Here is a 55,355-nt window from a genome sequence, read left to right as displayed (position 1 = left end):
AATTGAATTTTTGTGGAACAGGCATCTTGCCTGTATTGAATTTTTGTGGAACAGGCATCTTGCCTGTATTGAATTTTTGTGGAACAGGCATCTTGCCTGTTCCTAGATATTTTGATGCACCCCAAACTCCAAATAATTAATGCTCAACTATCACCGGTGTGCCAACGGCGACTTTCTCAAATAAAGCCTGTGCGTCTTTATCAAACATTCTGACGCAGCCGTGAGAAGCCGCCCCCCCGATCGACTCTGGATTCGGAGTGCCATGAAAACCAATCACATTCTTGCCATCCGTCCAAAACCCCATCCACCTACTTCCTAATGGATTGTCTGGCCCAGCAGGAATAAGTTCTCCTGTCCAAGGATTTTGCCAAACTGGATCTTTGATCATTTGCATAACTTTAAAATTGCCCGTAGGAGTTTCCCACCCGCCTTTTCCCACAGCAACCGGGAAACTGGTTTGCACCTTATTTTGTCGGTAAACATAGACGCGGCGTTCTCGCAATTTCAGCACTAAACGCACTTCCTCAATAGGATTTACCGCAGGCTGTGGTTCCTGGGGAATATAACGAAATGGTTCTCCCAAGGGAGGCAGTTCTGGGGTTCCGAGATTCGGCAATTGTGTCTCGGAGGTGGGCCGCTGCGCTGCGATCGCACTATTGCTTGAATTAGCCACCACTTCGGCAGTCGTCTGCTGCTGTATGCCGATCGACAGCGAGGCTGCACTCAAGCTCAGTACAATTAACTTGTTAAACAAAAATTTGCTCTTCACCATTGTTTTCTTCGCTAAACTCCTCACCAGCATTTCCTACAAAGTTCCGATCTAATTATCCGCCAACCGCACCCGCTCGGAAAAATTTTGAGTGGGCTTTTTGACCAAGAATTTCTTCATGTGGTACCCGCCACGTGATTTATCCGTGGAATCAATCCCCAATCCCAAATCCTTGCATCCTCAAGCCCCCGGATTTATCTCGCGCAAGTCAATCGAAAATCTCAAATTTAAAATCTAAAATCGAATGACGGCAACTGCGCTGTACAGTTTTTAGTTGAAATTCCACCACTGATAACTGGTAACTCAACACAAAGCTTAGGCAATAATACCAAAACCACAAGGTTTTTATAAGTGGCTCAGTGGAGTTACGCAATAGAATGTCGTGAGAAAACCCGGTTTATGCGTAAATATTGCCAGAAAATGATTAGATTTTACCTCCGACTAATTAGATTTTTTAGCAATGACCGACTGGGGATCGAGTATTCAAACTATGGCGCTGCTGTATCCGGCAATCACAATCTGTCTTTGGGTAGAGTTCTCCCCCAGCAACAGTTAGGTGGGCGGAAAAAAACGGCAACGGTCGATCGAATAAACTCAATATATCACGGCAACACTCTAGAGATGCAAACCGCTGAACTTGTTGTAAATCGGGAACTTATGATGTAAAATTTAGTCTTTCAATACTTGTTCGATAATCTTTTTTTGAGATTGTCATAAATTTCCTACTTTGGGGATTAAACTGGATTAGGTATAGAGGTTGGGACTTTCGTGCAGCGGAAGCAAACCCGACCCTGAATAGCAGTTAATGTGAGGTTTCAATGCGTCTTCAGAACATCAAATTATTGACAGGTGCAACACTGTCGGTGGTAATTTCGGCGGTCTCAGTACATCCTGCGATGGCTAACCCTGCAACTCAAATAGCCCAAACGCAGACCACCACAACAGCAAACACTACAACCATTGTCGGTTTTGTCAAAAGTATTGTCGGCGACGTAGTAACTATTCGCGAAGAAAGCGCGCCGTACAGGACTCTCAGGGTTCAAAGATGCGTCCTGAGAATTATTGGCTTAGTACCGGGAATGAAAGTCAGAGCCACCGTCGCCGGATCTCAGATCCAAAATATCGCGGTGATCCCCGATTATAAGGTGGTAGCCACAACGGTTGCTCGTCCCGCAACCCCAGCACCGGCACCGCGTCCGGCTCCAGAACCCCCACCGCGTCCGGCTCCTCGTCCGGCTCCGGCTCCGGCTCCTCGTCCGGCTCCCCGTCCAATTCCGGCTCCGGCTCCCCGTCCGGCTCCTGTGAGAGGACTTTGGTAGAGCTAGGTTATACGATTTTAGATTTTAGATTTTAGATTGAAGATTGAAGATTGGGAATGACAATCAAGCAATTTGATCCGGGGCCCCCGGATTAATTCGTGGGATTGCTTTCTTCAATCTAAAATCTAAAATAGCAAATCTAAAATCGATTGACTGATGAAGATCAAGGTTTGGAACACGGGCCTACACTTGCATTCTTTTTGGCAACTGGTATCAGTACATGGAATTAAGCCACCGCGCCGGCGGTGGCTTAGCTGTTGAATAGCAGTTAGAATAATAGAATTGTCCAGCAATTGTGGAGAAATCGCTGCTATGTATTACCTGCGTTTCTTGCTGCTAATTCTGCTGTTGCCGATGATTGCGTGCGATCGAGCTACAGATGCGAGATCCCCTGCTGTGGGCGACAACAGCCCCGTCTCGCAAATTCCCTCCCGTGCACCGCTGACAAATGTTGGGACAAATCAAATTGTACCGACCAAACCGCTGTCGCCGCAGCCAATCCGTATTGTTGCAACTGCTTTGCCGCAGCCAGGAGCCAGCGACAGCGCCTCAAAACCTCCTCAAGTAATACCGATTCCCGCATCGCCAGTGCTGCGAGTGCCTCCTGGCTTTGTCGTCAACGTTTTTGCTGACAATTTAGACGCTCCCCGATGGCTGGCTTTGACGCCGACAGGCGATGTTTTGGTCACAGAAACCAGGCAGAATCGGATTACACTGTTGCGCGATGCCAACCGCGACGGGGTTGCTGAGGTTCGCAAAACTTTTGCCAGTGTCCAAAACGGGTTAAATATTCCCTTTGGCATGGCTTTTGCCGATCGCTATTTTTTCCTCGGAAATACCGCTGAAGTCCGCCGATTTCCCTACACAAAAGGGCAGGAACAATTGACAGGTACCGGTCAAAAAATTGCTGATTTACCGGGCGGCGGCTACAACCAACACTGGACGCGAAATGTTGTCGTTTCCCCCGACAATAGCAAGCTTTTCGTCTCAGTTGGATCGCAGTCTAATGCCGATGTCGAACCGCTGCCGAGGGCGTCTGTTCAAGTGATGAATTTGGACGGCAAGAACCAACAAATTTTTGCTTCTGGGTTGCGAAATCCGGTGGGATTGGATTTTCACCCAAAAACCAATCAACTCTACACGACAGTCAACGAACGCGACGGTTTGGGAGATGATTTGGTGCCGGATTACTTGACAAGAATTCGTCAAGGCGAGTTTTACGGCTGGCCTTACACTTATTTTAAGCCGAATTTGCTCGACCCGCGCCACGCCAGAAACGGCAATAGCGATCGACCTGATTTAGCGGCTAAAACATTAATGCCAGACGTGCTGTTTCAGGCGCACTCGGCGGCTTTGGGGCTTCAGTTTTACGACGGCAAAACGTTTCCCAAAAGATTTCTCAACGGCGCATTTGTGGCGTTTCGCGGCAGTTGGAACCGGAACTCTGGAACTGGTTATAAAATCGTGTTTGTACCTTTTAATGCGGCGAACGGACGCCCTCAAGGTTATTATGAGGATTTTCTGACTGGTTTTCTCACAGATCCGTCTGGCCCGAAAACTTGGGGGAGGCCGGTTGGTTTGCTGGTTTTACCTGACGGGAGTTTGCTGTTTACTGAGGAAGCGAACAACCGGATTTATAGGGTGCAGTATCGCGGCTGACGATTGGGCGATGGATTAGATCCTGACTTCTTCAAGAAGTCGGGGCTCGGGTTTTTTAGTCAGCTTCAAACCTTGCTAAGTTGAGATTAGCCGGAAATTTTTTGAAAAATTAATAACCTATCTTCTTCCGCAGTTTCGCGATTTAAATCAGACAGTTCGTAATAGGAATCTGTTTCTGGCAAGTAGATTGCCGGTAAATTATCAGGCAGAATTAAATAAGTGTTTTTTACCTGTAAATCATTGTCTATATCTAATGAATATAGAAATCCGTCAACAGGATTTACAATTAACTCGTGCAATGAAACTTGTCCCTCTATGTAAAGCTTGAGAGTTAGTTGTGCAACTCTGAAAACCAACCAGCGATTGTACAAATTATCTACATCGCACCAAGAATAAAGATAGCTATCGCCGTATTCATTCTCAAAAAGCGATAGTAGCGGGCCGTCGAAATACTCTAAATTGACTATGCTTCTGAGAGTTAGAGGAAATTTACTTAGTTTAAATCCGATTAATTGTTCCACTTTTTTTAGCTTATAAGAAACTAAATCAAAGGATAACCAGTCAAAATTACATTGTGACCTAAGAATTTATCTTCATGGTGGTCAGTATTTTAGCGTTTCCTTGACTCCGAGTTTGCTTGGCTCAAAGATAGAGACCATTTGACAGAATTTATGGAATACAGTGTAATACTCTTCCCCCCTATCAAGATCGTGCCAAAATCTTTGGTTGTGCATTGCTTCTCTTGCATAATAGCCAAAGGTGTACAGTGCAATTTCCTTTTTCATTATCCCAGACATAATCATAAAGTAAATCTCTTCCAAAAAGCAGATAAATACCTCTTTTTCCTGTTTTGTGACTGATGTGCTGCTATATCTATCTTGCAAAAGCTCACAGACTTTCTGGATTGACTCGTTCTCATCGAATCTTTGGCTCATCTCATGAAATTTCTCATATCTACGTATCCTATTGAGATCTACGAACTCAAGAATGCCTTTCACAAAAGCTAGGATTCCTATTAGTCCACCAATAGCTTCAATAAAGTTTTTCATGATTATATATCAAGTGGGAAGAGATGATAATTATTCCGTATTATACTGATGATCGGCAAAAAAGTCATGGTGGGGTTCACCAGTATTTATACTGATCGCAAAAAAGTTTTACGATCGCCCTTTAAAATCCCGAACCGGGTTGTCTCAGAAATTCCGCTTCTTCCGGGGTTGTTTCGCGTCCGAGAATTTCATTGCGGTGGGGAAATCTCCCAAAACGCTCGATTATTTCCAAATGATTCTGCGCGTATTCAATGACTGAATCGCTGTCTGGTTCGCCGCTGAGTTGGCGAAATAGTTCGACAGATTTTTGCTGGTTTTCTAAGTTTTCGCTGTGTTCAAAAGGCAAATAAATAAACCATTTTTGTACAGTAACCAATTCGCGATCGAATTTATTATTAACAGCGTATTCGGCGGTGGCTAAAGCTTTGTTGTCTGTGGCGAATGCTTGGGGCGTTCCGCGAAACATATTGCGCGGAAATTGATCGAGCAGTATAATTAATGCGAGGCAGTTGTCGGGGGAATCTTGCCATGAGTCGAGTTTACCGGAGGCGGCTAGTTCGTATTGCGGCAGAAATCGCGCTCGCACTTGGGCATCAAAATCCGCATCTTTTTCAAACCATTTCTTGTGGACTTTGCCAAACTCAGGAGAGTGCGATCGACCAAACCAAAAATCTAAAACTTCATTCATTAGCAATCTAGTATGCGATTGATTGTTGATTAAAGCTTCTGTGTCTGTAGTTGCACAAAATGCGCTATCTGTCCAACTACAAACCGCAGCGATTAATGATTAGCAATGATGACTTAGGAACTTTTGTTGTCCGGTGCTTAAAGTTACAAACTAGCAAACAGTCTGTCCCAAGTTTGGCCTCCCACAACTCCGTCTACAGGAATATGAGCTTGCCGCTGAAATCTTTTCACTGCATTTTCGGTTGTCGGACCGAAAACGCCATCAATTGCGATCGGGTATCGGGACAAGCCCCGCGCGTTCAACAACTTTTGCAGTTTCTTCACATCGTGCCCTTTCGAGCCGCATTTTAAAATCCTTTTATGGTGTTTCACTGCTGGTCGATGGCAATCATCAGTGTAGCAAACTGCGGAACCCGCTGCATAGTTGGCTCTACTTGTGCCCGTCAAAACTAATAGGGCGAGAACTGCTAGTAAATAATAAAAAGTCTGTGATCCTGCCATATTTTCCCTGTTAATTTTTCATTCGAGCGACCAAACCAAAAATCTAAAACTTCATTCATTAGCAATCTAGTATGCGATGGATTGTTGATTAAAGTTCCTGTGTCTGTAGTTGCACAAAATGCGCTATCTGTGCAACTACAAACCGCAGCGATTAATGATTAGCAATGATGACTTAGGAACTTTTGTTGTCCGGTGCTTAAAGTTACGAACTAGCAAACAGTCTGTCCCAAGTTTGGCCTCCCACAACTCCGTCTACAGGAATATGAGCTTGCCGCTGAAATTTCTTCACTGCTGCGAGAGTTGTCGGGCCGAACACGCCATCAACTACGATCGGGTGTGGGGACAAGCCCCGCGCGTTCAACAACTTTTGCAGTTTCTTCACATCTGCCCCTCTCGATCCGTGTTTTAAAATCCTTTTATGGGGTCTGACTTCTGGTTCGTTGCAATCATTAGTGGGGCAAATTGTGCTGCCCGCTGTATAGTTTGCTGCATTGGCGCCAGTCAAAACTAATAAGCCCAGAACTGCTACTAAATAATAAAAAGTCTGCTGCTTAGGCTTAGGCGGAGGCGGAGGCGGAGGCGGAGGAGGGGGCGGTTTTGGCTTGCATTCTAGTGAAATAGTACCAGTACAAACTTGTTCGGACATACTTTCCCTGTTAATTTTCTCAAGCGTATGTTGTAGGTTTGACGATCTCTTTCGAGGGTGAGAAACCGGGTTTCTGAGATGGAGGCATCCAATCTTGACCGAGTTTCTGGCAACAGTCAACCGACATTCTACAATATAAGTGGCTTTACTGCAAAATCTCCGATCGTGCAAGTTAAATTTTGTTGCTGTTTGGTAGCAGCAAAGGTAACAATTACTTCGCAGGCAACTGCAACTGTCAGCATTACCAAGTTTCTCGCCAGCGGGTAATCGCAAACGTCATCATTCGCGGCTGAAGGAACCCGATAGTGTTGGTTCCAAATTATTTCCGAGTAATCTGCAGCTAATCCGACGTGCACGCAGGGAAGGGAGGCACTCGCACAGTAATCCTTGACTGCTTGTCGCCCGACACTGTTATCAAAAGTATCGATGACTGTGGCGCTGACAGCAAGCAGCCGATCGACATTTGCGGGCGTCAATTCTTTTGAGTGCGCGTCAATGCTGACTCCCAAAGCGCGGTAGAGGTGGTTGGCGAGAATTTTGGCTTTGAATGCGCCGATGTCCGATCGATAATAGGGTTGAGTGGAAAGGTTGCGCTCTTCGATGCGATCGCGATCGATGACTTTTAACTGGCAAAAGCCCGATCGCGCCAGACTTTCTGTAATATTCGCACCCAAAGCGCCCGCCCCGCACACCGTTACCGGGAAATTTTTTATCTGCGACATCACGGCGGCACTTCTGTAAAGTTGTTCGTGAAAAAATATACTCATGGTAATCAAGAATTATCGATTTTCGACGACTCCAACCAATGAATGCAAGTCGAAGTCTTTGTCCAATCCGCTGAGACAAATCCCCGCACTCATAACTGTCAAGTCATTTTTGGCGATCGCAGAAGTGTGATGTTCTCCGGTTCCGCTAGTCCATTCAACTAGCCAATAATTTTCGCGATCTAAAAAATCCCGCAATTCACCGCCGCCCATTTTCAATGCCCCCTGCAAGCGCTGTTCATCCCGCACTTTTGGATCGAAATCTTTAATATTTCGGGACACCAATTCGTAAACAGTTCGCATTTCCGGCGTCATCCCTTTAAAGCGAACTTCTTGAGGCAAAATCAACTTTTTTAAAGCTGCTTTTAACTTCTCAGATGGCAGCAGATCGGCGCGCCTGTCAATCTCTTCAAACCACAAACAATGACCGTCCCAGCGCGCAACAATCGGCTCAAACTGCGAACCTTCAGTTACTAAATGGACTGGTACTGGTTTCGCTACACCCGTGCGCTGTTTAGCATCAGATTCGTTAACAGGATAAGCCAGCCAGGTTTGCCCTTGCAGCACGTAAGCCAAGTGCAAGCGAACGGGGAGGAGGAGTTGCAAATACTCGGCCACTTGCGGCAAACTCGGCTCCTCAATTACCGCAGCTATTTTCTCATTTAATGGCGCAAAAATAGCCCATCCTTCAAAGTTTTGTGGCTGCGGTACAAAAGTATAAACCATTGAGCTAACTCTTATCCGCACGCTTCCCCCACGCACGCAAGGAGCCAGGAATTGAGTATCGAGTAGGTGCGCTTCTTGGGCAGCGAGTTGGCTGAGGATTTTGCGGATATCTGCCACTGAATTGACCTCCTTCATCTTACAGGACTTACGCATAGGGAATCAGAAACCGGGTTTTTTACAAAAATATTTCGTTCCCGCCCGCCGATTCGCTAAAAAACCCGGTTTCTAGGCATCGGAATGGGTAAGTCCTGTCTTAACTTTTTTACCTAACACACTTTTAAATTAAATAAATATAAAGATTCATCAATACTGTTGACGCGAATCAATACCCTAATATAATATTGAGCGAACCTCCCAATTTAACCTTGTAGATATATCGCGTAAATATGCTGCAAAAGCTTTTTTCTAAGTGGGTTGTAGTCACAGCTTTGACACTTCCTCTTTTTGGCTCAGTCCAGGTAGCTAAAGCTCAGGACAGCTATGGAGCTACTGCTTATTCTCCGACTTCTGACGCCACTGGTATTAGTTGGGATCATGCTACGGAGAAAGAAGCACTAAACGCAGCAGTAGCCGCTTGCAATGAACAAAGCGGAGGTGCTAACGACTGCGAACCGCTGACATCTAATAGTAATAATTGTGGAGCGATCGCCGTAGGCAAAGGAGGAGCAGGTGCGGGCTGGGGCGACGATAAAGCCGCAGCAGAAGCTCAAGCTCTCGCGGGTTGCAGCGAACTAGAGGGCGGCAGTTGTAAAGTGCAGCTTTCAGCTTGCAACAACTAATTAAACTGATAAAAATCGGTGGAAGAGGTGTATATGTTGGCTGCTAAAACAGCTTAAAAAATAGTAAATGTATGGTGTGCATTGCACACCATACCAAATACAACTCAGCTAAAATTAGGGTACGCAATGCACACCCTACGCAGTTAATCTCCTACTTCGGAAGTAACTGCATCTGGTGGCAGCAAACTTTCTAATCTATCTTTAGACCAATATTCAGTAGGGTAAGCGAGTGCAATAATATCAGAGAGTCGAATCAGCCACGTAACTTGTCCGTAAGCATCGATATTTTCCGCCTGTTCGTTAGGGGGAACTATCACCAAAAGTTCCGCAAACTCCCCGAACAAATTAATCGGGATGCCGCCGAAACTGCTATTATTTGTTTTAATCCAAACTTTACTGCCTCGATCGAGAGCTTCTTGCAGTCGCTGGGAGAGCAAACTGGATTTTTTGACCTGGGATTTTTTGGCTTTCGACTTTTTTCCCATAGTTTTAAGAAGTTAAAGTAGTTGTATTGTGGGTTGCACTGTGGATGGCACAGTCCGTTAGACAGTGGGTTGAGATTTAGTGCGATCCTCTTAGTTGGCGTAGCCCCCGTAGGGGCGGGCTTGGCTAACGCGGTTCGGTATTGAAACGGACTGAAGGAAAAAGGGATCTCGCCCCGTCGCTACCCCATTAGTCTAGTCTATAAGAAAGTGCTGTACTGCGATCGTAATAACAATTTAATCGCAAAATCGCGAAATGACACCAGTTCCCAAAAAATGCGACTCTAGCCAAGCTTCAAACCCTTAATTCATCAGTGATTCCCAATCTAAAATCTAAAATCTAAAATCTAACATGGTATGACCTGCGGTGGCACTGTTACAAAGTCAGTCAACGAGGCCCGTGTTTCTACTGTGCCCAAATACTGTATAATCGGCGGAATCTTCCCCAATCGTTTAAGTAAAACAATGGACTGGCGAAAGCTCATTCATCCAAACCCGAAAGCTTCAACAAGTCAACCAGCAGCACCAGAAACTCGATTGTCTGTAGAATTTTTGCTAGGGCTCTTTGCTGCGGGATGGACTCAACAGCAGGTGTTAGAAAAATATCCCGCACTGACTTCGGAAAAGTTACGCGCTGCTTTGGCTGCTGCGGATTCCCACTTAGTCTCAGCCATCGCTAATCCAGAGTTACTAGAAATTATCGCTCAAAGTAGAGAATAATTTAAAATAGGTAAAAACTGACCAAATTAAAACTTCAATTCTCCTGTTGCTCACTTGAATCTATTTCTCTTGGTTTAGTCACAAGTGCTAATCCTGCGAGAATCTGTCGGACTCGTTCCTGAGATAGTTGGCCAATTTTATCTGTCAACAAAGCCTTATCTACGGTAAAAACTTGAGACACATTCACTACGCTTTGTTCTGCTAGATCAGCTTCTCCTGCTTCAAGCAATACATTACCTATCGCCCTCGCTCGTCTGAGATTAGTAGTCAATGCACAAACAATAACAGTTCTGATTAGAGAAATGTTCAGAACATCGTTTTGAATCACGACATAAGGACGAATATAGCCTGGTTCCGAACCTATCGGTTGTCCCAAATCTATCCAGTAGATATCCCCCTGACAACTTACCATTCTGTTTCTATGAATTGTCGCTGATGCTGACGCATTCCCTCTAGCATAGCTTGCTCTGACGAATCTAGTCCATCTGCATAAGCATCATTGATACTGTCTAGCAGTTGTCGAGCGCGATCGTTTTGTAAGCAGTCACTAGCGCTCGCTACCTCACTTTCATCAAGCCCAGATTTTGGGCAAATTTCATCGAGCGTCTGAGGTTGAACAACTCTTGCTTTAGCTCTCTTTAATGCTGCAAACAAACGAGTTGCATTGGCAGGCGACCTCAGCAAATAAATGGTTTCTAGTAAACTTTCTAATTCTGCCTCAGAAATCAAAACCGCATTTTTACCGTTAGGCCTATTAATAACTATTACTTCGCCAGTTTCAACAGCGCGATCGCAGAGATGTTCTAAATTTGCTTCAGCGTCAGTGTATGTAATCTCAGTTGACATACAATTCTAACTCCCACTAACTTTGCGAGGATAGCCCGCGAGCTTAACTCACGAGCCATGCCCAATTATATCACTTATCATCCCTCACAGGCAGCGACGTATCCAGAATTTCCATCAACAATTCCAGCCGCGAAGGACGGCTCAACATCGGCACTAAATTCGGCAAGGAGTAGTAATCCCCGGCAAACGTAAAGGTTTCCACCGCTACTTGTTTGTCCTTCAATTGCTTCTGGACATATTCGCACCAAGCACCAACTCGCACAATCACAACATCAGGATTTACCCCCAAACTGCGGCAGTAATTCTGATAAGCATCTGCAAAATAAGGCGCAGAGTTTTCGCCTTCATCTGTTACGATAATGAATTGCTCCACAACCTGCTTTTTAATTCGCATTGCTTCCACCGCGCAACCGCAACTTGTGCCGCCGCCACTGCGAATGTGCTTGAAAGCGCGTTCCCAGTCTGTCAATTCGCTGCCGTTTGCTTGCACTGGATACGGCATCGTGTCAAAGGCGTAGACGAACAGTGCAGCCTCGGAAATGCCCGAAATCAAAGCAGCGAGACGCTTCCCGACTTCGATCGCACTTTCCATCGAACCAGACTTGTCAATCAACAAACCAGTTGCTTTCGCAATCTTCCCGCGCTTCTTCACCTGTTCGTTTGTCACCGCTTCCAGCTTCGCCGCCGTTGCTGCGTCGAAGTTGGCGCCCGCACCCGCCACACTCGCTTTGTAAGCAGAAACCCGATCGCACTTTGCCGCTTCATCCAGCTTCGAGTCAATCAACTGCTTGACTTCCGGGTGATCCATCGCGCCGCGCGACTGAATCGATTTCAAATTGTTGATGACTTCCTGGGGCGACATCGAGTTAATCAGCGCCGCCAAAACTGTTGGCGTTAGCTGTCCGATCGCACCAACTGCGATCGTATACGGAATCTTGTACTCAACAATCAAATTCGCCTGTTCCGCAGGTGTCGCCGCCTTCGCCAACTGCTTCAACACGAATGCCAGAGAGTCTTCCGGCGGATTGTCTTTAAACAGGATAGCATTAGCGCGATCGCTCGGCTTGACGTGCAGCGTTGCGTACAAATGCTTCATCGCCTTGCGGTTGCGGATGGCGGCGCGATCGAAAAACTGTGCATTCTTTTCCCGCGATTTCAGATAGCGAGTGACAGCAGTGCGCGCACTGCGGGGCACCTTATTCTGATGCTGTTTCATAAAGTCCACAATCCGCGAAACCTCGTAGGGAGGGAACTCTTGCAGCATCATAAAACCGGCATCTCGGTGTTCCGTCAGCGCCGAAGTTAGCAAATTTCCGGCAAAAACTTCCTTGTGATCGCGCACGTCGCCGTGGCGTTGATACCACACTGCTAAATGACCGTAAAAAATCGGATCTAATTCGATAATTAACTTGTGAATTTCTGCTACTTTTTCTAATTGGCGGTGAGGAGTTGTGAGGAGACTGTTGAGCATTTCCAAACGCAAATCGCGCTCTAATACATTCATATTCATTGCTGTCACCTAATATTTTGCACCTATCGCCTTAGTCCGCCAGGGATTGAAATCCCTGGCTCAAAGCTTAAGTCCTCTTAAGAGGACTGAAATGCGTGTTTAAAAATGTATTTTCGGTGATTAAAAACCAAGAAAAACAAATATCTTTAGTCCTCATAGCGAGGACTTTAGCTATTAGACAGGGATTTCAATCCCTGGCGGACTATTTCGGAGTCGAGTGACTTCAAATCTGGTTCAACCCAATTAATCCGAGCTTCCCAGGACATCAGGCGATCGCGCGTCTAGTAGCGAAATGGTAAAGTGCGATCGGCATATTTTGCAATCAAACCGTTAGCCAGATGTACGATCGAGTAATTGTGACTTTCATCGGCGAGATATCGGCCAACATTTTCTCATGGCTAATACCAATTTATTTTTGAGGACGGAAGTCTTCAATACAAACAGGATTACTTAATTATTATCCTGAATTAACCACAAGAGCTGATAGCGCCTCAAAAGTCACTTCGCGCAAGTTAAGAAAGCCATTTGCACATACGCAGGAGTTGAACCAGCGACCTTTTCTTTAAAGAGAAATGCTCTACCAATGAGCTAGTATGTAAGCTTCCTTTGTTGGGGCGCGAAGTGGAAATTTTAAGCGCCGGATAGATATAAAAAATTCAGCTATAAAAGGCAGCGCACAAGTCAGAGAAGCTTTAGCCTCGCGGCAAGTAGGAATTGAACCTACAATTCGATTTTAAGTCGAACGTATCCAGTTTGTAAGCTTCTTTTGTTAGGGTGCGCTGCCTAATACGTGCTTTAAGTGAATTTCTAGCCGTAAACGGCTTCTGGGCGAACAATTAAATCGCCACTGGGACGGCGATCGAGCACGTAAGAATCGAAGCGAGATCCCTTGACATCAAAATGATTTGCCAGACGTTCCTTAATAGCTTTGTCGCTCATTCCTGCCGCGATACCCAGTTGGTTTTCCGCCAGATCGTAGGAACGTCCTTCAAAACGAATGTGAACCATTACCGATACCTCCTAGAGCAATTTTTGATTTTGGATTAGTAGCTTATCTGCTCTCGACTTTGGCTTTTTGTGAGACGCGGGCAAATTGCCAGTATCGGTAAAGATTCACGAAATCTGATAATCTTTACTGAAAGAAGCGCCGTTCTAAATGATAAGCTTGTTTAATTTTGCGGATTTCCTCAGCCTTTTTGGTTGATTGAAATCTGGCTGAAATTTTCTGTTCTGAATCCGCATTAAATTCGTTGAAATTAGACTGATTTCGTACAACATCTGACTCGGATCGAGTCAATTTGTAACCGAACATTTTCGTATAAAGTAACAACATGACCATCGAGTCTATATTGCAAGACTTTCAAATTGATGTTCGTTGAAAATTTGAGCAATATTTAGTTGTCAAGGTTCAGAATTTGCACGAAAAATACAGGTTTTTGCTTGTCCTGCGCTTTCCATATTTATATGCTACATAAATACTACACAAGTGTCAAGGGGGTAGCAAAAGTTTTTTAGATAAAACTTACACGAGTGGCGAGAAACCGGGTTTTTTTACCAAAATATTTCGTTGCCACCCGCAGATTCGGTAAAAAACCCGGTTTCTTGGGTCAAAGGGCGATCGCAATCTGTAACATCGATCAAACATCCTTAACATAGGAAATGCTGTTGCGAATATTGTGGAAGCCAGCAGACTCGTAAAGTCGCATCGCACCTGATGAATTTGCAGCATCGACGCCGATAATAGCAGTAGCGACACCGGCAGCTTTCAGTCGATGCAAACCAGCCAGCAACATTGCTCGTCCCAATCCAATTTTGCGGAAGCCACGCCTAGTGCCGAGACAAGCAATCCAGCCTTCATTGCGCCCGGTACGATCGCACTCTTGCACACTAATCTCGCAGTAACAAAAACTGACAAATGTGCCGTCATCAGCAACAGCAATCAAGTCTAAATCATTTCTGTAATCGGGTTTAGCTAACTCGTGCTTAAATTTATCCACCGTTAAATCGTGATGATTCCAGTGATCGATAAATGACTGGTTGAACATTTCTACCCAAGCTGCCGCATCCTGTTCGCCGGGGAACTGAATGAGGGCAAAACCTTCGGGGAATTGCGGTTCTGGGATCGGTTCAGAGAGCGATCGCGCCATTCGGCAAAAATAGCGATCGGCCTTAAAACCGCAACTTGTCAGCACAGAAATGCGATCGCAATCCTCAGCGCGAGCATAGGTTCGCAGCTTCACGCGCCCGCCCCGCATTGCAGACACTTCGCGCATCCGCACTTCACCCCAGGCGATCTCGGCTGCTTCCACATCGCCTCCGCGCGCGTCGGGGTGAACGCGAAACCACAACCAACCGTCAATTACTTCCCCCGGTTCAGAAACGGACAACTGAGCAAAACCGATTAATTTTCCTTCCGCATCTTCCCAAAGGCGGATATCGCGGGCTACATCTAGGGACGGTTGGTTAAATTCTTGTTGTAATTCCGAGATGGAAGTGCCTTCATCGAGCCGATCGACTTCTTCGCAAGTATTGATTAAATGGGCGATCGCATCTAAATCGCGATCGCCCCCATAGCAGCGCGCCGAGAGATTTGCCATCATAGCTAATCACCATTCCCTGTTGTTATTCAGTTTCAAAATAGCTTGGGCGATCGCACTTTTATCGATCGGATGAGTCGATCGACATTAAAAATCCGACAACGCAAACACTCACAGTAATCCAACCGCTACCGCCATTGGCTGCTATCGTGAGCGCAAAATGAGTGGAAAACGACAAACTAGAGACAGTTTAAAGCCTCTAAGCCTTGTGAGTCGTATGTTATTGGGGATGGGAGTAGAAGGACTTGAACCTTCGACCTTGAGATTAAGAGTCACCTGCTCTAACCAACTGAGCTATACTCCCGCATCTAAGCTAGTATAACACAACCGTTTTGAAAAATCAACTATTTCTGTAAAAATTTGTGGCGATCGGTCTGACCTGACATCTTGCAGCAATATCAATAAGAGGATTTTTCGTGGGGTCGGGCGGGTTTATAGAACCTATTTGCAAGCTTTAAGGCTGTTGGCGAACCCGCCCCTACCGCTAATTGAGAATGGTGCAAGATATCAGTCTGACTCAACATTGAAACCGAGAAAATACCGCATACAATTTTTGTGTAATTCCTAGAAAATCATTTTGTAGTAAGGACTTCAGTCCTTTTTTGCCCGCAGTAATTGCAACAAATAAAGTCCTTAAGCTGTGGAGCATTTAAACCAGTAACGAGGCGAGTAGGGTGCGTCAGCTAGAACTTTTACGCTGAAACGGAAAACCTTAGATGCTGACGCACCTTACGCAAGTCCTTTAAATGCCGAACAGCTTATCGCTAATGCTTCACTCGATAATGAAGCAACATGAAACCGTTGCTGTAGATTTTGCGATCGGCAACTTCCAAATTGGTCGGCTCGATTGCACCGGAAAAAAGAGGAATTCCCGCTCCAATTACTACCGGATTTAACTTCACAATCATCTCGTCAATCTCAGAAAAAAGAGTTGCCGCTAAAGCCCCACCACCGCAGAGCCAGATGTCTTTACCCGTTTCCCTTTTCAATTCCTTAACCAATTCAACAGGATTGTCCGAAACAAGTTCAATATTCTCATCGGGACTGGCTTCCATAGTGCGCGAAAAGACATACTGCTTCAAGCTGGGATAAGGATTAGTTACACCAACATTTAGCCCTACCTCATAGGTTTTCCGTCCCATCAAAACCGCATCAAACTGCTTGTTTTCTGCACGAATGCCTCGTGCTTCCTGAAAGTGAGCCGGAAAAGTTTCAGGAAAGGAATCTAACAAATCAGCAAAATGCTCTCCGTCCATAGGGAAACAATCAAATGACCCATCTTCGCGAGCAATAAACCCATCAACTGTGCAAGCAACGTAATAGTTTAGTTTTCTCATCTTTCACGTTCATTTGGTACAACAATTTTACATCGTAAAAACCAGGACTTTTTTCATCAAAATCATCCGCAACGAAAGTAAAAATTCCTTTTTCACAGCCAAATTTACGGGACTTGAAGACCGCAGTCTTTTCATGCGACGTTTCTTTCAGTTTTTGGATTTCGTTTAAAAATTGAATATCCTTCAATAACAAAGACCACTGAATTAATTCTAATTTTATAACTTGAACTTTCATGGCTTTTATGTTGAATCAGTAGTAAATTTAGACTTATTATAAACCAATCCATCCACCGAGGAGGTACTGCCCCTCCTATCCCCGCGTTATCAGCACGGTGTCTCGCTTTTCGACTTCCGGTGGTTAAAAGGAAGATGAAGGAATCGAACCCTTACAGTTACCTGTACCCCAGTTTTCAAGACTGGTTGCCAACCATTTAGCGGCATCTTCCAAGGGGTGTCTGACGGGGATTGAACCCGCTAATAACTAGCTTCACGGGCTAGCGTCTCGACCGCTTCGACTTCAGACACCGTAAGTGGAGTCAAGGAGAATCGAACTCCTGACCTCTTGCGTGCAAAGCAAGCGCTCTACCAATTGAGCTATGACCCCTTATACTATTTTAGATTTTAGATTTTAGATTTTAGATTGGGGATGAGTTAGTGGATATGGGTTTGGAGATTCTCGACAGTTTAATTAGTTTTTTAAAGTGGTATTAAGTCGCCCATAACAAAATATTAGACGAATATTCAAGCTTCCAGATTGATTTGTGAAATCAATCTCAAATCCAAAATCCAAAATCTAAAATCTAAAATCGGTGTGGTGGATTGCGATCGGATTTGAACCGATATCTTTCTAACAGCCAGTTAGATGCTTTACCAATTAAGCTACGAACCCCAGACAGCAGGAGCGGTAGGACTTGAACCCACAACATTCGAGGTAGAAGCTCGACACTCTATCCAGTTGAGTTACACTCCCGTATTTTTTGTTAATTTGTGCGATTCCCGTAGGGAATCGATCGTAATATAAAAAATTATCCATTCAAGGGAATCAACCTCCTTAAATTAAAGCAAAAACAACGAGAGTGGCAGGACTCGAACCCACAACATCCGCGTCCGTTAGCGAAGCGTGCGCGGTAGCGCATAGCGCGGCGCTCTATCCATTGAGCTACACTCCCATAAATTAGTAGTCCTGACAGGAGATTACCCCGCGTCTGCTTGTAAGGCAAACGCTCTACCATCGAAGCTCAGGACTACAAAAGCGGATGATGGGACTCGAACCCATGCGCTGAGAATGGCATACTCAGATGCTAGCCGCTACATGACATCCGCAAACCGATTTTAGATGTGAGATTTTGGATTTAACTGAGATGTTGCACCCTTGTCAATAAGCCTTTTATGAACAGGCTTTTCGGCCTGTTCCACAAAGAGTAGATTTTCTTGTGGAACAGGCCGAAAAGCCTGTTAAGCGAGAATGGTGCAAGATGTGAGATTTAACAAACCTCTCGTTTAACCAAGCGGATAACGAGGCTCGAACTCGTGCCTAGAGTTTGGAAGACTCGAATGCTACCGTTACACCATATCCGCAATTGTGGGGCTGGTGATAGGAATTGAACCTACAACCGACTGATTACAAATCAGTTGCTCTGCCTAATTGAGCTACACCAGCACAGCAGATGGCGAGATTTGAACTCGCAAAAAGGCTGTATGAAACCCTCATGTTGTTAATTACATCACACCTGCATTTTTGGTGGCGGGGGCAAGAATTGAACTTGCTGATTTGCAGCTTATGAGACTGCCAAGCCTACCCAGGCTACTTCACCCGCGATGTCACCAAATACCCCTGACTGGCATCGAACCAGCACTAACTAGATCCTAAATCTAGCGCCTCTACCGATTGGGCTACAGGGGCAAAATTGATTTTCGATTTGAGATTTTCGATTTGAGATTGAATAAAACCTCATACCCCTGACAGGCCTCGAACCTGCAAAAAACACTCGTTTTGAGCGAGTGATGTTTTCCAATTACATCACAGGGGTAAAGTCGGGATGGTTGGATTTGAACCAACGACTCCATGCTCCCAAAGCATGGCTTCTGGCCGCTGAATTACATCCCGTTCATGCTCCGGGTGAGACTCGAACTCACACTCAAAATAAAACAGATTTTAAGTCTGCCGCGTCTGCCAATTCCGCCACAGGAGCAAGTAGAAACTTAGTTGAAAATTTGGTACTCAGGAGTGAGATTTGAACTCACACAACACAATTTTTGAAATTGTGGCCTCTGCCAATTGGGCTACAGGAGTGTAATTGATCTGCTTTGGTAATAGCAGAACTGGGAAGGCAGGGGTCGAACCTGCATTTTGCCGCTTTCAAAGAGCGGTGCCATACCGATTAGGCGACTTCCCAATAATTGGGTACCGGGGTAGGCTTTGAACCTACAGAAACTCCTATTTCAGAGATAGGCGACTTTACCAATTTGTCTACCCGGCAATTAAAAAAATGGCTGCCCCAGTAGGACTCGAACCTACAACCTAGCGGTTAACAACCGCTTGCTCTACCATTGAGCTATAAGGCAACGCAATCCCCCAAGTCAGTATCGAACTGACGACCTCCTGCTCTTCAGACAAGCGCTCTACCAACTGAGCTATCGGGGGAAAACGGAGAAGGAGGGATTTGAACCCTCGACGGCTGTTAAACCGCTCTTTCTTAGCAGGAAAGCGCCTTAAGCCACTCGGCCACCTCTCCACACCGAGAACGGAGGGATTTGAACCCTCAATCTTCAGTTTTATTAACTGAGATGTTATCCGGCTACACCACGTTCTCAAGATTGCAACTGCGGATTAAATGCAGTTACAAATGGGCCGGGCTGGAATTGAACCAGCAACGCTTTAAGCTACTGTTTTACAGACAGCTACCCACGCCAATAGGAGGGCCGACCCAAGATAGAAATTTTGGTAGGTCGTCGAGGAATTGAACCTCGATCCATCCGCTTAAAAGGCGGCTGCAAAACCATTCTGCCAACGACCCACGAGAAGTGCTGACGGGAGTTGAACCCGCAATCACTTGGGTGAAAACCAAGCGGCTTAAACCATTTGCCTACAGCACTATCGATTTTAGATTTTAGATTTTAGATTTTGGATTGCTCTTTGAGATTTGAGATTGCTCCTGCGAATAAATAGGAACAGAGGTTAGGGCGGGATTTGAACCCGCGAAAATCGGTTTTGCAGACCAACGCTTTGAGCCACTCAGCCACCTAACCTGGGAGTCCCGACGAGGTTTGCACTCGCAATCTTCACGCCAGAGGGGGAGACGGCTTGACTTTTGCCTACGGGACTTTGACCCCCGCCGAAAAACGGATATTTGCTTTCCGACAGGAGGTGTGGATTTTAGACCAAAGTTCCAATTCCGAGATTCTTCTCCTGTGGAGTAAATCTAAAATCTAAAATCTAAAATCTAAAATCGACTGACGGGAGTAACGAGACTTGAACTCGCAACCTTTCGCTCGACAGGCGACTGCTCTGACCGGTTGAGCTATACCCCCGCGAAAATGAACAATATTGTGTCCTTGAATTACTCAAGTTGGGACGGGGTGGCGGTTGATTCCGCGTACTACAACCCGATCGGGCTATTGTTGCCGGAGTCTACACCGCCAATGTCCACAATTATGTGACACGATTAACTTCCTATTCTGTTTTCAAGGTTCATATTGCTCGTGGGGTAAGGCTTTGAAGCTCTTTCCCCTTCGCCATACATTTATACTACGTTGCGTATTACAAGACTGTCAAGGGGGTAATACAACTTTTTTTGAAATTGGGTTTTTTAAAGGGGTGTCGATCGCTCCAACCAACCCTATGAATCCCCCAAAATCCTTATAAATCAAGAGATTTGGTGGCTAAACAGATGTTGTGGCGTAAGGTAAATCTGATGCGGAAACTGTACTACACTCCAATTTCTCTGAATTCTCGCCGTCGCGCGAGGTGGCACTTCTGGAAAATGCGATAATCAGCTTTTAGATATCAAATACTACAAATCAAACGTTGTCTGAATTGCCCTTAACTCCCGTGCCCGCAAGCCCAGAACCCGATCGCCCAAACCTCCCTCACTGGCTACACTCGTTGGATACCTGTCCAAGTACCAACAGTTGGGCGATCGCCCGCGCGGCCGGGCTCCACCACGGAGATGCAGTATTTACTAGGCGACAAACCAGCGGGCGCGGCCAACACGGGCGCACCTGGCACGCCCCAAGCGGTGTCTTGACTGTTAGTTTTGTACTCGACAACCTCAACCCCACTCTGTTGCCGGGACTCAGTTTAGCAGCGGGTTTAGCGGTGATTTACGCGATCGAAGATTTGGTTCCCGACTGTCGAGATATGCTGCGCCTGAAATGGCCAAACGATGTCTGGATCGATCGCCACAAATTAGCCGGAATTCTCTGCGAAGCCTCTTCGGGCAATGCTTTGGGTAAAACTCGCGCCGTTGTGGGAATTGGACTCAACCGCTGCGTAGATTTCGCGGCTGCGGGATTGGATGAAAGGGATCTCGGTAATGCGGTAAGCTTGCATTCTATTGCTAGTACAGTACCGGATGAACTGTGTTTGCTCGATCGACTGCGGCACTATTTACTCGAACTAGCCGATATGTTTTCTACCACAGACAAGCCAGCCTCCAAGTCCGGTTTAGCGCTACTTTTGCCGGAATTGCGCCGCCGCGATGCGTTGATTGGCTGCCCGGTGGCGATCGAACTTGCTTCGGAAACCATCTGCGGAGAAGCAGCGGGCATTGACGGATGCGGCCGCTTGTTAGTGTGTTTGGCGGGCGATCGAATACAAGCCTTTACCTCCGGGCGAGTTCGATTAATTCAAGAGGAAGAAGTCATTAGTCAGTAGTCAGTAGTCAGTAGTCAGTAGTCATTAGTCATATCCTGTCGATTACCCGCAATCAGGTAGGGGCGGGTTCACCAACAATACCTGCCAATAATTGACCATCTCAAAAACCCGCCCCGACCGGGATATTATGGTTAATCGATCGGACATGATATTAGTCAGTAGTCATTAGTCATTAGGGAAAATGCCCAATTAACAATTCCCAATTACCAATTACCAATTCCCAATTCCCAATTCCCAATTTTAATTGATCACCTCAAATACTACCAATCTGCTCAGCCACAGCGGTTGATTGGCCTCCACACCTTCGGGACGACCCTTAGTAGAAGCAACTTGTATTCTGTTGCCATTTATCCCTTGTCTAACCAAAATATTTTTCACATTTGTCGCCCTTTCCAGTGCCAACTTTTGAGTTTCTACCGGAGTGCTTTTAAAATCGCTGTAGCCAATTATCCTTAAATTCTTCGTGCTATTTTTCTCCATATATTCCTTGACTTTGCTAAGCTTTTGTGCTACGTCTTTCGCCTGCAAACTTGCCGAACCTACACCGAAATACACGCGAACTGGCATTATTATCTTTGGTGGCGGTGGAGTTCCTATTATCACTGTATTTGTTACCGACTTCACCCCCGGAATTGTCTCAAAAGCTTGAGTTATTTTCTGAGCATCTGGCGCTTTGCTTACGCTGCCTGCAATGGCGACTTTTCCCTCTGCATAGCGAGCGGAGATATTAATGCTTTCTACTTTATTCAAAAGAGCTGCTGTCCGCTTGACATCGGCTTCGACTAAAACCGGATCTGGAGGTACTTCAACGGCTATAATTTTATTTTCAATTCTTGATTGGGGAGCCGCTTGCTGAGCGATTTTTTCCGCTTTCGATCGCAGATTTTGATTCGGCACTCGTCCCGAAATCTCCAATACTCTATCTTTAACATCAGCCACGAGGCGATAAACGGATAAATCGGGAGCAGATTGTAATGCTAAATTTGTATCTGCTTCTAAGCTCGCTGCAACTGAGCTGCGGTATTGATGAATTCCCCAAGGTAGGCCAATTAAACCTAACGCTGCCAAACCGATCGTGGGTAAAATTGGACGTTTACGAGATTTAACTTTTACCTCTGTATCGATTAATTTTTGCAATTTCGAGTTTATTTCGGGTGGCACAGTGGCTGGATCGCCGTTAAATGACTGAATTTGAACTCCGTATTCTTGAACAATATTGTTGAATATCGATCGCATTTTATACTTAAACCACTGGCGGGTTTCTCCTTGCATCACTACTGCCAGATAACACGAACCCGCAACTTCCAATACTATGGTAGATGTGCCGTATTCTATAGCATCAATCTCTGCAATATTTCCTGACTGAGATATACAATCGTTGACAAAAGCCCGAATAGCAGTCAGCATCCCCGCTACCATATCTGATTCTAGCTGTTCGCGTTCAGACTTCTGCACTGCTGAAATTACTAAGCCCGATCCTGCTTGAATTAAAAAGACAGCTTTCACACTCAGTGGTGTTGTTTCTTTCATCAGCAATTCTGCTTCAGAAATGCCCTGCAATTTGGCTTTGATTTTGCGACTAATTCCCTCTGGACTTAAAGCTGATTCTAGTTTTTCATTAATCTCCCCCATCATCTCGGCGATGTATTTTAAAATCGTGCTGCCGATGATGGGATAAAGTGCATCCGACATTGCTTCTCGCTTGAGATGAATTTGCTGTTTGATAGCAGCGGCCATTTCCGGCGCGATCGCCATTGCAATTTCATCCGGCGATTCACTCATTCTGTGGCTGATTCCCACAGTCAGAGCCGGCGATATGGCTACTCCCATCGATTGTCTGTTTTCTCTGGTTTTCGTATTAATTATTTCATCAATTATCGGACTTATGGTTTCGACAAATGATTGTCTCGACTCATTAATGGTTTGGAGCATCATTTCGGGAAACATGATTTTAATTCGGGCGAGTAATTCTTCCCGATCGCCTCCCCATTCCGCATCAGTAATTTTGCGATCGAGTTCCCCTACTTTATCGTTGAGTCTGTAATTATAACTTACAACTTCATCTAACAATGGTAAAATAGATTCGATGACCGACTTTTGTAGTTGGGCGTGATGGCTAACCATCAGCTCGTCAATCAAAGGTTTCAGTAAATCTGTAAACAAGTCTGTGGATTCATAAATCCGGTGTTCGATCGCCACAATCTGTTGTTCGATCTTCGCGAGTCTTTGATCGATCCTTTTATTCTGAATGATGGCATCGACAGCCGGGGCGATCGCAGATTCTATCTCTAGCTTTGCTTCCCCGATGTTTCGGGACAGCATTTCTACAATCACTGGCATTATTCTTGCCATCAACCCTTCTATCTCGGCTAAAACTTGCTGCTGAACTTCGACAATCTTAGTTTCATTATTTAATATTTGTGCTGCAATACCGCTGTTTTGAATAGCCGTGTTGACACCAGGTGCGATCGCCTCTCTCACCTCTAACTTTGTCTCCTCAATTTTCCGGTTCAGCGACTCAATCATTAACGGCATTAGCCTTGCCATTATATCTTCCGGCTGAGTTTTTTGCTGTCGTTGAAGATTATTTAGTCTACTTTCTACGTCGCTCAATTTGCCTTGAACTTCTCTTTGAAGAATTGCTGATTCTATCAAAGGTTGGATCGTCGCTGCTACTTGTAATTTTGATTCATCGATTTTCTGATTCAGCAAATCAGTTATTGCCGGCATTAGCATCGCCATTATCTCTTCAGGCTTCTGAGTTGGCGACTGTTGCGTAGCCAGTCGGCGTTCGATGATGCTCAATACTTTTTCTTCTATTTCTACCCAAGCTATTCTTACCTGTACTGAGGGGGCAACAGCTTCTACAACCTCTAATTTTAATTCACTAATTTTGCGGTTCAGTAAATCGCTAACTACTGGTACTAGCTGCTTGATTAAATCTTCCGGTTGCTGCTGGTAACGCTGCTGAATATTTGCAACTCTATCTTCAATTCTTACTACCTGTTCTTCAAGTCCGTTTTGATTGTGAATTACTTGATTGACTCTCGGTGCGATCGCCGAAGCTACCTCTAACTTAGACTCCTCTACCTTACGGTTTAGCAGATCTCCCACTACTGGCATCAGCCGTTGGATTAAGTGTTCTGTATTCGGCAGGGGTTGCTGGTTAAAGTTAGCAATTTGATTTTCCCAATCTGCTAATTTAGCCTCCAACTCGATGCGATTAATTTTATTATTGTTTGCGAGGTCGATCGCCTTTTTTAATTCAGACTTCAACTCCTCTAATTCTTCTCTCACCAACTCAGGAATTAACGGTTTCAGTAAAATCATCAACTCTTCTGGTTGAGACATCAGCTTCTCAAAATTTTCTAACCTTTGTTCCACGCTCAAAACATTACTGTAAAATTCCGGCAAATCCCTTTCAAACAGTAGTTGTTGCAACTGCTTAAACTGCTCAACTGCTTGTTCTAATTCTTCCTCCGACTGCCGATTATTTTTAGCTACCTTCCCGGCTATAGATAAATCTGGTTCCTCATTATTGTTTTCTCGTCTTTGAGAAGGTATCTCTTCATCGTTAGTTAATACTTCCGGTACAATACTCGGTGATTCGATCAGGAAAGACAATTGTTTGCGCCGATTCTCCTCATCCTCTAATCGCTGAACAGACTTTTCCGAAAGCGGTAATTTCAACTCGCTTGGCTCTTTTTTTGATTTCTTTAATAACTGAAATTCAGTCAATATGGTTAGCAATTCCTGAAGTTGCTCTCCAGCTTTAGAACTTGCCAGAGTTGCATCAGAAACCTCTTTTTCTGACTGATATATTTTGCCGGAATTATCATTAAATGCTGCCATACTGCGCTACCAAAAGGTGATTTTAACCGACCGAATAAAAATGCCAGCTTGCTTGCCGCCTCACCCCAGCGAAAATCAATAGGAATGACACAATTTTTCCGAGTGTCTGGCGTACTAAAGCTATCGCCCTATTTTAACTGCTGTTCTGCGACTAGCCAACTGGGCCGCCAACTGCAATGCTGCCTTCATGCTGGAGGCATCTGCAATCCCTTGACCTACAATATCAAAAGCTGTGCCGTGATCGGGAGATGTGCGGACAAAAGGCAAGCCAATTGTAGTGTTGACTGCTTTATCAAAAGCCATCAATTTTACTGGAATCAACCCCTGGTCGTGGTACATTGCCAAGTAACCGTCGTGAGCTTCCTTGGCTAAACCGTACCAAACTTTAGCCGGTTTTACCCACAGGGTATCGGGGGGGACTGGCCCGTCTAACTGCACTTGAGGAAAGCGATCGCGCTGCGTTTCCAACCAAGGTATCATCCAGTCTTGCTCTTCATTTCCCAGTTTGCCATTTTCGCCGCTGTGAGGATTTAAGCCAGAAATCGCAATTTTCGGTCTTTCCAGCCCAAAATCTTCCCGCAAACAGTCTATCAGTAATTCTAGTTTTTCACTCAGTAATTCTGGACTCAAAGCATCGGGGACTTGACGGAGGGAAATATGTGTGGTAGCGAGTAAAGTTACCAGCGTCCAGCCACTGTGGGGAGATGTGGCGGCAAACAGCATTCCGAACCGCTGCGATTTTGCCCTTTCTGCGAGGAGTTCTGTTTGTCCGGGATAATTGTAACCGGCAGCCTGCCAGCAAGTTTTGGAAATCGGGCCGGTCACGATCGCGGAGAATTCGCCGGCGATGGTACGGGCGATCGCAGTTTCCATGTAAGCAAAGCTAGCCGCCCCGCTAGCTGCACTCCCGACACCGGGGACTATTTCGCCCCACTTGTTGTCTGGTTCAATATCAATAATATTTAATGTTTCGGGATTTGCCGCTTCTGCTGCGGGATTGGTCGATCGCAACTTATCGTAAGTTTGCTGCAAAATTCTCTTAGATCCGAAAACCGTCACCATCAAAGCAGCAGCGGGATCTGCCAATGCCTTGAGAATCACTTCCGGGCCAATTCCCGCCGGATCTCCCAGAGTTACAGCTAGTTTGGATTCCCGATCGAGACTCAAGGCAGTTTTCTCCAACAAAATACAGGAATTTCGGCACTGAAATTTTAGCATTCATGTACCGGGTTGACCCAAATTATATTATCTTTATCAGAAGATTGGGTTTAAAACCCCGTCTTTTTAGGACGGCTTTTTCCATTTTCAAGTAAAATAACACATTTATCTAAACAAATGAATATGGTACAATAAGCAGATCAGACAAGATTTAAAAACCTACCCCCGGACTGGGGGAAAGTCTACGCCCAAAACATTCACAGAGGAGATATGACTACACACCTATGTGCTTTTCGTGGTCAGCCTGGGAACCCTATTAATAGGGATATTAAGATCGAAATGTCTTAAGAATCCTCGTGCCTTCAGGGCGAGGAGTGTCAATTAATGCGATCGCCCAATTGGACAGATAAAACCATGAATCCTGAAATTTTCAATGCAGCCTTTTTGTCCTTTTCCCTAATTTTCGTGGGTATAGGTGGAGGCTTCCTCCTGCTCAAATTGCAAGGCGGCGAAGAATAAGTTTTTTTCAACCAATCCTTCAGAAGCCTTCTACCTTCTGCCTTCTAGAGTCTACTTGCTGCCGAAAGCAAGCCTTCTGGCGAATATCTCAAGCCTAAAATGAGAAAATTTCAGGTTTTTGTTAAGTTTTTATAAAAAACTTAACAAAAACCTGATACCATCTTATAGAAAGTTTAAGATTCATAATTAATCCCTAGATGACTTTATTGATTTTAGGTGCCACCGGCACTCTCGGCCGCCAAATAGCCCGCCGCGCCCTAGACGAGGGCTACCAGGTGCGCTGTTTAGTCAGAAGTTACAGAAAAGCTGCATTTTTGAAAGAATGGGGCGCTGAACTCGTACCGGGGAACCTTTGCCAGCCAGACAGTCTGCCTCCGGCCCTAGAAGGCGTCACTGCTATTATCGATGCAGCAACAGCCAGTGCAGCCGATTCTGTCAGCATCAAAAGAGTAGACTGGGACGGAAAAGTATCGCTGATCCAAGCAGCAGCAGCAGCAGGCATCAAGCGTTACATATTCTTTTCCTTTCTCGACGCTGAGAAATATCCCCAAGTCCCCTTGTTGGAAATCAAGCGCTGTACCGAATTGTTCTTAGCAGAATCCGGTTTAGACTACACAATCTTGAGACCTTGCGGCTTTTTGCAAGGACTGCTGAGCCTGTATGCAATGCCGATTTTGGACAATCAGGCAGTCTGGCTGCCCAACAAGCCATCCGCCCTTGCCTACATGAACACTCAGGACGTTGCTAAATTTGCCGTCCGGGCCCTTTCCGTTCCCGAAACCGAGAAAAAAAGCTTTCCGGTGGTGGGAAATCGCGCTTGGGATGCTGACGAAATCGTGCGGTTGTGCGAACGGCTGTCAGGGAAGGAAGCCAAAATTACGCGCACCCCAGATGTCTTGTTGCAGGCTACTCGTAAATTAGCTACCTTCTTTCAGTGGAGTTGGAACGTAGCTGACAGATTGGCTTTTTCAGAAGTTTTGGCAGCCGGAAAACCCTTGAAAGCTCCGATGGATGACGTTTACAGTGTCTTCGGAATCGACCCCAAAGAAACTACTACTTTGGAGTCTTATCTCGAAGAATACTTTAATCTGATCATGAAGAAGCTCAAGGAAATAGAGTACGAGCAGCTTAAAACTAAAAAACGGAGTAAACAAAAAATGCCCTTTACATTTTAAAGTGCCGAAAGCTGGGATTATATACAACGACGTTAAACCTGTGGCTTGTCGCATCGCCGCAGAGTTAGAAGACAAGCTGACTGCCCGCGGCTGGGAGGTTTGCTCGGTTTCTGGTTCGGGAGGAATTCTGGGCTATTCTAGCCCCGATCGCCCCCTGTGCCACACTCAGATCGAACAACTCGTCCCCCCCGGTTTTGACAGCGACATGGAGTTTGCAGTGGTTTTGGGCGGCGACGGTACGGTGCTGTCGGCATTTCGCCAAGTCGCTCCGATTGGAGTGCCGCTGCTGACTGTCAATACCGGTCACATGGGCTTTTTGACAGAAACTTACCTGAACTTGCTGCCGCAAGCTTTGGAAAAGGTAATCGCTGGAGAATACGAAATAGAAGAAAGATCGATGCTGGCGGTGCGGTTGTTTCGAGAAAACGACTGCCTCTGGGAAGCCCTTTGTCTCAATGAAATGGTGCTGCACCGGGAACCGCTAACTTGTATGTGTCATTTTGAAGTGGCGATCGGGCAACACGCCTCTATTGACATTGCCGCAGATGGAGTCATCATCGCGACTCCCACAGGATCGACGGCTTACGCGCTGTCTGCCGGCGGGCCTGTGATCATTCCCGGAGTGCCGGTGTTGCAGTTGCTGCCTATTTGCCCGCATTCAATGGCTTCGCGGGCTTTGGTGTTTTCCAACACCGAGCCGATCAAGATTTTGCCGGCGAGTCCGACCCGCCTGGTAATGGTGGTAGATGGTAACGGCGGATGTTATGTTCTGCCCGAAGATTGGGTGCAAGTCGAGCGAGCTCCGTACCCAGCCCGCTTTATTCGGGTGCAATCTTTTGAGTTTTTCCACATTTTGCGGGAAAAATTGGGCTGGGGCTTGCCTCACATTGCTAAACCGAGTTCGGTTGAGTTGCCTTGATATTTGTTGGTAATAAGCGGAGGGCTAAAGTCCCGTCAATCGATTTTAGATTTTCGATTTTCGATTTTCGATTGACTTGCGCGAGATAAATGCGGGGGCTTGAGGATTTTCGATTTTCGATTTTGGATTGATTCCACGGATAAATCACGTGGCGGGTACCATCAAGAAATTCGTGGTCACTTCGGCTACGCTCAGTACGTCGCCTTTTAGGGCGGCTTTTTCTTTGTTTTTGGGCAGGATAAAGTTTGATCGGAATCTCCTACGGAATCCTTAATTCTCGATCGAGATTCCGAATCATCTCCAAACTCAGGCAGCGTTTATGATAGATGTATTCTCGTACTTCTGGGAGTTTAAACCATGTCTCTCGCTGAGTTAATACCTTTGGTGAACAATCTGAGCCAGTCAGACAAATTATCACTCTTCAAACTCCTAGCAGTGCAAATCCCAGACGCTGAACTACAAGTCATCTTTTCTGCATCAGAGTATCCGGTTCGATCGCTCTACGATGCAACGGAAGCGGCAAACATTATGATGCAGATGATTCGAGACGATCGAGAGGCATCTACTCATGCCTAGTTCGATCGAGTTTCCCTTTTCTGACGATGAAGCATTACCCACGATTCCCATCACTCTGATTCATGCAGGCTTTTCTGTCTCGGCGAATGCACTGCTAGATACTGGGTCTGCGGTCAATCTATTACCTTATGACATTGGTCTGCAATTGGGTGCAATTTGGGAGGAACAAACTGTCCGCTTGCCATTGGCTGGAAATCTGGCAACGGTTGAGGCGCGGGGTGTATTTGTAGATGTTCAAATTGGGAATCTGGAACCCGTTCGCCTAGCATTTGCTTGGGCACAAGCCTCTCAGGTTCCATTAATTCTCGGGCAAACCAACTTCTTTCGAGAATTTGATGTTTGTTTTGTGCGATCGCGAGGCACGATCGAAATTATTCGCTTCTAATAAGCATCGATGCAGAACTCGGAGTTTTATTTAGCTTAACTCTCGATCGAGCTTCCGAACCATCTCCAAAGTCAGGCAGCGTTTGCGAGATAACGATTGAGTTCAACGGACGCAGATAACCTTAAACGTCCACAGATAACTTTATACGTTCCGGTGCAGCGACTTGTTAGCTGGCAGAGCTACTGCGTGAGTTTATATCTACTAAAACTCTACTCTGATCATCAAAGTGAACTCATACATCTCCCTTGTGATCTTTTCAACCTGTGCTTGCAGATTAGCGTACACGGGAATTTTTATGTCAGCCACCACTTGAAGGTTTCTTTTAGACTCTTCACTAAGACTCAAAGTAAGTTCTCTGCTCTGGATTGGATTTTTGCCTCTACGTTGGTCTATCAAGGACTTCATAGAAATATCATTTAATAGCTGATACTGGCGTAGATGAGCTTCGGCTTCTTCTAAATTTGGTTCGCCACCACCAAATTTACTTTGCAACTTAATCTTATTACGTATTTCCTCAAAGGTTTTGTTCACGGCATCAATGCTTCCATCAGCATATGGACTGTCTACGGAACCCTTAAATATTTGCTTACCCGCTGAAGTCTGAACTTCGATTTGTTCTACCGTGACCTCTCGCGCACCAAGTAATCCACACAAAGTAGTGAAATGAAGATATTTAGTTAGTGCAAAAGTTGAAGATGCTTTATCAAGAATGACGTAATCAGATGTGTCATAAGGATTTTGAATTAGTAAAGTTCCTGGCTCTAGAAGCCCACTACTATCTAATTTATTTTCTAAACCGCTAGTAGTCACATATGAAGGAACCAAAAGATAGACTTGCTCACTCAGAAGAAGCTTGCTTCCTTCCGGTGTGTATTCTAGTCGCTCTAATTCATGCGGTGAGATGACTAGAATAACTTTGCGCTTTTTAGGTAAAACTTTATCAAGTACCATATTTGTTGCTCAATTTCTGTAATAGAGTTTTTGAAAAAGAACTTAGCCTCTAATCTTGAAAGCTTGCTTTATCTTAGACATTTGTTCCCTAAAAGCTTCAAAAAGCAATAACAAAATTTTTGGACTAACCTGAAAAGGTTTTTTGTTATTTAAGATTTCAAATAACCCCTTCTGAATAGCTTCTAATGCGCGGCGATTTACAGTTCTATTCAATTTTTCTGAGACATCACTCGCGATGCGATTATACACAAAATCCTCAACTCCATCTTTTGAAAAATTATCCGATAGCACTCCATAAATAACGATAGGAGCAAGGCGCTTAATTGTATCCTGTTCAGTTGGAATAGCTTCTATTACGAACTTTGGATACCTATAACGCATAGTAACCCCTGCATCAGCAGGCAAAACCTTAACATTCCTTTTAGGAATTCCATAAATTTCTAAGACAAGCTTTTGCCGTGACTCAGGATCAGATAACTCTACTCCATTTTTAAAAAATTTATCAGGAGCTTGATTGTCAAGGCTCTGCGCCCAGAAGTATAAATCTGTCATTTCTCAACCTGTCGAAAAATAGCTTCAATCAGAGTGTCTGAATCTTTTTCAGTTGCTAAACTCCCAAGTGCAACTTTTACTGTAGCTGCTCCTCCAGCAAGCTGAGTCATTCTTTTCACAACTGGAAGTGCCCTGAAGCGATCCACATAATTACCTATCTGATCGGGGGTAAGATTTTTAAATTCAGGATCTTCGTCCCAATGATTTCCAACAATAAAAAATTGTTTTTTTGAGTTACATTCGTTAATCCAACCCTGAATCTGCCTCATATCATCTTCGGCACGTTCCTCTGCGCTTGCATCATGCTTTAGTAGCTTATCCGTCCTAACAACATACAAAACCAAGTCAGCTTCGTCAAAGAGCTTTTTCCATACGCCATATGCAGCCTTACCACCTGAAACGTCATCGGTTTTTTTAAGGCGAATATCTAGATCACCAAGTTGGATGCGTGTTCTTTCTATTTCTTTCTTATCGAGAGTTTGCTTATACCTCTCCATCAAAATACCTTTTTCCATATATGTTAGGAGAGTAGTTTTACCAACTGCCCTTGCACCCAGAACGGCGATCTTTTTACCTTTGAGTGCATATGTGATGTTTTCCCAGTTGGAGGCAACAGCTCCACCGACTCCGCCTACTGCAAGAGCTATAACTATCGGGATAATAGGCAAAGGCATAGACGTTAGCCTCCAATAAATTTATTCTCAGTATACCCTCAGCAATCGCACCCTCAACATAACCTTAAAATCCCAACAATCTTAACCTCTTGGGCATTATCACTAGGGCGATCGCCCTTCGCTACTGCCTCAACAGACCATCTTCGGGGCGCTTTCGGGCTGACAGACAACCTTGAACGACGAGTGCAAAGATTCGATGCGGAGACAGCTAACTTATAATTTTATATCCGTTGGGGTACAATACTGGATAGAATCGAATAATACCGCAGCTTGATAATGTATGTCAACCCGTTCTTACTTCCCATTGGAATCTCCTTTCCTGGATCGAGTTCGCCGCACGATTCGACTCAATAACTTAAGCCGTCGCATTGAAAAAAGCTATCTATATTAGATTTTAGATGAGAGTCGATCGCACACCCTCGGCGATCGCCAAAATCGAGACACTCATTATAACTTCATCACGCTCGAATCACTGTAATTAACCGACGCATCGGGCTAGTCTGAATTTCAGTGTTCAACCGTTTGGGTCATGGGGACAGGGAAGATTCATATATTTTTAAGCCTTGGATAAAGCGAAAATCTTTGAGGTTTAGGGTATAAAGGCTAATGTTATGGGTTAGGGCGGTGGTGGCAATCATGGCATCGGGAATTGTGAGTTTATGGCTTAGGGAATATTGCGCCATGAGTTCGATGAATTGCTCTGAAATGGGTCGATTTATGGGAATATTTTGAAGCAAGTCGAGGTGTTTTTGAATGCGGTTTAGTTCGTTTTTGTTGAGTGCGCCATAGTACAGTTCGGCTCTGGTGATAATGCTAATGGTTAAGTTCTGGCTGCCGATTTGCCGTAGTTCTTGAATGATGGCGGTATTGTTTTTATAGAATTCGATGAGAATATTGGTGTCACACAAAATCATTGGTTTTCTTTACCCCATGCGTCTTTGCGAATGTCGTCTAGGGTGATATTTTTTTCTTCCCAGATTCCGGCTAGCTCAAAAAAGGATTGTTCTTGATTGGAGTCATCTTTTTTTGGTTCTATCGTTTTAGTTTGGCTGGCTTGAAATTCTAGAAATTCGATAAACTCAATAACTTTATTGCGTTGTTCGGGGGAAAAATGTTGGATTTTTTGGATTGCCATTTCTAGGGTTAACATGGGTTTCTCCTTGGTTGTTTTTGGTACTATTTTAACGATTTACACAAACATTTTTTGTAGTCTGATAATAAAGGTCAAGGCGATCGGTTTGTGGGGTGGATTGTCCATTAAAGTAGTCAATCCAGACGCTGGAATCAACAATAATCCTGGGCTTACTATTGTTCCGTATTCGTTCTCATGCGATCGAGGTCGCCGTCCCAGGCGAGTTTACCCCTTAGCGCCCGGAGGTTCTCTTGGTTTTTCATTTGGATCAGCAGGTTCAGAGCCAATTCGATGACTTCTTGTTGTGCAGTCAGTCCGGTGACTTGGAGCGCATTGGTGATGAGGGAGTTATCGATTTCGATCGTGCTTTTCATAGGTGCTTTTGGGGTGAGTCTTATCGATCGCGCTTTCATCCGATTATAATCGTTCTGCTAAATCAATGATTTTGGACTTGAGTTGGCTCAATGGCATTTGAAAATCTCCTCCCACAGGGATTTCTGTTGTCGATAGACCACCGAAATAGCATCCATCTGAAAAGCCGCGATCGCCCCTAGACACGGGGCGATACCAACGTTTTCATACCAGAGAACGACGGGTTCAAATCACCTATTTCGACGGACTGAGTTCCACAGCATCGGTCTTTGCAGTTAACTCAACCTTTAGCGTAGAAGCTGCCTGCATCGCATGGGGACTGACTAACGAGAATTGTGCAGTCGGCTGCTGACAAGCCACCATTGTTTTCACGTGTTCCATTTCATCATCCCGAATGGCCACAAACACATCATAGAGATTGTCGATTTTCGGACGACGGAATACATTAGCACTGCTTGTTTGAAACTCGTCAAACATATACAAATCGCCATCTCGATAGTATTGGAGAGCGACATCTGGTGCGGGCTGTTGCTTGAGAGCTTCAGCTTCGGCATTGAGGAACTTGTCGTAGCTGGCATAGGCGTGTCCCTCTACAAGTTCCATGAAGTTGTAGGCAGATTTGGACGACACCATGTAGACCAAAATGATAATCCAGTAGTAAATGAGTGCAGTGGCTCGTGCTAGAAGGCGATCGACCCAAAAGCTCGATCCTCCCAGTGATTCCATAATCAACAGATGATGTAGTTCATTCCACGACTCCGAAAAGTGGATTTTTAACCAATCAGCCTTCCGCCACCAGCCCAAGGTTTCATAGAGGTGAAGTACCGATAGATAAGAGAAATAAGGAACACGAGCCACGGTTTCTAGCACATAAAACCGAGGATAAGGGCGATCGGCATAGACGACATTGATCACAAAAACGAGAATACCAACTAAGAGACGAATCATTGACTGAATCCTCAATAAATACGAAAGATAATTTGAACAATTGAGCAACTAATGACTGACGACCGGAATCTCAGCCGCAATGGTTTCGAGGGGTTGGGCTTGAGTAGGCTGTTGGAAAATAGCCACGATCGCTTTAATCACGCAAAAGACGAGGATCAATGCACCAACCGAGAAGACGATATCCCCAGGGATGCGTAGCCAAACTGTCCACTGCATCCATGCCGAACCAATGACTTCAGCACTGCGAGCGTACCAAGTGCCATGATTAACGGATTGCACCAATTGATAAAAACCATTAGGAATCAGTCCTAAAACCATCATCATGCCTAGACCAACATTGATCCACCAGAAGGATAAATTGAAGTTTTTCTCATCCCATGCGCGATCAGGAGTGATTTCACGCAAGGCAAAGAGCATCAGGGCGATCGCCAGGGAGCCATACACACCGAAGAGTGCAGAGTGAGCGTGAATTGGGGTTGTGTTTAGTCCTTGGGAATAATAGAGAACGATCGGTGGATTGATTAAGAAACCAAAGACACCTGCGCCAATTAAGTTCCAAAAAGCAGTGGCAATAAAGAATTTTAGTGGTACTCGATAAAATCCTTGCGCTTCTTGGGATAGCTTCATCGACTTCACCACTTCAAAGCCAATTAAGGTCAAGGGAACGACTTCTAAGGCTGAAGCAACGGAACCCATCGACGTAATGAATACAGGTGTTCCTGCAAAGTAGAGATGGTGTAACGTGCCGATTACGCCACTACCGAGATAGAGAATTGTCGTCATGTAGGTGGCTCTCAGGGCGGAGGAGCGCTTTAGGAAGCCCAATTCGCTACATAGATAGGCGATCGCTACCGTCGCAAATACCTCAAAGAAACCTTCTACCCAAAGATGCACAACCCACCAACGCCAATATTCAGCAATGCTCAAATGGGTGTGATTGTTGTACATCAACCCTGACGCATAGAACAGGGGAATCGTAATCGCACTGTAGAGAAAGAAGTGATTCAGTCCCGTTTTATCGCCTTCCGCCTTGAGTGCAGGCTTGAGGGCGCGGTACATCAGCCAGAGCCAAAACACCATGCCACCAATCAGCAATAATTGCCAGAGGCGACCAAGTTCTACATATTCATAGCCCTGATGTCCAAACCAGAAACTATTGTCACCGCCGATAATGCCTTGGACACTAGCCCAAGATCCGATTAAGGAACCAACAACAACGACAGTCAAAGCCACTAACAAACCGCCATTGCCCCAAGCTTGCAACTTCGGCTCATGTTTACCAAACCTTGGCGCGAAATATAGCCCTGCGGCGAGCCAACAGGTGGCAATCCAAAATACTGCTAGCTGTAAATGCCAAGTCCGCGAGGCGGCATAGGGTAAATATTGCTGAAGTGGCACACCATAGAAGCCGTCGCCTTCTACAGCGTAATGGGCTGTGACCATTCCCATCAACATTTGCACCAAAAACAAAGTCATAGCAACCCCAAAGAAGAGGGTAGTGACTTTTTGGCTCGGTGTGGCAATCCGAATCAGGGGGCGATGGGCGACAGCGATTACTTCTTCGCTATCTTCTTGGGTGATGTAAACAAACAGAAATATACCGATCGCCGCAATCAGCACAATCACCGACACAATTGACCAGATCAAGAATTGAGCCGGAGCCTGATTGCCAATCAAGTCATCGTGGGGAAAGTTGGCGGTATAGGAAAATGGTGCATTCGGGCGATCGGCAGATGCTGCCCAAGCCGTCCAACTAAAGAAAGCGGTGACATTGCGGATTTGCGTGTCGTCAGTAAACCAACCGCTAGGAATGGAATGAATCTTGGAGCCTTGGGATAGCAAAGTTTTATAGCTATCAAAAACCTTGCTTAGTCCCTTAGTTTGAGCAGCCGTGAGGGTTAAAGCGCCTGTCTCTGACGCATAGCGATTAGTTTTAAATTCTTGCTGTACCTGCGCTTGGAGAGTAGCGCGATCGACTTCTGATAGTGCCTGTAAATCTGCTTCACTAAAATCAGGATTGCCATTATGCAAAATTCCTGCCGTTGCTAAGCCCCAACGGTGTAAAACATCGGCAGTCCAGTCGGGTGCTAAATAACTGCCGTGCCCCCAAATACTCCCAATATGTTGTCCACCGCGACCCAGATAGGCTACTTGCCCAGCTTCAATATTCGCTTGAGTTAGAATGATTTCCTGTTGCGGCGACACCACAGTAGCGGGAATCGGTGGTGCATTTTTGTAAATCGCCGATCCTGCAAAGATCAGCACTGAAAAAGTGACGATGCAAATTAGCACCAGCCAAGCGGGTAGGCTAATTTGACGGGGACGAGCGCGGGCTGTCACCACTTTGTCAAAGGTTGGGTTTGCCATAAAGCCATAAATTCGGTTTTAAAGTACCTATCGACATAGCATAGGAGAATAGAACCTAATAATGCTTTGACTTAAGTCAAAAACAACCTTAAAAAATGCTCAAGTACGTTTATCTTGTCTAGCTCGGCGCTTTGTTCCAACCATCCTCACTACCCTAAACGATGTTAAATAGAGTCGATTTGAGCAACTGGTTACAAAACATTCTAATTTTTCAAGGATTATCGGCAGAGCAACTGATTCCTTTAGCTCAGATCGCTCAACTGCAAACCTTTGGAAAAGATGAGACAATTTTCCATCAGGGCAGTGATGCAACTGGGTTTTTCATTGTCCAAGCTGGTCGTGTCAAGGTATTTAAGACTGCATCCAATGGGAAAGAACACATTTTACATTTATTAAAAAGAGGCGATTACTTTGCCGAAGTTGCCACCTTTGATGGCAAAGCTTTTCCAGCTTCGGCGATCGCATTGGAATCCACAGAATTAATCTTCTTCCCTCGGTTAGCTTTTCTGGATTTACTTCATCAATATCCTGCGCTCGCCATCAATATGCTGACAAGTTTGGCAACCCGTTCGCGTAAATTGGCACAGATGGTGGAAGATCTGTCGTTTAAAGAAGTGCCACAAAGATTAGCGGCTTATTTATTAGATTTGAGCGGTCGCGCTAATGGAGATCAAGTTATTAATCTAGATGTTACTAAAACTCAACTAGCTGCTATTTTAGGGACGATTTCTGCTACCCTTTCTAGGGCATTCTCGCATCTCCACGATAAAGGATTAATTACGATCAATGGTTCTCAGATTGAGTTATTGGATCGCGATCGGCTACAAGCGTTGAGTCAGAATGTAGAGTTGGGCGATCGCTTTTAGATCATGACTTTTGGAGTTTAGGTCACTGAAAAGTGATTCCACATGGGATTTATGATTTTCAACAAAACATAGGATATATAACATTATGAAACAGTAAAGATGCCAGTGAATTCGCGTGTGAGGCTTTAAAAGATTGGTGGAATAATCATGGAAAAACTACCTACCCTAACGCTAATTCGATTCGGTGTATTATGATAAAGCAAGCAGCGATAAATTCTCGTCTTCATAAAATAATTCGATCGCGTTAAAATTCCGACGCAGCAAATTTTCAATTTGCAATGTCGAACAGTTTCCAAGGCAAAGCCAAATAACTTTCGGTGGGTTCCCAAATACTAAGCTCAGGTCGTGCATATCCGCGTCTTTCGAGACAATCATCAAATTATTGTCTTTTGCATAATCCCAAACTATTGGGTCGATCGTTGCTTTCATTCCCACATCTCGAACGTGAAGCGAATTTGGGAAAATATCGCTCAAACGATTCGGCAACTTGGGCGACAAGTTTTCATCAAAAAGTAATTTCATGCCGATAAGGTCGCGGTCATAAACCGACGCTCACGGTCAGCAGCATAAGCAATGCAGGCTTTTAAATCTTCTCGCGTCAAATCGGGAAAATCGTCGAGAATTTCTGCTTCGGTCATCTCGGAAGCCAGGTACTCAAGCACTTCATAAACTGTAATTCGCAAGCCGCGTACACAAGGCTTACCACCGCGTTTGTTTGCTTCGATCGTGATGTGGTTTCGGTAGTTCATAGTTTGATATGGGATTTTTAGCAGACCAGTTTAGAGAGCAGATTTCAGTCCAAGACGATCGACGAATGGAAGAAAGTCCCGATCGGCAAATAAGAGTTCGTGATTGTTTTCGATGCAGAAGGTGGCGATAATGACATCAATCGTTTTGCGAACTGTGATGCCTTGCTTTCTGAGGGTGCGAAAATTGTCAGCACTTTTGATGGCGAGGTCGGCTTCGAGGAAATTGAAGACGGTGAGATTGGTGAGGAGATGCTTGGCCCTGTTGTAGTCGGAGTCTTGGTGAAACCCTTGGAGGACTTCGGTGAGGATAAGGTTGCCGATCGCGATCGGTTGGGTGGTGAGGAGTTGGTCAAGGAGATCGGTTTGTGGGGTGGATTGTCCGTTAAAGTAGTCAATCCAGACGCTGGAATCAACAATAATCATGGGCTTACTATTGTTCCGTATCCGTTCTCATGCGATCGAGGTCGCCGTCCCAGGCGAGTTTACCCCGTAGCGCACGTAGGTTCTCTTGGTTTTTCATTTGGATCAGCAGGTTCAGGGCCAATTCGATGACTTCTTGTTGTGCAGTCAGTCCGGTGACTTGGAGCGCATTGGTGATGAGGGAGCTATCGATTTCGATCGTGCTTTTCATAGGTGCTTTTGGGGTGAGTTTTATCGATCGCGCTTTCATCCGATTATAAGCGATCGCCCATCGGCAGCGATCGACATCTAGCGTATCTATTTATTCTACCAATTTTCTGTAGGTCAATCTCTCGATCGAGATTCCGAATCATCTCCAAGGTCAGGCAGTGTTTACGAGATAACGGCAAAACGCTGCGGCGGCAAGTAACACCGAAACGAAGCGAAAAGACTCTATTCCGCTCCACTGTGTTGTTAGCTGGCTGGCTACTACGCGATGCTTCTAATTTCTGCCGAATTGCTGCCTGAATCTTTGCGTCAAAATCGGGATCCATCGGGCTTCCAATGATTGATTTCGGACGCTGACTGAACCTGTCTAAATATGCCTGACAAGCAGCTCGATCGGGCGCGATTTTCCAGAAAGTACCGTCTCTATTCGGCATCGCTCATAGCCTCAAAATTCACTTGGCTCATCAGAATACCTCCCCATTCGGTACTATTTCAAAAATCTATTTTTAAACGCCTTCAATGTATCCTTACTCTTAGCCGAATCGTATATACCAAAAACTACACGATCGAAACATCCATGAAATCGCGGACTCTCAAGCCACTGACCAAAAGCATCTGCTACCATACTGGCATCGTTGCAAAACACACCACAGCCCCATGCACCGAGTAACAACGATCGATGTCCATTATCTTGCGCCACCGCAAGTACATATCCAGCACGTCGCCGTAATGCTTTTTCAATATCGGGAATTGCATTGGGATCGCGACGCAATACTTGACCTGCATTTGGTGCGGGCGCAGTAATAACAGATGCTAAAAAATAATCATCGAGCAATTCACGACTGCGGATTCTAAACCAAGGAACTTTTGGAGAATAAATCAGATAATCGGTGTAAAGAAGAGAATCTTGCGATCGGTTTGCTTGATAATACTCGGGCTGTGTCAATTGACAGGGATATAACCCGGAACAGCGAGCCAAATCTTCTTCTTGTGCTTTTGCACCATTAATAAATCCGCCGCCAGGATTTCGAGCGGAGGCATAGTTTAGGAGCGCGAGATCGTGGCAACCTTCACCTTTTACCAAACGGTAGGCGGCTGCTTGAGAGGTCTCATCGGTAACTTCCACCAAAAGGCTCTGTTTCGCATCACATTGCGTATTTTGCAATAAATTTTCAACTTCTTCTGGTCGATACAATTTAGTATTTTTCTCTGCCAGCTTCTGCTCGGTAGCGAAATTAATAACACGATCGTGCCTTGAAATGAACTCGCCTTTTTCTAGAATCTGCAATGTTTCCTTGGCTATACCTTTTAACGACATACGCTCCTCCTTGGTGGTGCATAAAACTTCTTCGAGACTCAGAATGGACAACCCGAACAGACATTCATCAGAACTTCTTCACGCACGAATAACTGTAACGGTTCGCCCCATTGGTGTCAGATGAATTTCAGTATTCAGTCGTTCTTCTAATTCCAGCGCATTCTCGCGTCGATCGAATATCACCAACCACCCTTCATCTTGTCCCAATCGAGCCAAATATCCATCTAACTGTTCCAACCCTTTACTCAACGGATCGACTTTCCGAGTTCGCCAAACCTTCAGTTCAATTCCCAATGTTACCTCACCATAACGCAAACATAAATCCATTCTGTCGCGTCCGATCGCATATTCCCGTTCCAACGTTCCCCCACCATTAATTACCCGATGCAGAAATGCCATCAACACTAAATGCGGGGCAATTTCGGGATAAGATGCACTTTTGAGTAACGGTTCGCCATGCTGTAGCCAAAATTCCAGAAAAGTTTTGAGTAACGCTTGCGTGTCTAATTTGCCTTCATGAGTCAACCAACTCGGTGCAATTTGCGGCAGAGAAGCCATTGGCGTTACGGTGAGTACGCGGGGCAAAACTTCGCGATAAATTGGGTTAGCGATCGTCAATCCACCCTGAACATCCATCTTACACAAACCCAAATCGATTAAAAACTGAATATCATCATTGGGGATATTGCCCAGTTCCAAACCCGCCAACATCGGCTCGATAATGGCTTTGACTCGGTTTTCTCTGAGTCGTTCTGCCAAGCTATCCAAATGCGTATCTTGCCGTTTTATTAAAATTTCTTTAGCTGATAAAATATGTTCTGGTGTAATTTCTATAGATTCATCCGTTACTAATTCTTCTACAATTTCCTTAGCTAAAGCATTCACTAACCAAGGTTGTCCCTGAGTCAGTTCAAAAGCTAAGGCTACGGCTTCAGGTGTAAAAACTTGTCCGGTATCTTGGGTATGTTGCGCGTAGAGTTCCGCGACTTCTGAGGCATTAAAATCTCTGAGAGTAATCGATCGCACTTTAATATTAAACGGACTCGATGTATGGAGTCGATCGCTTCCCCCCGCAGCCACTTTGTAATCGCGAACATCCCGCAAACCAATTAAACCCACCGATTGCGGAAACGCTTTCGGGCGATTGGGATAACCATCGCGCAGTTGTCGCAGCATAGAAATCAACGCTTGGTCTTGTAGTGCGTCAATTTCATCGATGAAAATCACCAAAGGACGAGGAGAAGATTGTGCCCACAGGCTGAGTACATGGCCGATTTGCTGTCCCGGTTCCGACGAGGGCCAAGCAGGCGGCTGCAATTCTGGGGGAAGTCGAATCGAAATCGCCCGTCGCCAAGCACCGAGAATGGCATCCTCTGCACCCGCGATGTCTTGACTGAAGGGTGCGCCGACTTCTACCGACAGCATCACGGCGGTGTATTGTCCGCTTTCGGTGAGTTGTTTGGCTAACGCCAGCATAGCGGTGGTTTTCCCCACTTGCCGGGGTGCATGGATGACGAAATAGTTGCGTTGAGCGATTAACCTTTCTAAGCTGGGTAAGCGTACCGTGGGCGACAATGCGTAATGAATGTCTTCTTGGCATGGGCCAGCAGTATTGAACCAACGCGGCATAGGTCAACTGGGGCGAATGGGGCTGCTCTCAGTTTACTTTACGGTTGTTGGAATGGCGTTCTAGTTGTTAAGCGGGGGTTTGTACCGACTCTCCGCACCCGATGAAACTCTCTCAGAGCGAAAGTCGTGCTCGATTCTTGATTCAAAAGACCTCTTGCAAAAATAATTAGGACGGGCAAGATGCCCATCCCACAAAATTTATTTTTTCTTGTGGGATGGGCATCTTGCCCGTCCCATCAATAGATGAAAAGGATTTTTTGCAAGAGGTCTAAAGAACCGAAGAAATCCAACTGCCAACTGCCAAAGTTTCACTCTTCCACGCGATAGCCCAATTCCGCCAAACGGGTGCGGGACTGCCGCCACTTCGGCTGCACCTTGACAAATAACTCCAAATATACTTTGCCTTCAATTAACTTTTGAATCTGTTCTCGCGCCGCACTGCCGATCGACTTGAGCATACTGCCGCTTTTACCGATTAAAATGCCTTTTTGGGAATCCCGTTCCACGTGAATTGTCGCCAGAATGCGCGTAATTTTTGCTTCTTCTTGAACAATGTCGATCGCAATTGCTACCGAATGCGGCACTTCTTCCCGCGTCAGCAGCAAAATCTGTTCCCGAATCAATTCGCCCATAATAAAGCGTTCCGGCTGGTCAGTCACCAAATCGGGCGGATAATAATAAGGCCCAACCTCCAAATGTTCGATTAACAATTGTTGCAGCGACTCGACACCCTCGCCCGTGAGAGCGGAAAATTTCACTACAGGCCACTCAGGATTGACAATTTGCTCGTAAGTTCGATCGATCAACACGGAATCCTCCGGTTGTTCGTCCAACTTATTCATCCCCAAAATCACCGGAACTTTGCAATTGCTGAGAATTTCGATAATATATCGATCGCCCCCTCCCGATTCCACCGAACCATCCACCACAAATAGCACGACATCCACCGACTGAATCGCTGTGCGGGCATTCTGCACCAAAACCTTGCCCAATTCGTGATGTGGCTTGTGAATTCCGGGAGTATCTACAAAAATAATTTGTGCTTCCGGTGTCGTTAGGATGCCTCGCAGCCTGTTACGCGTCGTCTGAGACACCGGCGAAGTAATCGCAATTTTCTGTCCCACCAACTGATTCATCAGCGTTGATTTTCCGACATTCGGGCGTCCGACAATACCCACAAAGCCGGATTTGTAACCCGCCGGAGCCGCGGGAACACCCATAATGCCCGATACGTCGATAAATTTACTATCTTCCACTAAAATCACCTATTTTCAAGCCCCTTCTCTGTCTATTGTCGCCTGAAAATACTCAAACGCCCATCGATGCACTGTAGCATCTTTCTCGCCCTGGTATAGCGCGCCACACTCAAACCTCGATCGAGCCACAAACCAGTGTTAAAACAGGATACGCGATCGGCAAAACTTGATATCTGAGACAAAATTTGATAAAGTTCCAATGACATCGCTCAAAAATGAATCATTCTGGTAAAACCGACTCCCCAATGCTGTAACAACTTCAGATGTGTAAATATCTAACTCAACTGAAACTTTTCTACAGTTGGTCAGGCCAACCAGTTTTAACATTTTTGAGAATGTTTGGTAATAAATTAGGTAAGTTGAACTCAAACTCAAAAGCTCAATATCATCAGGCGCTTTCTCAATAAAAGCTAGTGTATTTTGAGCATACCTAAATTAGTGCTAATCGTCATAAAGTTGAGGAGATGAATCGAATGAAATCGAAATTATTTTGGAGTGTCTGCACCGTTTTGGTAGCAAGCTTGCCTGTTCCCGCCTTAGCTCAAACAAGCCCTCCCACCAGCCCTCAAGCAGGTATTGACTACAAGGGTGGATCGAAGAAATACCAGTTAGTACCGGGCAGAATCCAGGACAGAACCTTGCCCAGAGCCTTTGATTTTCCAATTATTACCAATGTTGGTACTGACACTAGCATCACCTCGGATTTCCTAATTACCGATCAGTTTCGCGCCCCAGCGGGTCGTACAGAATACACCGGAGCTCTCACCGCCTGGGCAGCATCAATCAGAGAATGTCTGGCAAAACAACCACTCTTGATTCGAGCCAGCACCAAGAACCCGATTCAGATTAATGGTAGAGTAGGCACGATTGTCAGAAACGCAAATAACCGTGCAGTTTGCAAATAAGCCAGCAATATCACAGGGGCTAAATTGACCGTAATTGCTGTAAGGGCGGGTTCACCAATATCTCCCATGCAAGCATCGATACAGTAAACCCGTCACCGCAGCGATATTGGGGTCAATCGAAGCCAGTTGATATAACTTCCGCTATCTAAAGATAAAAACTAGAGAGTGTTTTTGAACAAAAAGAGCAATAGAAAACCTATTGCTCTTTTTGTTGGCGAAATTTCTATTAATATCTATTAGGACTTATACAGCGGATTCCCGGTTTATAAAGTACACCCCAGAAACCGGGTTTCTTCTGGATTTCTCGCCAGAAACCGGTTTTATTCAAGAAACCCGGTTTCTCTGTACTTCACTTACCTGGAAAGTGCTGTATGATATCGGCTGAAACGACATCATAATAAGAGGTTTGTAGTGAGGAATGCAAGTCCTTATCAAAGTTTAAGGACTTGCATTCCTCACTGCAAACGACATTATTACGCAGAAACCAGCTTGTTTCCCAAAAATCCCGTTGAACCGGAGGGATATGGATTTTAACACCTGGTTTATCAAAGTTTGTCTGCGTAATTCACGATTTAGGAGCGCAAAATTCATGTGTACTCAGTAAAATTTCGCCATAATCAGGAATCCAAGCTAGCCACTGTTCTTCCGAAGATTCACACAACAGCCACGCTTCGTCAAAGCTGAATGCGGTTGGCGGGTTGAACAATTTAACCCACATAGAAGGAGTCAATTTTGGTGCAGGTACGGCGCAGCCAAATCTTTCCCAGTCGCGGACATTGGCGAAGCTTCCGGGCGTTGGTTGGGATTGCCAAGTACGAATATCTGTTTGCAGTTTCATCACAACTCCTTTTGGGCTAAGACTCTGAACCAGGTCGGGGTTGCAACAACCCAGAGCGACGGCGCAGATAAACTTTGATTATGTAGTCTATGTTACCGAATTATCTAGGCGAATGTGTAGGGTTGTAGCAAAAATTTACAATCGAGAGGAAAAAACGGGTTCAAAGCTGAAAAGGTCGATCGGCTATTGTTGCGCTCGGCAACGATCGCCTACCATAGCAAACAACATCTGATTTATTCCAAAAATTCCCACATGAACCAAACTGCAAAATCCCAGTGGAAAACTCTAGATCGCTTTGTAGAGATCAACTCTCATTGGGTAAAACTAATCGCCGAACATCTCGAAACAACCGAAGGAAAAACAGTAGAATATTGGCGAGTAGAAAGAGCAGATTCAGTTGTAATCTTGACAATTCAAGCTGACAAATTGCTGTTTCCCCCACCGATGTATCGCCCCGGCGTGGCAGAAGCAACCCTCGATTTTCCCGGCGGTCGCGTACCAGCCGAAGCCACGCCAGCAGCAGCCGTTCCAGCTATAATCAAGAAAGAACTAGGCGTGGCAGAAAGTGCGATCGCCCGCCTCGAACCGATTAACAATATCGGCTGGGCGATAAACAGCTCATTCTCCAATCAAAAACTCTACGGTTTTGTTGCAGAATTGCACCCGACAGCAACAGTAAACCCCGAATTTATCGGTGCTGAATATCCTGTCACCCCAGACGGAATTCGCGACTTGCTCAAAAAATTAACTTGCCTCCAATGTCGAGCCTTACTGCTAGAATGGCAAAACCAAGACAATTTTAGATTTTAGATTTTAGATTTTAGATTTTGGATTGTCCCGCGACGCTAGCCAATTGACGATTTATTAAAACCAAAATCACCGGAACTAATCATGCCTCTCAATAATGAAGTTGCTGTCGAATGCCTCGACGTGACATATCGCCTCAACCGCAGGCATTTAGTAGACAAACTCAATTTCAAAGTGCTGCAAGGAGAAGTTTTAGTATTGCTGGGACGCAGCGGGAGTGGCAAAACTACTACCATGAAATTGATTAACAATTTACTAACGCCAAGCAGCGGCGAAGTTCTTGTCATGGGAAAACCGACAACTCAATGGAACCCAATTCAACTGCGCCGAAAAATTGGTTATGTCATTCAAGAAATTGGTTTGTTTCCCCATTTTACCGTCGAGCAAAACGTCGGTTTAGTGCCAAGATTAGAAGGTTGGGAGGGCGATCGTATTCAATCTCGCGTCCGCCAACTGTTAGAATTAGTCAACCTCGACCCCCAGCACTTCGCCAAACGCTATCCGCATCAGTTATCCGGCGGACAGCGGCAGCGGGTAGGCGTCGCCAGAGCACTGGCGGCTGACCCTCCGATATTGTTAATGGACGAACCGTTTGGTGCTTTAGACCCGATTACTCGTCTGGAATTACAGCGGGAATTCGGTCAATTACAGCAGCAACTTGGCAAAACTGTGATTTTTGTGACTCACGGCATTCAAGAAGCTTTTTTGTTAGCTTCTAGAATTGGTTTGATGCAAGATGGACGGTTGATTGAATTGGCAACACCTGATGATTTTCTCAAATCTCAGCATCCAGAAGCGGGGGCATTTCTTGAATGTTTGCAAGTAGCTAAATTTGAATAATTTAGCAAAAATTTGATAATATAGTTTTAGTAACTAAGCTGATAATCAAACGATGCACAGTCTTTACGAGACAGACTTCTATGCTTGGACGCAAGAACAAGCCAAGTTACTTCGCAAGTGTCAGTGGAGTCAACTTGACTTGCCAAATTTAATTGAGGAGATTGAATCTTTGGGCAAACAGGAACGTCAAGAACTTAGAAATCGTTTGAGCATTTTGCTGGGACATTTGCTGAAGTGGCAATATCAGCCCCAGCAGCGGAGTCGTAGCTGGTTGTCTACAATTCGAGTGCAGCGGCGGGACACTCAGAGACTGATACAAGATAACCCAAGTCTGAAACCTTACTTGCAAGAAGCTTTCCAAGAAGCTTATCAAAACGGTAGAGATTTGGCAGTAGGAGAAACCGATTTGCCTCTCAAAACATTTCCTCAAAATTGCCTTTACAGCTTAGAGGAAATTTTGGACTCTCGCTTCTATCCTGGTGAACCAAGTCCTGAAATAGAAAATGATTTATAAGGTTGACAGCAATCAGCAAGAACCAATTACCTAATGATAATTTTTATCAACCGCTATGGCGCTGAGATAATTCAGCGCGCCAGTGAACACTTATATTTAGTAACTGTTGCAATTTTTATCGCTATTATTGTGGGGATGCCCCTGGGAATTTTAGCCACGAGAAAACCTAAATTGAAAAAGCCAATTTTGGGATTTGCTAATATTATGCAAACAATTCCCAGTTTAGCTTTGTTTGGCTTGCTAATCCCGGTGCCGGTAGTGGGTGGAATAGGCGATCGCACGGCAATTATCGCCCTCACTCTGTATTCTTTACTGCCTATTATCCGCAATACTTATACTGGGATTGTCGGCGTCGATCCAGCGATTACGGAAGCGGGAAGAGGCATGGGGATGACTGATATGCAACTGTTATGGCAAGTGGAAATTCCCCTGGCGCTGGGCGTGATTCTGGCGGGGGTGCGAGTTGCTGCGGTAATTGCGATCGGACTCGCTACAATCGCCGCTGCAATTGGTGCCGGCGGCTTGGGGGTGTTTATTTTCCGGGGCGTTGCTACCGTCAACAATCAGTTACTTTTGGCTGGGGCAATTCCGGCCGCTTTAATGGCCTTAGCTGCGGATTTTGGGCTGGGTTGGGTAGAAGCGCGCCTCTCGAAAAGTACATTAAAAACTCTTAATGAGGACTAAAATCCTGGCTACCTTCCGTCAGCGTTGTCACTCTCTGCGAACCCGAAGCATTCGCAGGATTTGCTATCAGATTGCGGATTTCATTTGACCGTTCAATGTACTCGCGATCGCTCAAAACAGCTTGGCTTCCCTCCAGGGAAATAGCATCGGCCAAATCGATCCAAGAACGGCAACCGCCGTATTCAGGAATGTAGGGAATTTCGCGGATTTCTGCAAGGCGATAAGCCCGCAGCAATAAAATATAAATTGGCTGAGTTTGTTTCCATTTCAGGCGATCGCTAACAAAATTTTCATTCCAAATATGGTAAGGAAATAGCGCAGTAATTGCCGGTTCCCAAGCTACCAAAAAAACATCAGTAATCTCCGCCCAACTGCCAATTCTAATAACTTCAGGATGCCAACCAGATTCAACTTTCTGGACTTGATGTGCAAACTCCGGCTTTAATAAATCCGGCTGTTGGTGTTCAAAAGTTGGATACAGCAAAACCTGTTTTTCAGTGACATTGAACTGTCCTGCTTGCTCGCGAATTCCCCCCTTCCGCAACAGCACAATGGTTTGACCTTGTTCCAAAGCATTAACTGCTACATTCCATTCTTTCAGCGCCCTAGTAGTTGATTTCATGGGAATTTATTTGGGTTTTAACAATAGTAACAAAAATGGTTACTTTCAAGCAAGTACAGCCATTTCTTCCTGTTAAAATTGGCGTAGTCCTGACTATGCAGGACTACCCTTTATTGCTAAATTCTCACTGCAAAAGATGCTGCTAATTCCCGTTCTGGTTCCATACCAACTGTAGGCGGCATGGAACGATTTGCTACTTGCTCGATCAGTTGTAAATGTTGCGGCAGCATTTTAGCTAAACTGTAGCGTTCTAGGGCGGTTTGACGGGCTTTGATGCGAATGTCTGCCATGCGGGTAGGATGGTCTAAAACTTCATCAATACGATCGGCTACTTGTTTCGGTGAGAAGTAATCGACTAGCAAACCGTTTTCTCCGTCGCGGATAACTTCTCTGACTGGCCCTGTGTCGGAACCGATTACTAAACATCCGGTTGATAGAGATTCAATCATCGACCAAGATAGCACAAAAGGTCTGGTCAAATAAACGTGTACGTCGGATGCTTGAATTACTTTTAAATACAGTCCGTAAGGTAGGGGCCCGACAAAGTGAACTCGCGATAAATCTAGCGGTACTTTTTTGAGCATATAGTCTTTGTAAGACTCGCCGTTGGGTAAAGAACGACCGTAACAAACTCTTTCTGAACCAACGATTACGACGTGACAGTTGGGGCGACGTTCTTGTACATAGGCGATCGACTCAATGAATTCGGGAAAACCCCGGTAAGGTTCCATTCCCCGCGATACGTAGGTGACAATTTCATCAACGCCAGACAAGTCTAAGTTAGGCAAAACCAGTTTAGCACCGGGGTCTGGTTTGAAGTAATCGGTATCTACGCCGTCGTGGAGTGTGGATAATTTTTGTTGTAATTCTGGGGGAAATTGCGATCGCTGCCAATAAGTGGGCGACAAACCCCAATCGCAAGAATATAAATCGATCAGAATCGGCGCATTTTTGATTCTAATTCTGGCCATATCGTCAACTGTTAAAGGTTCCGCTGGGTCGAAATCTGCGTCGGAACCAATCGCATGATAAAACCACTCGAAATAGCACAAAAGCGGCGTATTTGGAAAAGCTTCTTTGACAAACAATGTCGGCCCCCAACCGGAATGTCCGCAGATAATATCGGGTACGAAACCGTCTGCTTTGAGTTGTTCTGCCATTCTAAATACGGCTTGTCCGTAGATGACGGCACTTTCTAAAGGGCGGACGTATTGGTGAGTCTGCGCGTGGGGTTCTCGGCTGGGGGTAAATGCTGCTTTGCGAACGCCGGGAATGTTCCACTCTGGGCGCTCGTTTTTAGTGCCGAAAACAATTTGATTTTTGGGATCTGCGCCTAAAGCCGTGATAATGTGGCGGTATTGGGCGGGGAAGTTGGGATGGAGAAATAATGCTTTCATTGTCAGTTGTCTGTTGACTGTTGACTGTTGACTGTTGTCTGTTGTCTGTTGACTGTTGACTGATAACAATCTAAAATCTAAAATCGATTGACTGTTGACTGTTGACTGTTGACTGTTGACTGATAACAATCTAAAATCTAAAATCTAAAATCTAAAATCGATTGACTGTTGACTGTTGTTAGTTGGAATAAAATATTTTGAGGCGGCTAAAAAGCTTTGGTTTTATTCATTAGGGGTTGGCGCTTTGCAGATCCAGACGCAATCTCGCGGTACTGAAGATGTATTTTTCAGGATGATTTCATAGTTTAAATGATGGAGAAATTTTTCCATAATTGTATCAGTCATCACTGAAAATGCTGTGCCGTCTCGGTGCCCTAGCAAGTTTTTGTCCCACTCGCTGGCGAATTTTTGCCACCCTAATTCGCTAAAAATATTTGTGTGGTGAAACACGCAAATTCGATCGCCCCGCAGCAGTTTGGGAATTCGAGTCAGGTAGTTGAATATATCTACCGGCTCTACGTGTACCATTGTATCGTAACAAAAGCAGACATCCGCTGAACCTGGGGCGATGCCGTCTAATGTTAAACCGTCGAGTTTGACGTAAGAAACGCGATCGCACCCCAAGCGCGATCGGGCTGCTTGCAGCATTTGACTGGAAATGTCGGCACAAATTAGTCGATCGCAGTATTTCAGCAACAGCGAACCAGTTTTTCCCCCGCCGATACCAATTTCTAAAACCGTATGTTCTTTTTTGATGTACGGTGCAATAAATTGCTGTTCTATCAGCGCTTCGTATTCGGCTAAGGAGTTGGCGGCACCGGCAGCTTTACCTATCCATTCGTCGCCAATATAGGCAAGTTCGGCATTAGTTTTTTGCCACTGTTGGGCGTAACTGTCCCAGGCCCTTTCATAATCTACTCTTGGGCGATCGGTCATTTTATCATCGTTCATTTTTGATTATTTTATAGTATTGATGGCTCAATTTTCAATATGTTCCGCAATTCTTGGCAAATTATATTAAATCCTGCCAAAAGTCTACGAGGTGAGTTACTGCCCTTCACTGGGGGGGACGCTGGCACTGTAAAATGACTAATGACGGCTGAAATATGCTTCGCAAAAAATCTCTGCATAAGCTTGAGTCATTTCCTCAAAAGTATTAAGTGAATCCAAGACATATTTAGCGTTGTCAGCTAACTGCTGTCGCAAAGATTTATCCTCCAATAAACTAATCAAAGCTGCAACTAATTCGTCCGGGCGATCGGGCGTATAAAACAAACCATTAATTCCAGGCCGCACTTGTTCTTTAATCCCAAAAACTGGCGATGTAACAATTGGCAAATCGCAAGCCATCGCCTCCAAAATCACTCTTGGAAAACTTTCGACGCGAGAAGTGCAAACAAAAATATCAGCCGCTTTGTAATATTTTACCGTCTCCCCAGTTTCCGGGACTACTGTCACCCTTTGCCGCAACTCTGCTGGCAATTCCCCCACTAAATCGGCTAATTTATTGCTGTAAATACTGGGGCGATCGCCCACAATAAAACACCTAATTTTATTGTGCCATTTATCAGGTAAAAGTGAAAGTGCCTTAACTAAATCCTGCTGTCCTTTGCGTTCGCATACCGTTCCCAGCAGCAAAATTACCACATCTTCCGCCGCAACACCTAAAGTTTTTCTAGCTAATTCAGAATTATCCAAATTTTCCAATTTGCTTAAATCTAAGCCGTTGTGAATCACCGTAAAATTGTGGTGGCTGTTGAGAGGCAAATACCTGTCCCGCGTGGCATCCGCCACAAAAATAACTTTGTAAGGAAAGCGAAAACACTCTAAAGCTCTCGCCGCAATCTCCGAACCAAACCTGTTAAAATAAGTTTGCCAAGGTTCGCTTTCGTGCACGTTCCACACTGTAGGAATTCCGAGTTGTCGCGCCGCATCAACTACAAAAAAGTTTTCTAAAGTATTGGCATAAATTGCATCTACTTTTAAACTGGCAATTTCTGTGCTAAAACTGCGGATAGCTTCATCATAAGCATCGCGCTGATAGATGTGTTCGAGAGGATTGTCGCGCACAATTACTTCAATTCCCTGCTGTTCGTAAGCTTGACGCAGGGGCCCGTCTGTGGTGCAAAGTACGATCGGCTTAACCACACCCTCAGCCGCCAATTTCACCGCGATTTCGTACTGATGCAGGGGCGCCCCAGTAAAATCCAGCGAATTGCTGCACATCAAAACTTTGATAGGATGAATCAAATTCTCTGCTTCTGCTTCCAACCAACCAGAATCACTAAATTTGCGTTCTTCCTTCTCGGTTACATCCGTTACATCCGTTACATCCGTTACATCCGTTACAAAATCCGTTGCCGAACCTTCTTCCTTCATAAAAACCCGTCGAGGTTGAATATGAAAATACTCATCTTCTAAAGACAAATGAGGACTGTAAAAACTGTCATTTTTGCCCGCATACTTACGCCTAAAAGCCGCCACTTCTTGAGGATTGTCGGTAAAACCCCTAGAAGTTCCTTCTTTGTGCAACAACTCCGCATCGGGACAATATACGCACCGATAACCCCGTTCTAACAATCGGTATCCGTAATCTACATCATTGTAAGCAACAGCAAAATTCTCCTCATCAAAACCGCCCAATTCTAAGAACAATTGACGTGGAGTAATCGTGCAAGCGGCTGTTACCGCAGAGTAATTTCGCGTTACCATCGCTTGAGAAAGATAGCCTCGATTATTCTTGTCCATCAGCTTAAAAGCGTGACCCGCCAAACCGTGATGCAGCCCGTGAATTACGCCCGCGTGCTGAATTCTGCCGTCGGGATATAACAGCCGCGCGCCGACTGCACCCACAGCGGGAATTTGAGCGTATCCCACCATTTGACTCAGCCAGCGGGGGTTAATTACTTCAGTATCGTTGTTCAAAAACAACACATATTCGCTGTCAACTTGTTCGACAGCGCGGTTGTTAATTGCTGCAAAACTAAACTTGCCCCCAGGATTTTTTATATGCAAAACTTGGCAATTTAATTGCTTTAAATATTCCAGAGTTTTCGGGTCGTCGCTTTCGTTGTCGATAACGGCAACTTGATAATTTTTGTATGTTGTAGTTTCTAGAGAATCCAGACATGATTTCAGCAATTGGAGCTGATTTTTAGTAGGAATAATTACCGTTACTGACGGGCCGTTATCCGGGAAATCCTGGGCAAATATGCCCAAATTTTCTTTAATAGCCCATGCGTGCTGAGCGACATTGCCGTTAATTTGGCGGCGGTTTAGTGCGTCTTGAATGGCTTTTTGACCTGCGGAAAAACTGGCGGGTTTCGCGGCTCCAGATATGGCTGTAGAACCGGGTGCGGTTCGCCAGTGATACAGCACTAGCGGCAGGTGGGCGACGTGGCGAGAAATTTCGGTGGCTCTCAAGGCAAAATCGTAATCTTGCGAGCCTTCAAAACCGATTCGCAAACCGCCTATTTCTTCAAAAATGTGTCTTCTGACGGCGCACAAATGACCGAGATACATATAGGAAAGCAGCAGTTCCGGCGACCATTCCGGTTTGAATTGCGGGGCGAATCGGCGGCCTTTAGTGTCGATTTTGTCGTCGTCGGAATAGAGAAAATCTGTGGCTGGATGGGCGGCAAAATATAAGGCGACTTCGCCTAATGCGTCGGGAGTTAGTTCGTCGTCGTTGTCTAAAAACAGGATGATGTCGCCTGTTGCGAGGGCGGCGGCGCTGTTGGTTGCTGCGCTGATGTTGCCGTTTTCTGTACGAAATGTGATGCGGATACGATCGTCCTTTTGACCCCAGCTTTTCAAAGATTCAGCAACAGTTAAATCGGTGCTGCAATCGTCGGCAATGCAGAGTTCCCAGTTTGGATAAACTTGATTGATTACGCTGTCGATCGCACTTTCGAGAAAATCTATCTGCGGGTTGTAAACTGGCATTACTACCGAAATTTTTGGCAGGGGCTCCCGGCAGGATTTTAACCGAGAAATCAAATAATCGCGGGCGTGCTCGTTCCACTGATTCACCTCCAGCCAAGCGTCATATCTATCAATAGGTTGAGGCACCACAAAACCCGCAGGTGGCAGTAATTCCCCCGGCGCAGTAAACTGTTTTTGCTGCCGATAAATCTTCCCCAACTGGCGGAGCACTTTCACAATTTCCCAGGGCAAGGGCACAATTCTCCCAAGACGCTGTTTTCTCTCCCTCGCCCGCTGCTGAATAGCGGCTGTAAACCTTGATAACTCCTCAAACTTATCTGCACTTCGCTGCCAGATATGGTAGCGCCGCACTGTCAATTTTTTCGGCGCTTGAAAAGACAAAATTTCCCCGGTTTCTAACTCAGCTTGCAGAGAAACGTGCCATTCCCCTGGCGGCAAATCGACAAGGGCCTCAAAACCGCTTTCCGAACTGTTAACCCAGTCGGGAAACACTTCGCCGACATCTTTTCGCCGCAAACCGTAGGCGCATTCTACAGAAGTATCGCCGCACAACAAGCTTAATTTAGCAATTTTGCGATCGTGGTGGCAGCACCAACCTGCAAACAAAATTTGACCCTGACGCTGTTCCCACACCACCGGTACATCTAACGATGCTTGAATCGTTGAAACTAACAACGGATAAGCTGCCAACAAATGCCATTTACCTCGCTCATCTTGCGCTTCCAGTAGCACTTCGTGCCGTCCCGCAGGCGCTTCCAATTCAATTGTAAAACCTGAGTTCTTCGCAGCCGGAATATGAGAGTGTGCTAGCGCTATATCACTTCTATCTAGGCCGTAAACGCCCGCAAAACTCTGGTCTTTAATTCGGGCGCGGACTGCTGTAGTCTCTCTTTTTTGGTTAAAAACCCAGCCCACAATTAGCAGCTTGGAATCACAAACTTGCCAAGTAGTTGGTCGATCTAAGGAAAAAATAAATTTAGGGAACAAGTCGCGGATTTGGCGCTGAACTTCCCACAACTTTTCTCTCAGTTGCCACCCTAGTGAAGACTTGATGATAGCAAGTTCTGCCCGAAACTTTTCATTTTCCAGGCGGGAGTGTTCTAATTTTTCCTGAGTATCCTTTAATCTTTCCTGATTTTGACTTTGTGCTGTTTCTAACTGAATTAACTCAGCTAACTTTTGCTGCAATATAAATTCAGTTTCTTCAAATTGTACCTGAGTTTGCCCTAAGTCTGCTTCTAATTCTAATACTTTTGCTAAAGCTGTTTGAAATTGCGATTCTTTGCCGGCAAGCTGTACCTGAGTTTGTCCTAATTCTGTTTCTAATCCGAGGAGTTTTGCTAAAGCTTCTTGAAATTGCGATTCTTTGCCGGCAAGCTGTACCTGAGTTTCCCCTAAGTCTGCTTCTAATTTTAAGACTTTTGCTAAAGCTTCTTGAAATTGCGATTCTTTGCCGGCAAGCTGTACCTGAGTTTGTCCTAATTCTGTTTCTAATCCGAGGAGTTTTGCTA

The 55,355-nt window shown here is 45.3% G+C and carries 57 protein-coding genes, 26 tRNA genes and 1 pseudogene; 17 read left to right on the top strand and 67 right to left on the bottom strand.

The genetic code is table 11. From position 1 onward, the window contains the following. Positions 1-136: 136 nt before the first annotated feature. Positions 137-772: a L,D-transpeptidase gene (locus QUB39_RS11505; RefSeq protein ID WP_333053579.1), complete on the bottom strand. Its 636-nt coding sequence runs from the start codon at positions 770-772 to the stop codon at positions 137-139. Between the two features lie 815 nt (positions 773-1,587). Between QUB39_RS11505 and QUB39_RS11500 the strand changes: the two genes are divergently transcribed. Continuing rightward, positions 1,588-2,088, top strand: coding sequence for an autotransporter (locus QUB39_RS11500; protein WP_333053578.1), 501 nt, complete (start codon positions 1,588-1,590; stop codon positions 2,086-2,088). Between the two features lie 312 nt (positions 2,089-2,400). Beyond that, positions 2,401-3,747 (top strand): sorbosone dehydrogenase family protein, encoded by a 1,347-nt coding sequence (locus QUB39_RS11495; protein ID WP_333208916.1) that lies wholly within the window; start codon positions 2,401-2,403, stop codon positions 3,745-3,747. An 86-nt stretch (positions 3,748-3,833) separates the two neighbouring features. On the opposite strand, the gene QUB39_RS11490 is transcribed toward QUB39_RS11495, so the two are convergent. The 7 genes from QUB39_RS11490 to QUB39_RS11460 form a co-directional block, all read right to left on the bottom strand. Further along, the gene (locus tag QUB39_RS11490; protein WP_333053576.1) at positions 3,834-4,268 is read right to left on the bottom strand and encodes a DUF6575 domain-containing protein; all 435 of its coding nucleotides are present in this window, start codon (positions 4,266-4,268) and stop codon (positions 3,834-3,836) included. An 81-nt stretch (positions 4,269-4,349) separates the two neighbouring features. Beyond that, positions 4,350-4,796: a hypothetical protein gene (locus tag QUB39_RS11485; RefSeq protein ID WP_333053575.1), complete on the bottom strand. Its 447-nt coding sequence runs from the start codon at positions 4,794-4,796 to the stop codon at positions 4,350-4,352. A gap of 121 nt (positions 4,797-4,917) precedes the next feature. Beyond that, entirely contained in the window at positions 4,918-5,484 is a 567-nt protein-coding gene (locus tag QUB39_RS11480; protein ID WP_333208918.1) for a DUF924 family protein, read from the bottom strand. A gap of 143 nt (positions 5,485-5,627) precedes the next feature. Further along, on the bottom strand, positions 5,628-5,984 hold the full coding sequence (locus QUB39_RS11475) for a peptidoglycan-binding domain-containing protein (protein WP_333053573.1): 357 nt from the start codon (positions 5,982-5,984) through the stop codon (positions 5,628-5,630). Positions 5,985-6,186: 202 nt separating this feature from the next. Further along, a complete protein-coding gene (locus QUB39_RS11470; protein WP_333053572.1) occupies positions 6,187-6,630 on the bottom strand; it encodes a peptidoglycan-binding domain-containing protein in 444 nt (147 codons plus the stop codon). 128 nt (positions 6,631-6,758) lie between these two features. Continuing rightward, entirely contained in the window at positions 6,759-7,397 is a 639-nt protein-coding gene (locus QUB39_RS11465; protein ID WP_333208920.1) for a ThiF family adenylyltransferase, read from the bottom strand. Between the two features lie 12 nt (positions 7,398-7,409). Continuing rightward, entirely contained in the window at positions 7,410-8,237 is an 828-nt protein-coding gene (locus QUB39_RS11460; RefSeq protein ID WP_333208922.1) for a hypothetical protein, read from the bottom strand. A gap of 269 nt (positions 8,238-8,506) precedes the next feature. Here QUB39_RS11460 and QUB39_RS11455 point away from each other — a divergent pair, with 269 nt between their 5' ends. After that, complete coding sequence (locus tag QUB39_RS11455; protein ID WP_333053569.1) at positions 8,507-8,899, top strand: DUF4189 domain-containing protein; 393 nt, start codon at positions 8,507-8,509, stop codon at positions 8,897-8,899. A 143-nt stretch (positions 8,900-9,042) separates the two neighbouring features. On the opposite strand, the gene QUB39_RS11450 is transcribed toward QUB39_RS11455, so the two are convergent. Beyond that, entirely contained in the window at positions 9,043-9,384 is a 342-nt protein-coding gene (locus QUB39_RS11450; protein ID WP_333149124.1) for a hypothetical protein, read from the bottom strand. Between the two features lie 462 nt (positions 9,385-9,846). Between QUB39_RS11450 and QUB39_RS11445 the strand changes: the two genes are divergently transcribed. After that, complete coding sequence (locus tag QUB39_RS11445; protein WP_333208924.1) at positions 9,847-10,101, top strand: DUF433 domain-containing protein; 255 nt, start codon at positions 9,847-9,849, stop codon at positions 10,099-10,101. Between the two features lie 34 nt (positions 10,102-10,135). Here the strand turns inward: QUB39_RS11445 and QUB39_RS11440 are convergent, their stop codons facing one another. From QUB39_RS11440 to QUB39_RS11275, 34 genes are all read right to left on the bottom strand, one after another. After that, positions 10,136-10,513 (bottom strand): type II toxin-antitoxin system PemK/MazF family toxin, encoded by a 378-nt coding sequence (locus QUB39_RS11440; protein WP_333208926.1) that lies wholly within the window; start codon positions 10,511-10,513, stop codon positions 10,136-10,138. Next, complete coding sequence (locus tag QUB39_RS11435) at positions 10,507-10,947, bottom strand: type II toxin-antitoxin system prevent-host-death family antitoxin (protein ID WP_333208928.1); 441 nt, start codon at positions 10,945-10,947, stop codon at positions 10,507-10,509. Before QUB39_RS11435 ends, QUB39_RS11440 begins: the two co-directional genes overlap by 7 nt. 70 nt (positions 10,948-11,017) lie before the next feature. Further along, positions 11,018-12,457, bottom strand: a complete 1,440-nt coding sequence (locus QUB39_RS11430; RefSeq protein ID WP_333208930.1) for a hypothetical protein — start codon at positions 12,455-12,457, stop codon at positions 11,018-11,020. 527 nt (positions 12,458-12,984) lie between these two features. Next, positions 12,985-13,055: transfer RNA gene (locus tag QUB39_RS11425), tRNA-OTHER, on the bottom strand. Between the two features lie 209 nt (positions 13,056-13,264). Beyond that, positions 13,265-13,465, bottom strand: coding sequence for a hypothetical protein (locus QUB39_RS11420; protein WP_333053565.1), 201 nt, complete (start codon positions 13,463-13,465; stop codon positions 13,265-13,267). A gap of 124 nt (positions 13,466-13,589) precedes the next feature. After that, positions 13,590-13,769, bottom strand: coding sequence for a radical SAM protein (locus tag QUB39_RS11415; protein WP_333208932.1), 180 nt, complete (start codon positions 13,767-13,769; stop codon positions 13,590-13,592). 325 nt (positions 13,770-14,094) lie between these two features. After that, a complete protein-coding gene (locus QUB39_RS11410; protein WP_333053564.1) occupies positions 14,095-15,057 on the bottom strand; it encodes a GNAT family N-acetyltransferase in 963 nt (320 codons plus the stop codon). Between the two features lie 227 nt (positions 15,058-15,284). Further along, a tRNA-Lys gene (locus tag QUB39_RS11405) sits at positions 15,285-15,358 on the bottom strand. 460 nt (positions 15,359-15,818) lie between these two features. Next, complete coding sequence (locus QUB39_RS11400) at positions 15,819-16,391, bottom strand: dihydrofolate reductase family protein (protein WP_333053563.1); 573 nt, start codon at positions 16,389-16,391, stop codon at positions 15,819-15,821. After that, positions 16,354-16,626: a hypothetical protein gene (locus tag QUB39_RS11395; protein ID WP_333053562.1), complete on the bottom strand. Its 273-nt coding sequence runs from the start codon at positions 16,624-16,626 to the stop codon at positions 16,354-16,356. Before QUB39_RS11395 ends, QUB39_RS11400 begins: the two co-directional genes overlap by 38 nt. A 128-nt stretch (positions 16,627-16,754) precedes the next feature. After that, positions 16,755-16,837: transfer RNA gene (locus QUB39_RS11390), tRNA-Ser, on the bottom strand. A gap of 4 nt (positions 16,838-16,841) precedes the next feature. Further along, a tRNA-His gene (locus QUB39_RS11385) sits at positions 16,842-16,916 on the bottom strand. Between the two features lie 6 nt (positions 16,917-16,922). After that, a tRNA-Ala gene (locus QUB39_RS11380) sits at positions 16,923-16,995 on the bottom strand. A 208-nt stretch (positions 16,996-17,203) separates the two neighbouring features. Beyond that, a tRNA-Ala gene (locus QUB39_RS11375) sits at positions 17,204-17,280 on the bottom strand. 7 nt (positions 17,281-17,287) lie between these two features. Continuing rightward, positions 17,288-17,361: transfer RNA gene (locus QUB39_RS11370), tRNA-Arg, on the bottom strand. Between the two features lie 101 nt (positions 17,362-17,462). Further along, a tRNA-OTHER gene (locus QUB39_RS11365) sits at positions 17,463-17,560 on the bottom strand. A gap of 82 nt (positions 17,561-17,642) precedes the next feature. After that, positions 17,643-17,714: transfer RNA gene (locus QUB39_RS11360), tRNA-Gly, on the bottom strand. A 184-nt stretch (positions 17,715-17,898) separates the two neighbouring features. Continuing rightward, positions 17,899-17,969 (bottom strand) — tRNA-Gly (locus QUB39_RS11355). A gap of 5 nt (positions 17,970-17,974) precedes the next feature. Beyond that, positions 17,975-18,051 (bottom strand) — tRNA-Thr (locus QUB39_RS11350). Positions 18,052-18,220: 169 nt separating this feature from the next. After that, positions 18,221-18,294 (bottom strand) — tRNA-Leu (locus QUB39_RS11345). 131 nt (positions 18,295-18,425) lie between these two features. Next, positions 18,426-18,498, bottom strand: a tRNA-Pro gene (locus QUB39_RS11340). 4 nt (positions 18,499-18,502) lie between these two features. After that, positions 18,503-18,583: transfer RNA gene (locus QUB39_RS11335), tRNA-Leu, on the bottom strand. A gap of 23 nt (positions 18,584-18,606) precedes the next feature. Further along, a tRNA-Leu gene (locus tag QUB39_RS11330) sits at positions 18,607-18,678 on the bottom strand. Positions 18,679-18,713: 35 nt separating this feature from the next. After that, positions 18,714-18,787, bottom strand: a tRNA-Gln gene (locus QUB39_RS11325). A gap of 5 nt (positions 18,788-18,792) precedes the next feature. Further along, positions 18,793-18,871: transfer RNA gene (locus QUB39_RS11320), tRNA-Gln, on the bottom strand. Between the two features lie 10 nt (positions 18,872-18,881). Then, positions 18,882-18,956, bottom strand: a tRNA-Asn gene (locus QUB39_RS11315). Positions 18,957-18,962: 6 nt separating this feature from the next. After that, positions 18,963-19,035 (bottom strand) — tRNA-Phe (locus QUB39_RS11310). A gap of 4 nt (positions 19,036-19,039) precedes the next feature. Continuing rightward, a tRNA-Ser gene (locus QUB39_RS11305) sits at positions 19,040-19,126 on the bottom strand. Positions 19,127-19,130: 4 nt separating this feature from the next. Continuing rightward, positions 19,131-19,204: transfer RNA gene (locus tag QUB39_RS11300), tRNA-Tyr, on the bottom strand. Between the two features lie 34 nt (positions 19,205-19,238). After that, positions 19,239-19,320 (bottom strand) — tRNA-Tyr (locus tag QUB39_RS11295). Positions 19,321-19,333: 13 nt separating this feature from the next. Then, positions 19,334-19,408, bottom strand: a tRNA-Lys gene (locus QUB39_RS11290). A gap of 5 nt (positions 19,409-19,413) precedes the next feature. Further along, a tRNA-Glu gene (locus tag QUB39_RS11285) sits at positions 19,414-19,487 on the bottom strand. A 79-nt stretch (positions 19,488-19,566) separates the two neighbouring features. Then, a tRNA-Cys gene (locus QUB39_RS11280) sits at positions 19,567-19,640 on the bottom strand. Positions 19,641-19,848: 208 nt separating this feature from the next. Continuing rightward, positions 19,849-19,922 (bottom strand) — tRNA-Asp (locus QUB39_RS11275). 496 nt (positions 19,923-20,418) lie between these two features. Between QUB39_RS11275 and QUB39_RS11270 the strand changes: the two genes are divergently transcribed. Next, positions 20,419-21,267: a biotin--[acetyl-CoA-carboxylase] ligase gene (locus tag QUB39_RS11270; protein ID WP_333053561.1), complete on the top strand. Its 849-nt coding sequence runs from the start codon at positions 20,419-20,421 to the stop codon at positions 21,265-21,267. A 240-nt stretch (positions 21,268-21,507) separates the two neighbouring features. Here QUB39_RS11270 and QUB39_RS11265 read toward each other — a convergent pair whose 3' ends face one another. Both QUB39_RS11265 and pdxA read right to left on the bottom strand, forming a co-directional pair. Next, entirely contained in the window at positions 21,508-25,119 is a 3,612-nt protein-coding gene (locus QUB39_RS11265; protein ID WP_333208935.1) for an OmpA family protein, read from the bottom strand. 120 nt (positions 25,120-25,239) lie between these two features. Further along, the gene (gene pdxA / locus QUB39_RS11260) at positions 25,240-26,337 is read right to left on the bottom strand and encodes a 4-hydroxythreonine-4-phosphate dehydrogenase PdxA (protein WP_333208937.1); all 1,098 of its coding nucleotides are present in this window, start codon (positions 26,335-26,337) and stop codon (positions 25,240-25,242) included. Between the two features lie 354 nt (positions 26,338-26,691). On the opposite strand from pdxA, the gene petM reads away from it, so the two are divergent. The 5 genes from petM (at position 26,692) to QUB39_RS11235 (ending at position 29,851) form a co-directional block, all read left to right on the top strand. After that, complete coding sequence (gene petM / locus QUB39_RS11255) at positions 26,692-26,796, top strand: cytochrome b6-f complex subunit PetM (protein WP_172189541.1); 105 nt, start codon at positions 26,692-26,694, stop codon at positions 26,794-26,796. 197 nt (positions 26,797-26,993) lie between these two features. Next, positions 26,994-27,971, top strand: coding sequence for an NmrA family NAD(P)-binding protein (locus QUB39_RS11250; protein WP_333053557.1), 978 nt, complete (start codon positions 26,994-26,996; stop codon positions 27,969-27,971). 1 nt (position 27,972) lies between these two features. Then, positions 27,973-28,890, top strand: a complete 918-nt coding sequence (locus QUB39_RS11245; RefSeq protein ID WP_333053556.1) for an NAD(+) kinase — start codon at positions 27,973-27,975, stop codon at positions 28,888-28,890. A gap of 357 nt (positions 28,891-29,247) precedes the next feature. Further along, on the top strand, positions 29,248-29,466 hold the full coding sequence (locus tag QUB39_RS11240; RefSeq protein WP_333053554.1) for a hypothetical protein: 219 nt from the start codon (positions 29,248-29,250) through the stop codon (positions 29,464-29,466). Further along, on the top strand, positions 29,459-29,851 hold the full coding sequence (locus tag QUB39_RS11235; protein WP_333145301.1) for an aspartyl protease family protein: 393 nt from the start codon (positions 29,459-29,461) through the stop codon (positions 29,849-29,851). The genes QUB39_RS11240 and QUB39_RS11235 overlap by 8 nt, the downstream gene beginning before the upstream one ends. A gap of 201 nt (positions 29,852-30,052) precedes the next feature. On the opposite strand, the gene QUB39_RS11230 is transcribed toward QUB39_RS11235, so the two are convergent. The 8 genes from QUB39_RS11230 to QUB39_RS11195 form a co-directional block, all read right to left on the bottom strand. After that, positions 30,053-30,802, bottom strand: a complete 750-nt coding sequence (locus tag QUB39_RS11230) for a hypothetical protein (RefSeq protein ID WP_333053550.1) — start codon at positions 30,800-30,802, stop codon at positions 30,053-30,055. A gap of 42 nt (positions 30,803-30,844) precedes the next feature. After that, positions 30,845-31,354, bottom strand: coding sequence for a hypothetical protein (locus tag QUB39_RS11225; RefSeq protein WP_333208939.1), 510 nt, complete (start codon positions 31,352-31,354; stop codon positions 30,845-30,847). Next, entirely contained in the window at positions 31,351-32,028 is a 678-nt protein-coding gene (locus QUB39_RS11220) for a GTPase domain-containing protein (protein WP_333053547.1), read from the bottom strand. Before QUB39_RS11220 ends, QUB39_RS11225 begins: the two co-directional genes overlap by 4 nt. Positions 32,029-32,555: 527 nt before the next feature. Further along, the gene (locus QUB39_RS11215) at positions 32,556-32,942 is read right to left on the bottom strand and encodes a type II toxin-antitoxin system VapC family toxin (RefSeq protein WP_333053546.1); all 387 of its coding nucleotides are present in this window, start codon (positions 32,940-32,942) and stop codon (positions 32,556-32,558) included. After that, entirely contained in the window at positions 32,939-33,178 is a 240-nt protein-coding gene (locus QUB39_RS11210) for a DUF2281 domain-containing protein (protein WP_190738517.1), read from the bottom strand. The genes QUB39_RS11215 and QUB39_RS11210 overlap by 4 nt, the downstream gene beginning before the upstream one ends. Before the next feature lie 155 nt (positions 33,179-33,333). Continuing rightward, positions 33,334-33,534 (bottom strand): type II toxin-antitoxin system VapB family antitoxin, encoded by a 201-nt coding sequence (locus QUB39_RS11205; protein ID WP_333053545.1) that lies wholly within the window; start codon positions 33,532-33,534, stop codon positions 33,334-33,336. 232 nt (positions 33,535-33,766) lie between these two features. Beyond that, on the bottom strand, positions 33,767-34,480 hold the full coding sequence (locus QUB39_RS11200) for an alternative oxidase (protein ID WP_333208942.1): 714 nt from the start codon (positions 34,478-34,480) through the stop codon (positions 33,767-33,769). Positions 34,481-34,528: 48 nt separating this feature from the next. After that, positions 34,529-36,847 (bottom strand): nitric-oxide reductase large subunit, encoded by a 2,319-nt coding sequence (locus tag QUB39_RS11195; RefSeq protein ID WP_333208943.1) that lies wholly within the window; start codon positions 36,845-36,847, stop codon positions 34,529-34,531. 161 nt (positions 36,848-37,008) lie between these two features. Between QUB39_RS11195 and QUB39_RS11190 the strand changes: the two genes are divergently transcribed. Both QUB39_RS11190 and QUB39_RS11185 read left to right on the top strand, forming a co-directional pair. Continuing rightward, complete coding sequence (locus tag QUB39_RS11190) at positions 37,009-37,713, top strand: Crp/Fnr family transcriptional regulator (protein WP_333291646.1); 705 nt, start codon at positions 37,009-37,011, stop codon at positions 37,711-37,713. A gap of 104 nt (positions 37,714-37,817) precedes the next feature. Further along, positions 37,818-37,961: pseudogene (locus tag QUB39_RS11185) on the top strand (ISAzo13 family transposase); the annotation flags it as partial. Here the strand turns inward: QUB39_RS11185 and QUB39_RS11180 are convergent. From QUB39_RS11180 to QUB39_RS11140, 9 genes are all read right to left on the bottom strand, one after another. Beyond that, positions 37,903-38,235, bottom strand: a complete 333-nt coding sequence (locus QUB39_RS11180) for a DUF5615 family PIN-like protein (RefSeq protein ID WP_333485065.1) — start codon at positions 38,233-38,235, stop codon at positions 37,903-37,905. The pseudogene QUB39_RS11185 and the gene QUB39_RS11180 overlap by 59 nt on opposite strands. Further along, a complete protein-coding gene (locus tag QUB39_RS11175) occupies positions 38,232-38,462 on the bottom strand; it encodes a DUF433 domain-containing protein (protein ID WP_006634608.1) in 231 nt (76 codons plus the stop codon). The genes QUB39_RS11180 and QUB39_RS11175 overlap by 4 nt, the downstream gene beginning before the upstream one ends. A 30-nt stretch (positions 38,463-38,492) precedes the next feature. Beyond that, complete coding sequence (gene vapC, locus QUB39_RS11170) at positions 38,493-38,885, bottom strand: type II toxin-antitoxin system VapC family toxin (protein WP_333053538.1); 393 nt, start codon at positions 38,883-38,885, stop codon at positions 38,493-38,495. Between the two features lie 7 nt (positions 38,886-38,892). Next, positions 38,893-39,093: a type II toxin-antitoxin system VapB family antitoxin gene (locus tag QUB39_RS11165; protein WP_333208949.1), complete on the bottom strand. Its 201-nt coding sequence runs from the start codon at positions 39,091-39,093 to the stop codon at positions 38,893-38,895. A 43-nt stretch (positions 39,094-39,136) separates the two neighbouring features. Then, a complete protein-coding gene (locus QUB39_RS11160) occupies positions 39,137-39,523 on the bottom strand; it encodes a DUF6887 family protein (protein ID WP_333232573.1) in 387 nt (128 codons plus the stop codon). A gap of 53 nt (positions 39,524-39,576) precedes the next feature. Further along, positions 39,577-40,407, bottom strand: coding sequence for a TIGR02452 family protein (locus QUB39_RS11155; RefSeq protein ID WP_333053535.1), 831 nt, complete (start codon positions 40,405-40,407; stop codon positions 39,577-39,579). A 78-nt stretch (positions 40,408-40,485) separates the two neighbouring features. Continuing rightward, the gene (locus QUB39_RS11150; protein ID WP_333485064.1) at positions 40,486-42,036 is read right to left on the bottom strand and encodes an ATP-binding protein; all 1,551 of its coding nucleotides are present in this window, start codon (positions 42,034-42,036) and stop codon (positions 40,486-40,488) included. A gap of 308 nt (positions 42,037-42,344) precedes the next feature. Next, positions 42,345-43,256 (bottom strand): GTPase Era, encoded by a 912-nt coding sequence (era, locus tag QUB39_RS11145; protein ID WP_333053634.1) that lies wholly within the window; start codon positions 43,254-43,256, stop codon positions 42,345-42,347. A 68-nt stretch (positions 43,257-43,324) separates the two neighbouring features. Beyond that, the gene (locus QUB39_RS11140; RefSeq protein WP_333053533.1) at positions 43,325-43,498 is read right to left on the bottom strand and encodes a hypothetical protein; all 174 of its coding nucleotides are present in this window, start codon (positions 43,496-43,498) and stop codon (positions 43,325-43,327) included. Between the two features lie 267 nt (positions 43,499-43,765). Between QUB39_RS11140 and QUB39_RS11135 the strand changes: the two genes are divergently transcribed. Continuing rightward, positions 43,766-44,197, top strand: coding sequence for a hypothetical protein (locus QUB39_RS11135; RefSeq protein ID WP_333208954.1), 432 nt, complete (start codon positions 43,766-43,768; stop codon positions 44,195-44,197). A gap of 565 nt (positions 44,198-44,762) precedes the next feature. Here QUB39_RS11135 and QUB39_RS11130 read toward each other — a convergent pair. Continuing rightward, positions 44,763-45,035 (bottom strand): hypothetical protein, encoded by a 273-nt coding sequence (locus QUB39_RS11130; RefSeq protein WP_333053531.1) that lies wholly within the window; start codon positions 45,033-45,035, stop codon positions 44,763-44,765. 252 nt (positions 45,036-45,287) lie between these two features. Here QUB39_RS11130 and QUB39_RS11125 point away from each other — a divergent pair, with 252 nt between their 5' ends. The 4 genes from QUB39_RS11125 to QUB39_RS11110 all read left to right on the top strand — a co-directional run bounded on the left by QUB39_RS11125 (position 45,288) and on the right by QUB39_RS11110 (position 47,880). Further along, positions 45,288-45,845, top strand: a complete 558-nt coding sequence (locus tag QUB39_RS11125; protein ID WP_333208956.1) for an NUDIX hydrolase — start codon at positions 45,288-45,290, stop codon at positions 45,843-45,845. Between the two features lie 81 nt (positions 45,846-45,926). Beyond that, entirely contained in the window at positions 45,927-46,682 is a 756-nt protein-coding gene (locus QUB39_RS11120; RefSeq protein WP_333208958.1) for an ATP-binding cassette domain-containing protein, read from the top strand. Positions 46,683-46,734: 52 nt separating this feature from the next. Further along, positions 46,735-47,196 carry a DUF29 domain-containing protein gene (locus QUB39_RS11115; RefSeq protein WP_333053528.1) on the top strand — a complete coding sequence of 154 codons (462 nt, stop codon included), beginning with the start codon at positions 46,735-46,737 and terminating at the stop codon, positions 47,194-47,196. A 33-nt stretch (positions 47,197-47,229) separates the two neighbouring features. After that, positions 47,230-47,880 carry an ABC transporter permease gene (locus QUB39_RS11110; protein ID WP_333208960.1) on the top strand — a complete coding sequence of 217 codons (651 nt, stop codon included), beginning with the start codon at positions 47,230-47,232 and terminating at the stop codon, positions 47,878-47,880. On the opposite strand, the gene QUB39_RS11105 is transcribed toward QUB39_RS11110, so the two are convergent. From QUB39_RS11105 to QUB39_RS11090, 4 genes are all read right to left on the bottom strand, one after another. Then, the gene (locus QUB39_RS11105; RefSeq protein ID WP_333260571.1) at positions 47,867-48,502 is read right to left on the bottom strand and encodes a DUF1802 family protein; all 636 of its coding nucleotides are present in this window, start codon (positions 48,500-48,502) and stop codon (positions 47,867-47,869) included. The genes QUB39_RS11110 and QUB39_RS11105 overlap by 14 nt on opposite strands. Positions 48,503-48,618: 116 nt before the next feature. Beyond that, positions 48,619-49,899, bottom strand: a complete 1,281-nt coding sequence (locus tag QUB39_RS11100; protein WP_333053633.1) for a glycosyltransferase family 4 protein — start codon at positions 49,897-49,899, stop codon at positions 48,619-48,621. Between the two features lie 222 nt (positions 49,900-50,121). Continuing rightward, complete coding sequence (locus QUB39_RS11095; protein ID WP_333233893.1) at positions 50,122-50,850, bottom strand: class I SAM-dependent methyltransferase; 729 nt, start codon at positions 50,848-50,850, stop codon at positions 50,122-50,124. A gap of 138 nt (positions 50,851-50,988) precedes the next feature. Continuing rightward, positions 50,989-55,355 (bottom strand): glycosyltransferase (locus QUB39_RS11090; RefSeq protein WP_333485063.1); only part of this gene is annotated, 4,367 nt, incomplete at its 5' end.

This window comes from Microcoleus sp. AT8-B5, from assembly GCF_036705565.1.
GTDB lineage: Bacteria > Cyanobacteriota > Cyanobacteriia > Cyanobacteriales > Microcoleaceae > Microcoleus.
The sequence above is the reverse complement of the archived record's forward strand: the minus strand, read 5'-3'. Positions and strand labels throughout refer to the sequence as shown.

Coding starts and splice junctions, on each gene's coding strand:
- QUB39_RS11150 (WP_333485064.1), bottom strand. CDS start 42,036: ATGCCGCGTTGGTTCAATACTGCTGGCCCATGCCAAGAAGACATTCAT.
- QUB39_RS11100 (WP_333053633.1), bottom strand. CDS start 49,899: ATGAAAGCATTATTTCTCCATCCCAACTTCCCCGCCCAATACCGCCAC.
- QUB39_RS11495 (WP_333208916.1), top strand. CDS start 2,401: ATGTATTACCTGCGTTTCTTGCTGCTAATTCTGCTGTTGCCGATGATT.
- QUB39_RS11220 (WP_333053547.1), bottom strand. CDS start 32,028: ATGCCTTTGCCTATTATCCCGATAGTTATAGCTCTTGCAGTAGGCGGA.
- QUB39_RS11140 (WP_333053533.1), bottom strand. CDS start 43,498: ATGTCATTGGAACTTTATCAAATTTTGTCTCAGATATCAAGTTTTGCC.
- QUB39_RS11125 (WP_333208956.1), top strand. CDS start 45,288: ATGAACCAAACTGCAAAATCCCAGTGGAAAACTCTAGATCGCTTTGTA.
- QUB39_RS11475 (WP_333053573.1), bottom strand. CDS start 5,984: ATGGCAGGATCACAGACTTTTTATTATTTACTAGCAGTTCTCGCCCTA.
- QUB39_RS11175 (WP_006634608.1), bottom strand. CDS start 38,462: ATGAACTACCGAAACCACATCACGATCGAAGCAAACAAACGCGGTGGT.
- QUB39_RS11235 (WP_333145301.1), top strand. CDS start 29,459: ATGCCTAGTTCGATCGAGTTTCCCTTTTCTGACGATGAAGCATTACCC.
- QUB39_RS11115 (WP_333053528.1), top strand. CDS start 46,735: ATGCACAGTCTTTACGAGACAGACTTCTATGCTTGGACGCAAGAACAA.
- QUB39_RS11415 (WP_333208932.1), bottom strand. CDS start 13,769: ATGTTCGGTTACAAATTGACTCGATCCGAGTCAGATGTTGTACGAAAT.
- QUB39_RS11420 (WP_333053565.1), bottom strand. CDS start 13,465: ATGGTTCACATTCGTTTTGAAGGACGTTCCTACGATCTGGCGGAAAAC.
- petM (WP_172189541.1), top strand. CDS start 26,692: ATGAATCCTGAAATTTTCAATGCAGCCTTTTTGTCCTTTTCCCTAATT.
- QUB39_RS11465 (WP_333208920.1), bottom strand. CDS start 7,397: ATGAGTATATTTTTTCACGAACAACTTTACAGAAGTGCCGCCGTGATG.
- QUB39_RS11215 (WP_333053546.1), bottom strand. CDS start 32,942: ATGATTTTGTGTGACACCAATATTCTCATCGAATTCTATAAAAACAAT.
- QUB39_RS11165 (WP_333208949.1), bottom strand. CDS start 39,093: ATGAAAAGCACGATCGAAATCGATAGCTCCCTCATCACCAATGCGCTC.
- QUB39_RS11210 (WP_190738517.1), bottom strand. CDS start 33,178: ATGTTAACCCTAGAAATGGCAATCCAAAAAATCCAACATTTTTCCCCC.
- QUB39_RS11455 (WP_333053569.1), top strand. CDS start 8,507: ATGCTGCAAAAGCTTTTTTCTAAGTGGGTTGTAGTCACAGCTTTGACA.
- QUB39_RS11095 (WP_333233893.1), bottom strand. CDS start 50,850: ATGAACGATGATAAAATGACCGATCGCCCAAGAGTAGATTATGAAAGG.
- era (WP_333053634.1), bottom strand. CDS start 43,256: ATGGGTGTTCCCGCGGCTCCGGCGGGTTACAAATCCGGCTTTGTGGGT.
- QUB39_RS11430 (WP_333208930.1), bottom strand. CDS start 12,457: ATGAATATGAATGTATTAGAGCGCGATTTGCGTTTGGAAATGCTCAAC.
- QUB39_RS11410 (WP_333053564.1), bottom strand. CDS start 15,057: ATGATGGCAAATCTCTCGGCGCGCTGCTATGGGGGCGATCGCGATTTA.
- pdxA (WP_333208937.1), bottom strand. CDS start 26,337: ATGCTAAAATTTCAGTGCCGAAATTCCTGTATTTTGTTGGAGAAAACT.
- QUB39_RS11445 (WP_333208924.1), top strand. CDS start 9,847: ATGGACTGGCGAAAGCTCATTCATCCAAACCCGAAAGCTTCAACAAGT.
- QUB39_RS11200 (WP_333208942.1), bottom strand. CDS start 34,480: ATGATTCGTCTCTTAGTTGGTATTCTCGTTTTTGTGATCAATGTCGTC.
- QUB39_RS11135 (WP_333208954.1), top strand. CDS start 43,766: ATGAAATCGAAATTATTTTGGAGTGTCTGCACCGTTTTGGTAGCAAGC.
- QUB39_RS11400 (WP_333053563.1), bottom strand. CDS start 16,391: ATGAGAAAACTAAACTATTACGTTGCTTGCACAGTTGATGGGTTTATT.
- QUB39_RS11180 (WP_333485065.1), bottom strand. CDS start 38,235: ATGAAATTACTTTTTGATGAAAACTTGTCGCCCAAGTTGCCGAATCGT.
- QUB39_RS11110 (WP_333208960.1), top strand. CDS start 47,230: ATGATAATTTTTATCAACCGCTATGGCGCTGAGATAATTCAGCGCGCC.
- QUB39_RS11190 (WP_333291646.1), top strand. CDS start 37,009: ATGTTAAATAGAGTCGATTTGAGCAACTGGTTACAAAACATTCTAATT.
- QUB39_RS11500 (WP_333053578.1), top strand. CDS start 1,588: ATGCGTCTTCAGAACATCAAATTATTGACAGGTGCAACACTGTCGGTG.
- QUB39_RS11230 (WP_333053550.1), bottom strand. CDS start 30,802: ATGGTACTTGATAAAGTTTTACCTAAAAAGCGCAAAGTTATTCTAGTC.
- QUB39_RS11105 (WP_333260571.1), bottom strand. CDS start 48,502: ATGAAATCAACTACTAGGGCGCTGAAAGAATGGAATGTAGCAGTTAAT.
- QUB39_RS11205 (WP_333053545.1), bottom strand. CDS start 33,534: ATGAAAAGCACGATCGAAATCGATAACTCCCTCATCACCAATGCGCTC.
- QUB39_RS11120 (WP_333208958.1), top strand. CDS start 45,927: ATGCCTCTCAATAATGAAGTTGCTGTCGAATGCCTCGACGTGACATAT.
- QUB39_RS11240 (WP_333053554.1), top strand. CDS start 29,248: ATGTCTCTCGCTGAGTTAATACCTTTGGTGAACAATCTGAGCCAGTCA.
- QUB39_RS11130 (WP_333053531.1), bottom strand. CDS start 45,035: ATGAAACTGCAAACAGATATTCGTACTTGGCAATCCCAACCAACGCCC.
- QUB39_RS11265 (WP_333208935.1), bottom strand. CDS start 25,119: ATGGCAGCATTTAATGATAATTCCGGCAAAATATATCAGTCAGAAAAA.
- QUB39_RS11440 (WP_333208926.1), bottom strand. CDS start 10,513: ATGGTAAGTTGTCAGGGGGATATCTACTGGATAGATTTGGGACAACCG.
- QUB39_RS11485 (WP_333053575.1), bottom strand. CDS start 4,796: ATGAAAAACTTTATTGAAGCTATTGGTGGACTAATAGGAATCCTAGCT.
- QUB39_RS11505 (WP_333053579.1), bottom strand. CDS start 772: ATGGTGAAGAGCAAATTTTTGTTTAACAAGTTAATTGTACTGAGCTTG.
- QUB39_RS11225 (WP_333208939.1), bottom strand. CDS start 31,354: ATGACAGATTTATACTTCTGGGCGCAGAGCCTTGACAATCAAGCTCCT.
- QUB39_RS11435 (WP_333208928.1), bottom strand. CDS start 10,947: ATGTCAACTGAGATTACATACACTGACGCTGAAGCAAATTTAGAACAT.
- QUB39_RS11480 (WP_333208918.1), bottom strand. CDS start 5,484: ATGAATGAAGTTTTAGATTTTTGGTTTGGTCGATCGCACTCTCCTGAG.
- QUB39_RS11450 (WP_333149124.1), bottom strand. CDS start 9,384: ATGGGAAAAAAGTCGAAAGCCAAAAAATCCCAGGTCAAAAAATCCAGT.
- QUB39_RS11195 (WP_333208943.1), bottom strand. CDS start 36,847: ATGGCAAACCCAACCTTTGACAAAGTGGTGACAGCCCGCGCTCGTCCC.
- QUB39_RS11395 (WP_333053562.1), bottom strand. CDS start 16,626: ATGAAAGTTCAAGTTATAAAATTAGAATTAATTCAGTGGTCTTTGTTA.
- vapC (WP_333053538.1), bottom strand. CDS start 38,885: ATGATTATTGTTGATTCCAGCGTCTGGATTGACTACTTTAACGGACAA.
- QUB39_RS11470 (WP_333053572.1), bottom strand. CDS start 6,630: ATGTCCGAACAAGTTTGTACTGGTACTATTTCACTAGAATGCAAGCCA.
- QUB39_RS11155 (WP_333053535.1), bottom strand. CDS start 40,407: ATGTCGTTAAAAGGTATAGCCAAGGAAACATTGCAGATTCTAGAAAAA.
- QUB39_RS11160 (WP_333232573.1), bottom strand. CDS start 39,523: ATGCCGAATAGAGACGGTACTTTCTGGAAAATCGCGCCCGATCGAGCT.
- QUB39_RS11250 (WP_333053557.1), top strand. CDS start 26,994: ATGACTTTATTGATTTTAGGTGCCACCGGCACTCTCGGCCGCCAAATA.